Source organism: Pseudomonas sp. 5C2 (assembly GCF_034314155.1).
Lineage (GTDB): Bacteria > Pseudomonadota > Gammaproteobacteria > Pseudomonadales > Pseudomonadaceae > Aquipseudomonas.
The window spans coordinates 746,226-803,896 of the sequence record NZ_JAVIWH010000002.1 but is presented as its reverse complement, the minus strand read 5'-3'; the positions used below and the strand labels follow the sequence as shown (position 1 = coordinate 803,896).

Here is a 57,671-nt window from a genome sequence, read left to right as displayed (position 1 = left end):
TTATCAAAGCGCACCCGACGATGGCCTATCCACCATTAGAGCAACCGGTACCCATCACCAAGTATTCAAGGATATGTGCCTTGCCAGCAGAGTCCAGGTAGTTCATTTGCACCGGAACCGCTTCACAGCCCCCTCGGGCATCGGAAATTGACAGGACCTTCGCAATGTCCGGTTTCATTGAATAGTCGTAGTGTTCAACGGCAGGCTGTTGCTGGGCAGTCCCTTCATGTTTTTCATCGGCCATGCTGACTGCAGACACACAGGCTAATAAAAACAGCAGTGACGCTTTCATCTTTACATCCCTCTCACTTTAGGTGCGACAGGCAGCCGAACTCACGACACGTCAATTTCATCTTGCAGGCGTGAGTGATCAACGTGTCTGTTCGGGTTTCAATGGTTAGTGAGGTGAAGGGTAGGCGGCAACGGTGCTTACTTACAGTGCCTATTCTGATAAAGACTATGTGCTGTTTTGGTAACAATAACCCCGCACTCCGTTAAACTCAGTGACTGCCCACAAAGACAATACGCAATACGGCGTAGCCCTCGAACACGTCCACACATCTTCGTCCCAATCGCCCTTCCCCCCCTTGTGCGGGTTCAAAGCGGAGGGCGCAACGGTGCCACTGATACACACGGTCGTGCCACCCGCCTCGCCATCACCTGATGCTCATTGAGGCCGTGTCGGAAGTTGCATCAGGTGTACATCTTGCCCTCACACCTTGGGCGACAGGTCGGCCATGCCCTTAAGCAACTCAATGGGCAATGGGAAGACAATCGTCGAGGTGCGGTCGTTGGCAATCACACTCAGGGTCTGCATGTAGCGCAGTTGCATGGCGCCAGGTTGTCGGCCCAGCACCTCAGCGGCTTCTGCCAACTTCTCCGAGGCTTGCAACTCGCCTTCGGCATGGATCACCTTGGCCCGACGCTCACGTTCAGCCTCTGCCTGTTTGGCGATGGCACGAATCATCGACTCGTTGAGGTCGACGTGTTTAATCTCGACGTTCGCCACCTTGATCCCCCAGGAATCGGTCTGTGCGTCGAGCACCTTCTGAACATCGACATTGAGCCGCTCACGCTCGGCCAGCAGCTCATCCAGCTCGTGCTTGCCCAGCACGGCCCGTAGCGTGGTCTGCGCCAGTTGGCTGGTGGCCATGAGAAAGTCTTCGACCTGGATGATCGCCCGTTGCGGATCAAGCACCCGAAAATACAGCACTGCGTTGACCTTCACCGAAACGTTGTCCCGGGTGATCACGTCCTGCGGCGGCACATCCAGCACCACCGTACGCAGATCGACCCGCACCATCTGCTGAACCATCGGAATCAGCAGGATCAAGCCCGGCCCCTTGACCTGCCAGAATCGCCCCAGCTGAAACACCACCCCTCGCTCATACTCACGCAGGATACGAAAGGTAGAAAGCGCCAGCAGTACCAACAGCAACACCAGCGCGCCAAAACCCAGTTGCACAAACATGATCAGTCTCCTTGTTGAGGCTTATCCGGCACCTCCGTGACCTCCAGCAGCAGGCCACGACGCGCCACTACCCGGACCCGTTGACCGGGCCGTAACGGTGTTTGACTCAACACCTGCCAGTTTTCACCTTGCAGTTGCACCCAACCGCCCAAGGGGTCATCCGCCTGCAATGCGGTTATCGTGACCATACTGCCGACCAGGCCCGCGTCACCGCTGACGACCTGGCGCTGCCGGGACTTGAGCGCCACCCCGACCAAACCGATGAGGCACAGGGCGCTGACCGCTGCCATCGCGATGATCAACGGCAACGCCACCGAGAATCCAGGGGCCTGGGTGTCCATCAACATCGTCGCGCCGCCGATGAAAGCAACAATGCCGCCAAAACCGATCACCCCGAAACTCGGCAGAAACGCCTCGGCCACCATCAGCGCCATCCCCAGCATGATCAGACCGACACCGGCATAACTCACTGGCAACAATTGCAAGGCATACATCGCCAGCAGCAAACAAATGCTACCGATGACACCTCCAGCTGCCGAGCCAGGGTTAAAAAACTCGAAAATCAGACCGAACACGCCGATCATCATCAGCACCAGCGCTACATTGGGATTGGTGATGATCGCCAAGGCGCGGATGCGCCAGCCCGGATCGTCGTGAATCACCGTCGCATTCGCGGTATGCAACTGCACATTCCGGCCTTCCACGTTCAGGAATTTGCCGTCCAGTTGCCCGAGCAGATCGCTCAAATCCTTGGCACGGTACTCAATGACATCAAGTTTCGCGGCTTCAGAATCAGTCAGGCTGACAGCGTCACGTACCGCCTGCTCGGCCCATTCGGCGTTACGCCCGCGCAATTGAGCCAGCCCACGTAAAAAAGCTGACGCATCGCTGATTTGCTTGCGCGTCTCGGTGTCGGTTGCGGGAGATTCTGACGGCGCAGGCTGAACGCCAAGCTGAATAGGTGTGGCGGCGCCCAGATGGGTGCCCGGTGCCATGGCCGCGATATGGCTGGCGTAGAGGATATACGTGCCGGCACTCGCCGCACGGGCACCGCTGGGCCACACATAACTGACCACCGGCACCGGGCTAGCGAGAATAGCTTGCACAATCACCCGCATCGAGCTTTGCAGCCCGCCAGGGGTATCGATGGTGAGCACCACTAACTGAGCCTGCTCGTCCGCAGCCCGGGCCAAACCATTAACCACGTACTCGGCGCTGGCCGGGCCGATCACATCATCCACCGCCAACACCCTGACCAAACCGTCTGCAGCAGTCGCCCCCACGGGCACCCCGAGCAGCCACATCAACAGCACTGTATTGCGCCACCAACGACTGCTCACAGAAACCTCCCAAACATGTCTCGCCGACTGTCACCTGTCATTTTAGTTGACGCCAGCCCCGGACGGATGGGTTTAAGGGGGGACTCACCAGCGCATGCGCACGCCAAGGTTACCGATCAAGCTAAAGGCGTTCTCGGCAGAGGACTTTGTCCGACAAACAGGCCCGCGCGTGGGGTATCCCCGCGAGTGCTTTGCTCTTTACCCCAGCCGCCAGGTCCCTGGAGCCTTTGAGGTCTGGATCAATTCGTTCAGCGCCATGGGCTTGGCGAAGTAATAACCCTGAGCCTGACCAGCCCCCATTTCGCGCAGGAGGTCGAGGGTCTCGACGTCTTCCACGCCTTCGGCCACCACTGAGAGGCCGAGTGATTCGGCCATACGCACGATGGCCCTGACGATGGCGCGACTGCGCGGGCTGGCGGTGAGTTCGAGAATGAATGACTTGTCGATTTTCAGGCCGCTGAAGCGGTACTGGTGCACATAGCTCAGTGACGAAAACCCCGCGCCGAAGTCATCAAGCACCACCGACATACCATTGTCGGCCAGTTGCTGCATGGTCTGCCGCGCAATGTCCGGTTCGGCCACCAGCGCGCCCTCGGTCAGTTCCAGGCAGATCCGCGACGGTGCGACCCCGTGTCGGGCGAGCAGCGTCAGCACTTCACTGGCGAGCTCCGGCCGGGTCATGCTGTAACTGGAGCAGTTCACATGTACGGGCGGCCAGTGGGCGTGTTCGGGCTGCGCCAGAATGACGACGATACTGGTCAGCATGTACAGGTCGAGTCGTCCGATCAGGCGCAGGCCTTCTACAGCGGGTAGAAACTGGCCTGGGGCAATGACCCGGCCGTCAGGCTGGTGCCAGCGAATCAGCGCTTCTAACGCGACCAACTCGCCAGTTCTCACGCAGACGATAGGCTGGAAATAGGGCACCAGTTCGTCAGTGCGCTTAAGTGCATTACGCAGTGCGCCTTCCTGCTCGACCTGGTCCGACACCTCGCGCCGCACCTCTTGATTGAACACGGCATAGCTGTCGCGACCGCCACTCTTGACCCGATACATCGCCATGTCCGCATCGCGCAACAGGTCGGCCGGCTCATGGTGAAATTGACTGTCAGCGCTGACAATACCGATGCTGCAGGAGGAAAACACTTCATGGCCATTGATAAAAAATGGCAGGTCGAACGCAGCCAGAATCCGCTCGGCTATATCGACCACCGCATCGAGTGGTGCATCGGGCGCAAGCACCGCAAACTCGTCGCCGCCGAGCCTCGCCAGCAGGTCGCTCTCACGCAGACAGCTGCGCAAACGATAAGCCGCCTGCATCAGTAACAGATCGCCAAAGTGATGGCCGAGACTGTCGTTGACCATCTTGAAGCGGTCAAGGTCGATGAACATCACGGCGAGCGGCAGGCCGTCGTTGCCAAACTGAATCCATGCCACATCAAGGCGCTGCTGCAAATAGCCGCGGTTTGGCAGACCGGTCAAGGCGTCGTGGGAGTTCTCGTGTTGCAACTTGGCATTGGCGTGGTCGAGTGCGCGGGTGCGATCCTGAACCCTCGCTTCGAGCTTGAGGTTGGCCGCGTGGATCGCTTCGGCAGCGCTACGACGCGACAACGCAGTGTCGATATGACGCGACACGAAGGACAGCAACTCTTGATCGCGCTGTGAATAGCTCACCTCAGGAGTATAGCTCTGCACCGCGAGCACGCCACGAACCACGTCACCATCGAACAGTGGGATGCCAAGCCAGGAATAAGATCGGGTGGACTCGTTGATAATTTCGATTTCGCCGAGTCTCTCCAGCCTCAAGGCTTCATCTCGATCAATCAGACGCGGCCGGCGCTGGCATATCACATATTCGGTATACCCACGCTGACCGCGTCGTGACGATGGTCGCGCCGTCTGTCGCTCATCGACATAGTAAGGAAACGTGACCTCTGCGGTCGTGTCGTCGAAGAACGCGATGTAGAAGTTTTTCGCAAACAACAGATCGCCCACGATCCCGTGCAGACGCTGAAAAAGCTCCTCCATGTCGCCGGATTGGCTCGAGAGTTCGGCAATCTGAAACAGCGCACTTTGGAGGTGTTCAGCACGCTCTCTGTCCGCCACTTCCTGACGCAGTGCATTGTTGAGCTCCGACAGTTCCAGCGTGCGTCGCAACACCGTTTCTTCTAGGTCGGCACGGTGCAGAATCCGGTCGAGCGCCATGGCCACGTGCCGCGCAACGACCAGGAACAGCGCCCGGTCCTCGGCACTGTAAACGCGCGAAACGTCATACACCTGCATCGCCAACATGCCGAACACATCATCCGATGCATTTTTAAGCGGCGCGCCCATCCAGAACTCGGGCCGATGGCCTACACAAAAAAATCGACCCTGCGCCTGGGCTGTACGGATACCGGCGGCGTCGATCAGTAATGGCTGGCCGCTGGTCAGTACCTGCCCGGTCAAGGACACGTGCGTGGGATCGAGAAATTCGTAGTTCTCGGCTTCCAGTGCATCAACATCAATGATGTCGACGTAATAGGGGTAGGTAATTTTGCCGCTGCGAGCATCGTAGAGCGCGAGGTAAAAATTCTCGGCGTCGATCAGCGTCGCGAGTAAACGGTGAACCCCGACCAGAAAGACCGAACGCTCACGTGTGGAGCTGGCCAGGTAGGTGATTTCATACAGCACACGTTGGGTAATTTGTGCCCGAGCCAGCGTATCGGTCTGCACCTGAAGGCCCAGACGCAGGGCAAAGTCGGCCAAAGCAGGATTTGCGGCGTCATCCAGTGGCGCCAATAGCCAACCCAGTGCGCTTTCGCCACTACCCGTTGGCCAACGGTGCAGTTTCCAGGCGACGCAAAAAGCATCGAACGCGTCATTGGCGATACTGGCAGGCCATTGCACCTGCGGATCGCCCTGCCCCACCCGGTGCATTTGCTCACCGGCTCTGTACACGACCCATGACGTTGTGTGGTTCCAGCTCTGAGCTGCCGCCAACAGCGTTTCAATCGCATCCCTGGCGCCGCCCGAGCTGCCGATAGTTTGAGAGGCGACATCGCCGCAATCATTTGATTGCCCCAAGGTGTCGGTCAAAGGACGGAAACTCATCTGCGTTCCATGAGCCAGAAACTGGCGGTACACATCTTATTTGTAGTAATCGATGTGCTAACAATCCTTTTGTTTAAAGCTTATCGCGCTGTATTTCAATTGTTTTATATGTTTTTGTACGGCCCCCTCCAATAACAACTTAGTTCATTGCGCTTTATCGGCGGATTCCGGCGCGGCCGCACTGCTGCGGTACATGAACACCAAGGCAAGTCCCAGGCAGACCATTGCCAGGATACGGCTGCCCGACAACTCGATGGCGGGATTGCCCAGCCAGCCAAAGTTATCAATCAACATGCCCATGCCCAGTTGACCGACGATCACCGCAACGGTCGCGACAGCCGTACCCACCCGTGGTACGGCACCGACCATCACCATCATGTAGATCACCCCGAAAAAGGCACCGCCCAGCTGCCATTTCGGCACATCCAGCACGCTGATGGAATGCGCGGGTTCGAAGAACAGGATAAGCAGTGCGGTGATCACCGCGCCCACTACGAAGGTCAGCAAACTGCTGCGCAATACACCCACAGCCTCTCCAAGACGACCATTGATGGCGGCCTGAATGCTTAGAACGGCGCCAGCAGCCACCACCAGAATCAACAATAGAGTCACGTTCATCATCAACCTCGCGCAATCAGAATAAGTGCCACCAGAATCAGTATCAGGGCCACCCAGCGTTCAACATTGACCCGCTTGCGGGCCGCACCGAACCAGCCGAAATGGTCGATCAACACGCTTTTACCCACCTGGCCGGACAGAATGGCAATCATGGTCATCGCGATGCCGATGTGGGGCGTCGCCACTGTCAGCACCACCACATACATCGGCCCAAGGAAGCCACCCAGCAATTGCCAGCGCGGCAACTCAGACAACGCGGGCCCCTGTTGCGGCCCACTGAGCAGCGTTAGCAAAAACAGCAGGGCGGCACCGACACCAAAGATACTCAGGGTTGCCCACAAGTGCCCGACCTGCACACCCAATGGGCCGAGCAATCCGGCTTCGACCGACAGGCCCATGCCCGCGAGAATCACCAGCGGCAGCAGCAGCAACTTTTTCAGCCGGGCGTGCCGGTCCTGATCTTCAAGTACAGCGTTTTCCAGCGGTGTGACGTGCATCAGGTGCGCCTTCTACAAAAATCGAGGTGCAAGACCAAGGCCTTGGCGAGGGCACGAAGTATGGGTTGATCGTCCTTTGCGTAAAATGGGACTATTCACAAAGTACTTTTGCGCAACCCGCACAGCAGGATTAATCATGCACGGCTTCAACGAGTTGGGATTCAAGGCGCTGCGCCTGTTCGTCGCCGTGCTTGATCGAGGGAGTTTTTCCGAAGTTGCGCGCCGTGAAGGTGTGGCGCCCTCCTCGATTTCGCGGCAAATCCAGGTGATGGAAAACGCGCTGCAACAACAACTGTTGTATCGCCATACGCGCGCCGTTACGCCGACCGAGGCGGGGCGATTGCTCGAACATCATGCCCGCCTGGTACTCGCGCAACTGGAGGAAGCCGAGCGGGCCTTGCAGGAGCAGGACAGTGAACCCAGCGGTCTCGTACGGATCAATGCACCGGTGGTCTTCGGCCAACGGCATCTGGCGCCCGGGCTGGCCGAGTTGTGCCGCCGCTATCCGAAGTTGCAACTCGACGTGCAGCAGACCGATACATTCGTTGACCCTTTGCAGGAAGGCGCGGACTTGCTGTTCCGCATCGGCGTCCTGAATGACTCGAGCATGCAGGCGCGCATCCTCGCCCCGCAACGCTATCGGCTTGCCGCCAGCCCGGCGTACCTGGCACGCCACGGTACACCGCAGCACCCGGATGAGCTGGCGGCGCATCAGTGCCTGGCCTACAAAGGCATGACCGGCCAGCAGCGCTGGTTCTTTCGCCTTGGCCAGGACAACTGGGTGCCTTACACCGTCAAAGGCCCACTGACCGGCAATCACGCCGAAACCCTGACCCAGGCCGCCGAACTCGGCATGGGCCTGGTCATGTTTCCCTCGTGGCTGATTGGCGAGGCACTGCACAAAGGGACGCTGCAAGCGGTACTGAGCGAGTTTCACGTATCGACCAGTCTCGAACCCCAACAGATCGCGGCCCTGTGGCCGACCAGCCGACGCCTCTCGGTCAAAGTCAGAACAGTGATCGATTTCTTTGTCGAGCGGTTTGGACCGACACCCTATTGGGATCGTTGAACGGTGTGTTCTTCGGATAGCCGTGTGCTTTTACTTCCTGGCAGCTTTTACTTCCCTGCAATAGTTCCGCAGGGTATTTTCGCACCTTCACCAGCCCATCAATGCGCGGTGGCGTCATTCATTTCGACGCCCACAAGGCGCTGCGCGCAATCAATCAGGAGAGATTAAATGTCTTTTTTCGTTAAAAAGGCCGCTGTTTTGATCCTGGCGATGGCGGCCAGTCTGGGCGGTATAAACAGCTATGCGGCGACTGCGCCGACCAAACAAAAACCGGCGATGCAGACAGTATCGACACTCAGCGGAAAATTCGAATTCAAACTTCCCGACAGCTATGTGGCCAACCCATTGCCCGCAGGCGATGAAGCCAGCGGCACTGCGGGTGAGACCGGAACGATGTACGTCAATAAAACGACGAAGAGCGTGGTCATCGCCGTCGAACACCCTCTGCAGGCTGGGGTGAACGCGAAAGACAATGACGCTGATTTTCTCGACGGCGCGGTTGCCGGCTTTCTCAAACAACAGAGTGCAGGACTGCCTGATTTCAAGAAGCTCAGCGAGAAGAAACTGACCCTCAAAGGTCTAGGCGTGCGCCAGATCGACAGCACCGCCACCATGGGCGGCGGCAGGACCCTCAGCACCACTTTCCTGGCCGGGTCGGGCACTCACATGTCGGTGGTTCAGGTCATATTCCGCGCGGACGACCAGGCTGGGCACGATAAACTGATCAAGCAAATCGTCGGTGGTCAATGAGGTGATGCGCCTGTGAAGCGAGTGAGGCTCCGCTTCCAGGCATCATTGATTGATCTGCTGCAACCAACTGTTCAGGTCCACTATTTCGGTCTGACTGATCGTGTGGCCAATGCCTGGATAGGCATGAAACTCCGGGGTCAGGGACAGGCTTTGCAGCAGCGTCTCTGCGTCGGTTGCACCCGCGTAAGGAAGCTTTCGGTCTGCGGTGCCATGACCGATAAAAATAGCCACCTGTTTGAGGTTGTCGGCAGGCTTCAATTCAGACTTCAACACCGGCAGAATCTTCCCGCTCAATGCCGCGATCCCGCGCACGACCTCGGGATCGCGCAGGGCAACTTCATAGCTCATGATCGCCCCTTGGCTAAAACCAACCAGAAACACCTTGTCAGGCTGGGTGTGGTATTTCCCGGTGGCTTTGGCGATGAAATCAACGATCTTCCCTGCGCTGCTCTTCAGCTCATCCGTCTCGCCATCGTAATCACCCTCGCCCGCCTTTTTGTTGAACCACTGATAGCTGTCTGACTCGACCTCAAACGGTGCCCGCACCGACAGATAGGTGTAGTCGGCGGGCAATTGATCTTTTATGTCGAACAGGTCCTCTTCATTGCTCCCAGAGCCATGAAGAAAAATAATAAGCGGTTTATTGTGTGAGTCGGGACCGGCCTGCTCGATGTAACTCAACGGCAGGTCGGTGTGCAGTGTTGTGTCGGCATGGGCAGCCGTCGATGCCAACATAAACAACACGGTCCAAAGCTTAATCATTTCAATGCTCTCGTGGCCCGTCAAAGAGGCGCACCTGGGGCGATATCTGCCGTGGGTCCGTACTTAATTCAATCAACGCAGGAACGCCCGCCTGCCGGGCACGCTGAAACGCATCGGCAAAATCTTCGGTGCGCTCGACTAATTCACCATAAGCACCAAAGGATCTGGCGAAGGCCACGAAGTCAGGGTTGACCAGGTCGGTCGCCAACACCCGGCCGGGGTACTCGCGTTCCTGGTGCATACGGATGGTCCCCAGCATGGCGTTGTTGACTACGATGACCACCAGCGGTGCACCGAACTGCATGGCGGTCGCCAACTCCTGCGGGTACATCATGAAGCAGCCGTCGCCGGCAAAGCAGACCACGGTGCGCTCGGGGTTGCGTAGCTTGGCGGCAATCGCGGCGGGAAAACCGTACCCCATCGCGCCGTTGGTAGGCGCCAACTGAGTGCCCGGTTGCCGATAGCGGTAGAAACGATGAACCCAGACGGTGTAGTTACCGGCGCCGTTGCTGATCACGGCGTCATCGGGCAGTACATCGTTCAAATGTGCAACCACGCGCGCCATGTCCACGCCGACCAGTTGCGGGTGAGCCTGGGGCGGCGTTGAATGCTCCACGTAATCAGCCCGCGCAGTTTCGGTCCAGGACGTCCACGGCTGCTCCGCAAGCGGCTCGAGTTGCGTCAGTGCAGCAGCAAAACCGCGCAGGGAAGACACAATCGGCAATCGGGCTTGATACACCCGCCCCAGCTCTTGCGGATCGGGGTGCACGTGGACCAATGGCTGCGTCGGCACCGGGCTTTTGATCAGCGTGTAGCCATTGGACACAGTTTCGCTGAGGCGCGAACCGATCACCAACAACAGGTCAGTGGTGCACAGGCGCTCGGCAAGCTTGGGCGAAATGCCCAGGCCCAACTGACCGACATAATGCGGATCACGGTTATCGAACAGGTCCTGGCGACGGAACGACGCCGCCACCGGCAGGTTGTTCACCGTAACGAAATGCTTGATCGCCCGGGAAGCCTCGGCATCCCAACCCGTGCCACCCAACACCACCAAGGGCTTGCGAGCGGCACGGAGCAGCTCGCGCAACTCAATCATCGCGGCCGGGTCCGGCGCTGCGCAGGCAACGCGGACCGGCGACGCGTCGAGACACAGACCGCTGCCGAACAGCACTTCTTCCGGCAGGCTGATCACCACCGGCCCCGGGCGCCCGGAGAGTGCAATGCTGAACGCCTTCGCAACGATTTCCGGAATACGCTCCAGACTATCGATCTCGGTCACCCATTTCGCCAGGCCGCCGAACATCTGGATGTAATCGACTTCCTGAAAGGCCTCGCGGCCCTTGAAGCCACTTTCGATCTGGCCAATGAACAGAATCATCGGGGTCGAGTCCTGTTTGGCCGTGTGCACCCCATTGCTCGCATGGGTGGCGCCAGGGCCACGGGTCACAAAGCAGATGCCCGGCCGCCCCGTCAGCTTGCCGTAAGCGTCGGCCATGTTCGAGGCGGCGCCTTCATGGCGGGTGACGATGGTGCGGATGGCGTGTGCATCGTGCAGGGCGTCGAGCACCGGCAAATAGCTTTCGCCGGGCACGCAATAGACCGTGTCCACAGCATTGTGCAGCAGCGCATCGACCAGGATTTTCCCGCCGCTGCGGGGTTCGATGAGTTCAGGCATAGACTTCAAGCTCCTTGTTAAGGGTTTCCGGCAGGAACAGAGCGACGAAAAAAACATTCCAGGCATCCAAGTGCGGACACTCGACTAACCTCAGCAGAACGGTTGACTCTATAGGGTGATTGCCGCTCATGACAACGATTAGCCGCATCGCGCGAATCCTGATTTCACTGCTGGCATTAGCCGCTGTTTTGTACGTACTGGCCTGTGTGCTGCTGTTCGTGTTCCAGCGCTCGCTTATCTATTTCCCGCAACCTCGCGCCATGAGTAGCCCCTCGACTGTTCTTGAGCTCTCGCAACCGGATGCGAAGGTGTTGGTATCGGTCTGGCCACGCGCCAGCCCCAATGCGCTGATTTACTTCGGGGGCAATGCCGAGGATGTTTCCCTGAACCTGTTGCAGTTTTCGCAAGCGTTCCCGGACCAGGCCCTTTATCTGCTCCACTACCGCAGCTTCGGCGGCAGCACCGGTTCACCCTCCGAGGAGTCGATTAACCGTGACGCCCTCGCTTTGTTCGACAAGGTCCACGCTGTCCACCCTCACGTTACGATTGTGGGTCGCAGCCTGGGTTCGGGCGTCGCCATTCGCCTCGCCAGCGAACGCCCGGCATCGCGACTGATCCTGATTACCCCCTATAACAGCCTCTTGGAACTGGCCCAAAGCAGGATGCCCTTGTTCCCGGTGAAATGGGTTATGCGGGACACGTTTGAATCCTGGCGTTACGCACCACTCATCACCGTGCCGACACTGCTGATCGCGGCCGGGCAAGACGAAATCATACCCCGCGCCAGCACGGAGCAACTCCGCACACACTTCGCCAACGGCGTGGCCACGCTGCAGGTAATCCCCGGCAAAGACCACAACTCTATCTCCGACAGCCCTCAGTATTTGCAAATGCTGCGAGACGGGCTATGAGGGCCTGGCTGGGCATTTCAGCCATCTAGAATCAGGCCTTGGGCATCCGCCTAGATAAATAAGAGCTTTACATACAAACGATAACGATTATCATTGGCGATATGTTTCACATTACGGAATATGCCCAGTGATCAGGAAGTCACCCGTTTTTTCTCGCCTCAATGGCGGCGAAAGCGTCTACGGTTTACTCAATTCAGTCCCCTCCCCCCTGCTGTGCGAAATGATTGCCGGCGCCGGTTATCACTTCGTCATTCTCGATATGGAACACCTGCTGCGGTCCGGCGATGAGCTGATGCATTGCATACGCGCTTGCGAAGCAACAGGGATTTCGGCCTGGCTGCGTATCCCGGAAGTCGACGTCAAACTGATTGGCCGTGCGCTGGACGCAGGCGCCGAAGCCATCGTTCTGCCGCGTGTCGAAAGCGCCGACGAAGTCGCCCGCGCCCTGGAAGCGGCGTATTTCCCACCGCTGGGCAAGCGCGGAATCAGCGGCGGTCGCATCACTGGTTTTGGCCATGTGTCATTGCCCGACTATATCGAACTGGCGAATCGCCAACGCCCCATCGTACCGATGATCGAAAGCGCCTCAGGGCTTCGAGCCCTGCCCGACATTCTCGCGCTGCCCGGCGTTGGCATGGTGCTCGAAGGCGCGCTCGATCTCGCCCTCGATTTGCAACTGGGTCCTGATCCATTGCACCCGCGTGTCTGGCAAGCCCTGCAAGGCATGGCCGATGCCTGCGCCGCCGCTGAAGTTCCCTTTTGCGCAAATCCACGCTCGCCCGAACAACATGCCTGGTGGCGTGACCGGGGGATTCGCAGCTTTCTCGCTGGCGAAGACCGCGGCCTGCTGCACAACGCGTTGAAAGCGCGCTTGAACAGCCTTCAATTTCCCAACTGAGCCTGAACGAAGTCCAGATGAAAACAACAAACTATCTGTTTGCGTTTCCCTTCAGCCTGCTCTCTCTGAGCATCTGCCAAACCGTACTGGCCAACGACCCGCCTGCCGATTACTCGCTCGCCCCTATGGTGATCAAGGGTGACGTGCTCGGTACCGCCAGCGATCCGGAAGTGCGGACCTACTCCGGTAGCCGCAGCGTGATCGACGCCGCCGACTTGAGGAAAGGCAGTGTCCGCGGGATTGACGATGCCTTGCAGCGCGTGCCCGGCGTCAAGATTTTCGATGAGACCGGCACCGGCGCCTTGCCGCAGATTTCCGTACGCGGTCTATACGAGAGCCGAAGCGGACGCATTCAGGCCTTGTCCGATGGTATTCCTCTGGCCTTGGCGCCCTATGGCCAGACGGGGTTGTCGCTGTTTCCGATGACTCTGGCGACAATCGACCGCGTCGACATCGTGCGCGGCGGCGCGGCAGTGCAATACGGCCCGAACAATGTCGGCGGCGTGATCAACTTCATCAGCGCGCCGATTCCCCATGAAATGCAGACCACTATTCAGGAGCGCACCACCTTCGCCGCCGGCGGGCGCCAACTGTTCGACACCTACCTGGGGACCGGTGGCTACCTGACCGACAACTTCGGCCTGCAACTGGACGTCAATACCATTCAGGGCGAATACGGCCGCGAGCACTCCGATACCGACATCCAGAACTACCGTCTGCGAGGTCAATGGAACATCGATGATGACCGCTCACTGAGTTTTGGCGTGCAGCACTACACGGCCGATATGGACCTGGCAGGCGCCCTGAGTGTCAAGGACTACAAGGACGATCCGCGCCAGTCGACCCGTCCCCTAGACCGCTTCGAAGGCGATACCGACCGGGTCTGGGGCACTTACACGCAACAGTTTGGCGCCATGGGCCCTTTCGATTCAGTCGAGTTCAGCTGGACCAACTTCGCCCACAAAAGCTACCGCAACTTCGTTGTTGGCCTGCCGTTCACCCCGGAGGGTACCGCTGTGACCCAGCAGGACGGTCCGCGTGACTTCAAGGTCTGGGGCAGCGAACCGCGCCTGAGCATGAGCATCGACGGTGACAAGGTCGGTCAAACCTGGGTGCTGGGTGCCCGCTACGTCAAGGAAGACATCGATTACCGGGTTGATCGCGAAGCCCTCGGCACTGGCGTGACCAGCGTCTTCCGTGACTGGCATTTCAACGACGAAGCCAAAGCCGCCTACCTGAGCAACGCCATAAGCCTGCTCGACCGACGCCTGACCATTACCCCGGGCATTCGCTACGAAAACGCGCGAATGGACTATAGCGACGGGATCACCGGTTTTCAGCACAGCAACCTGGCCGAAGAATGGTTGCCCGGCCTGACCGTGGGTTTCCAGGCCAACGACGATTGGTTCGTGTACGCCAACGCCCAGCGCTCATTGCGTCCACCGCAGATCACCCAAATCGTCAAGGAAGGCGACGTGGGCGCGGAAATCGCCTGGAACTACGAGACCGGCGTGCGCTACACGCCATGGCAAGGCTTGCGCGTCGATGTCGGTCTGTACCGCATCGATTTCGATAATCAGATCGAGTACAACGCCACCACCGACCGTTACGTGAACCTGGGCAGCACCCGCCATCAGGGTATCGAGACTGAACTGTTCTGGACCCCGTCGGTGACCCCGAACCTGGACCTGCATGTCAGCTACGCCTACCTCGATGCCAAGCAGCGAGCCGGTGACTTCAAAGACAACGAAGTGCCTTTCGCGTCCAGACACCAGTTCAACGCCGAAGGTCGTTATCACTTCTCCCAGCACTGGACCTACAGCCTTGATGGCCTCTACGTCAGCAGTGCCTACACCGATGCGGCCAACAGCGGCGCGGAAAACGCCAGTGCATCGGTTGGCAGGCTACCGGCCTATTGGGTCTTCAACACAGCGCTTGAGCGCGAATTCAAGCTTGACGACAAAAGCGTGCTGACCACATCCGTCGGCATCAGCAACCTGCTCAACCGCGAATACTACTTCCGTGGTATCGACACCAGCCCATGGGGTCGCCAGCCGGCCCCGGAGCGCGCCCTCACCCTCGGCGCAAATTACCGCTTCTAACTGCGCACCCGCGCCCCTGTAAAACCAGTCGCCCAACCTGCTTGGGACGGGCGACTGCTGCCCCCAGGAAACTCGTCATGCACCGTCCTCTCGTCATCCTCAGCCACGTCACCCACGCCGCCGTTACCGAAGGTTTTCTGCCCGCCGCCCGCAAGCGCGGACTGTCAGTGGTGCTGATCAGCGACCATGCCCAGGAGCATCGGCGCCTGCTCGCCACGTCCGACTTTCCCGCGCAGGACTTACTGATCCTCGAGTGCGACGTGTTCAATCCCCTTGCGGTGATTGAACTGATCAACGCTCATGGCCTGCGCCCTGCAGCAGTGTTTTCCAACAGCGATCATCTGCAAACCGCCACTGCGTTAGTGGCGGAAACCTTCAACGTGCCCGGCAAGGACTGGCTGATGTGTCACTGGGCAAAAAACAAGGCGGTCATGCGTGAACGCATGCAGGATCTGGGCTTGCCCGGCCCCTGGTTTCATGTGCTGACCGCTGGCAGCGCGGTGCCCGACGATGCAGTATTTCCGCTAGTGGTGAAACCCACCCAAGGCGTGGCCAGCCTTGATGTGCGCTTGTGCCACAACGCCGACGAGCTGAGCGATTACTGCGCCCGGTTCTGGCAGCAACAACCCGGTCGTGCGTTGTTGCTGGAGGCCTACATGGAAGGCCCACTGTTTACCCTCGAGACTCTCGGCGACGGTCAGCGGTTGCAAGCCATCGGCGGCTTTGATGTCAGCCTGTCGCCACCCCCGCACTTCGTCGAACTCGCTGCGCGCTGGAACGGCTCATTGAGCGTTAACCATCGGGCGGGAGCGCTGGCTCAGGTCGCTGCTTTTGGCATCAACTTCGGCGTGTGCCACAGCGAATTCATCCTCACTGCCGAAGGACCGGTGCTGGTGGAAATCAACTACCGCAGTATCGGCGACGGCCGCGAGTTCCTTCTCGACCGCCTGCTGCCCCAAGGCTGGTTCAACCGCATCCTCGGCGTGCACCTTGGCGAACCACTGGTAGATGCCCAGCCCGGCCTGGCGCAAGCGCTGGTGCATTATCTGGTCGCCGACACACCTGGCCGCTTGCAGCAGGCTTCCAGCAGTTTTCGTTACGAGCAGGACAATCACTGGAGCGACTACCGTGCGCTGCGCGAGATTGGCGACGACATTCACGTGAGTCACTCGAATAAGGATTATCTGGGCGTACTGCGCCTGATCGCCCCGGATACTGCCAGTCTGGACGCACGTTTCGCCGCCACATTGGCCGATCTGCGCTGGGTGATGGCATGAGCGTTGTGGCGCAGGATGCTGATCACGCAGCCATCAGCCAACGCATTATCGATTGCTGCCTGCGCGAAGATATTCGCGGGCTGCTCAGCCAAGGCATCGTCCAGCACCTGCCCACCGAACTGCACGAACACTGGCCCGCAACCGTCAGTCCTTACTGGCTGCGCATCGCCCACCTGGACGCCGATGAACTCTGGCTGCCGGTTCACCCAGGCGGCCCGTTGCAGACCTGGAGCACGTCCAGCCATGCCTGGCTCTGCCAGCAAGACGGGCACGTCCGCATCGAGCACGGTTACGCACGCTGGCTCGAACAGTTGAGCAACGGCCTGGACGACGCCAGCCTTGAGCTGTTTGCCGCGTACCGCAAAGAAGCCGACTGCGCCGTGCACCATCGCGCGCTGTGTCATGCAGCCTATCAAGAACACGCGACCGAACTGAGCGACATCCTCGACAAGCCCGCCTGGGACCAACGCCTGATCGGTATCGACCGACTCGCCAGCTACCTGGACCATCCGTATTACCCTACCGCCCGCGCCAAAAGTGGCTTCGACAGCACAGCCCTCAAACGCTACGCCCCGGAGTTCGCCCCGCGCTTCAAACTCAATTGGCTGGCGCTGCCAAATGCGGCCCTGACGTTGAGCAGTTCGCCGCCCAAACATTGGCCGAGCTTTGTCGAGTTGGGTCTGAAACAGAGCCTCGAAACCAGCCATACCCTGCTACCGGTGCATCCGCTGACGTGGCTAGAGCTGGAAAAATACGGGTTACCCGAAGGCACGATCAAGGCACCGCACAGCGCTATGGACGTTGAGCCGACCCTGTCGGTGCGTACCGTGATGTGCGTCGAGCGACCGCACTGGCACATCAAACTACCGTTGCTAGTGACCACCCTGGGCGCCCGCAACCTGCGCCTGATCAAACCCAGCACGCTGTATGACGGCCATTGGTTTCAGACCACGCTGCAAGCACTGGCTAAACGCGATCCTCAGCTGGGCATGCGCTATCTGCACGTTGATGAGGAACATGGCGGGCATGCCGATGAAAGCCGCCACCTGGCCTATATTGCGCGTCACTACCCCGGCGAACTGGGCGTCGCCACACTGGTGCCGGTCGCCGGCCTCGCCAGCCCGTTGCCCGATGGTCGACTGTTCGTCGAGCAACTGGTCGAGCGCTTCTACCAGGGCTCACTGCAACGCTGGCTCGAAGATTATCTGGACCTGCTGCTGCACGTGCACCTGCGCTTGTGGCTGGGTTATGGCATCGCGCTGGAAGCCAATCAGCAGAACGCCGTGCTGATCTTCGAGGCTGATCGCCCACTGCGTTTGCTGATGAAAGACAACGACGCCGCACGCCTCTGGCCCGAGCGCTTCGCCGCAGCCTGCCCCGACCTTGCGCAGCGTCCTGCAGACTTGCGTGACGAGCGCATCCGCGTCAACGATGCCCAGCCACTGGCCGAGATGTTCTGCACCATCACCTTGCAACTGAACATCGTCGCGGTGCTGGAAGCGATCATTGCCGCCGACCTGGCACCCCGCGGGCCACTCTACGCCACCTTGCGCCAGCGCCTGATCGATTGCATCGGGCAACTAGAGGGCGAAGGTCTGGACTGCACTGAAGCCAAGCGCGTTTTGCTGGACAGCCCGAAACTACCGGTGAAATACCTGCTCAGTGCCGGCAGCTTGTTCAGCAAAGCATACTCAGGCGCCCAGGACATCAACAAGTTCTATGGCTACAGCGCGGCAAACTTCCTGCGGGAGGCGCACCCGTGCAACGCAGACTGATCGCCAGTGTATTGCTTGGCCACTATCTATCGGCCTTCACCGCCCTCGGCATTCCGTTGTACCTGCCACGCATCCTCGCCGACCTGGCGCCGGATGCGCCGGGCTGGAGCATCGGTGTGTTGTTTGTCCTGCCGACCCTGTGTACCGCTCTGACGGCGCCACTCTGGGGTCGCTGGGCGGATAGACGGGGCTGTCGCCTGTCCTTGCTGCGTGCCCATGCCGGACTGTTTGCGGGCTTTCTCCTGGCCGGGTTCAGTACCAACCTGCCGATGTTCGTGCTGGCCTTGATCATTCAAGGCACCTTTGGCGGGGCGATGGCCGCATCCAATGCCTACCTGGCGACCCAGTTCAAGGACGGCGACCTGTCTCGGGCCCTGAACTGGACTCAATACTCGGCACGCCTGGCCATGATCAGCGGCCCCATTCTGCTCGGTCTTATGACGGCGCAAGGGTTGGGACTGGAGCTGTATCGCTACCTGGCCTGGTTACCGTTACTGGCGTTCGTGATGATCCTGCCGTTGCCCGCCGATACACCCCGTCATCAGGCGAATGCGACCACAGCCGCCGGCCCACTTAGCCAACTGCCGACGGACATGCCACGTCTGCTGCTGGTGCAATTCCTGTTCAGCTTCGCCATGGTCGTCACCTTCCCTTATTTCGTCCCTTACGGCGAAGCACTGGGCATTGGCAACGACGCACTGATCGGCCTCCTCTACAGCCTGCCGCATCTGGTTTACCTCATCGCCCTGCCTTGGGTCCAACGGCATGCCAGCAACTTGCTGCTGCCCGGCCTCGGGCTGCTGGCCGTGAGCAATGCCCTGCAGTTCTGGAGCAGCCAGGCCGAGCCTTTATTTGCCCTGCGCCTGCTCAGCGGTGCAGGAATGTTGCTGGGCTTTGTCGGCTTGCATCGCTGCCTGAGCCAACGCAGCCGCCAAGGCAGTGCCGGGCGCATGTTTGGCTGGTTCGATGCCAGCGGTAAATGGGCCGGCACAGCTGCCGGTGTGACCGCCGGGCTGGTCAGTCAGACCTGCGGCATCACCTCACCTTTTCTCGTTGCCTGTCTGGCCGCCGTTGCTGCGATGGCCTTGGCACGCCCCCTACTCATGACCTCGCGGGAGATACCAGCATGACCCTTGCTCTGACCACCGCTTCCCTGCATGAACGCGCTCTCGATGGTGAAGCCCAACGGCACGCCATTGAATGCCTGCTCAATTGTTATCTGCGTGAATACGCCCTGCCACGCGACGAGGCGAGCCTGGACTATCGTGCTCAGGATCTGCCCATGAGCCTGCGTCAACTCAATGGCCAGTGCATCAGCATCCGGCTGCCCAGCGGGCGACTGGTGGTGCGAGTCGACCGCGCGAGTGTGCTCGGTCGTTGCCGCTTTGTCAGCGCCCCCTATTTCAAGGGCAATGGGCACAGCTGGCACCCGTTGAACGCGACCGAACTGGCGCGTCTGCTGTGCGTGCCGCTGAGCCAGCCGGACCGTGTGGGCGAGATGTTGCAGCAGGTCGATAACAGCCTGCAGATCACCCGGACCTTTCTCCGGCATACCCGCGCCGATCGCGATCAACCGACTGACAGCCTGCTGGCTTCAGAACAGCATCAGATTTGGGGGCACGCCCTGCATCCAACTCCCAAGAGCCGCGAAGGCATCTCGCAAAATGCCCTGTTGGCCTGCTCGCCGGAAGTCGGCGCGTGCTTCGAGCTGCACTGGTTTCGTGTTGATCCGGCGTTGATCCAGCATCAAGGTGACGATCCCCGAGAGACCCTGTATCAGCTGTGTGGTCGAAACGATCTGTACCCTTGCCACCCGTGGGAAGTCGAGCGGATTCTGGCCGACCCGCTGGTCCGTCGCGCACAACAGCGTGGCCTGCTGGAGTACCTCGGCCCTCAAGGCCTGGCGCTGTACCCGACCTCGTCGGTACGCACCCTCTATCACCCCGAGCTTGCCTATTTCCTGAAATTTTCGATGCATGTGCGGCTGACCAATTGCGTGCGCAAGAACGCCTGGTACGAACTGGACAGCGCGGTCGCCCTGACCCGCTTGCTCGCACCGGTGATGGCCGAGCTGGCCCACGCACTTCCGGATTTTCTGCTGATGCCGGAACCGGCCGCCAGCACCCTGGACCTGAGTAGTCTTGGCACCCAGGAGCAGGCCCGCGAAGTCACCGAATGCTTCGGCATCCTCTACCGCCAGAACCTGGATGAGGCCACCCGCGAGCGCTACCAACCGCAAGTGGCCATGGCGCTATTCACCTGGGATCTGCAAGGTCGTAGCGTTTGTCAAAGCCTGGTGCAGCAATGTGCCGAGCGTCTTCGTATCGACGTGGCCGAGGCGACCCTGCGCTGGCTCGACGGCTATGCCAGTCAACTGCTCGGCGGGGTAATGCATTGCCTGTTCCGTCAGGGCGTGGTGCTGGAGCCACACTTGCAGAACACCCTGCTGGGTTTCGACGCCGACGGCTTGCCTTGTCGGGTCTGGATTCGCGACCTGGAGGGCACCAAGCTGGTGGCCAGCCATTGGGCACCGGAACGACTCAGCGAACTCAACGAGCGCACCCGCGCCTCGCTGTACTACAACGAGGATAAGGCCTGGCAGCGCGTCGCCTACTGCGCGCTGGTGAACAACCTGGGCGAAGCGATCTTCCATTTGGCCAACGCCGATTCAGGGCTGGAAAACCAACTGTGGATGCATATCGGCACGCTGTTGCAGGCACAACGAGCGGTGCTGGATGACCCCGTGCAGCTGCGCGAGTTATGTGCAGGGGCACCGCTGCCCAGCAAGGAAAACTTCATGACCCGGCTGATGATGCGTGCCGACCGCGAAGCAGGCTACACCGCCCTCCCCAGCCCGCTGTTCACTGCTCGCGCGAGGGCCCGTTCATGAGTTTGCCGACACGCGTCACCCAGGCCATCGGCCAATTGCGCGAGCAACAGCAAACACCGCTCTGTGCTTACGTCTATGATCTGGTCGCGCTGGAGCAGCACGTTCGGAACATGCGTGAAACGCTGCCCGCCAACTGCGAGCTGTTCTATGCCGCCAAGGCCAACCCGGAAGCACCGATCCTGCGAACCCTGGCGCCGCTGGTAGACGGCTTCGAGGCCGCGTCCGGTGGTGAGTTGCGCTGGCTGTATGAGCAATGCCCAGGGCATTTGCTGATTTTCGGCGGCCCCGGCAAACTCGACAGTGAGCTGGAAATCGCCATGGACTACCGGATTTCGGCCTTTCACGTCGAGAGCCTGACAGAGTTACGCAGCCTGGCGCGCATCGCTGCCAGACGGCGCCAACGGACGCCGGTCCTGCTGCGCCTGAACCTGAAACTGGCTGAAGCACCCGATAGCCGTCTGGTGATGGGCGGTAAACCGACCCCCTTCGGCCTGGACGAAGACGCATTGGACGAAGCGCTGAAGCTGTTGCGTGATGAGCCCTGGCTGGAACTGCAGGGCCTGCATTTTCATGTGCTGTCTCATCAGCTTGATGTGGGCGCTCACCTGAGACTGATCCGCAGCTACTGTCGCACCTTCAGCCAGCTCTGCGCCGAACACGGTCTGCAGCTGCCCCTGCTCAACGTCGGAGGCGGCATGGGCATTAATTACCAGGACCCGCAGAACTCGTTCGACTGGACGACATTCTGCCAAGGGCTCAAGGCATTGATCGCGGAAGAAGGCATGGGCGATACGCGCATTCGCTTCGAGATCGGCCGTTTTATCAGCGCGGCCTGCGGCTACTACGTGATGCAAGTCCTGGACATCAAACGCAGCCATGGTCAGTACTTCGCCATTGGCCGGGGTGGCACCCACCACTTCCGGACACCGGCGGCCCAGGGGCATGACCATCCTTTTGTCGTGATACGGGGCCAGCAACCCGCGCAGTTGCAGAATCAGCAGGTTACCCTGGTCGGCCAGCTGTGTACGCCAAAAGATGTGCTGGCAAGCCAGCAAACAGTCACCGCCCTCGCGATTGATGACCTGCTGGTGTTCACCCTGGCAGGCGCCTATGCCTGGAACATTTCGCACCGGGACTTTCTGATGCATGAACCACCGCAGATGCTGTTTCTAACGACATAAAAAACTGACGACATAAACAGGGCAACCTGACCACACAGCCATGCCACCCCTGCGCATCACGTAGTGGCTGGCACAGGCTCATTCACGAGGCGGTTGGCGGCCAGCTCGTCCGGCACTTTGACGAAAATGCTGTACTTCGCGCCTTCCATGGCTTCAAAGGCGATCAACTTGTCGACCAACGCGATGCTGATTACCTTGCCAGCATTGAGCAGGAGCATGCCATTGTCGGCATTGAGGTTGCGTGCAAGCACCATCCCCCTCAACAGTTCACGGGTGCCAACCACCTTGACCGTTGGATCGTTCAGAGTGACATCGCTCAGGTAGGCGGCACAGACCTGAACGAAGTCTTCCACCAGCGCTGGGTCATAAAGACGGCCGGCGTACTTACGGATAAACACCAGGGCTTCATCACTGTTCATTTGCCGTTCGAGGATCAACCCGCGCTGCAACTCGATAAAGTCCACGGCCAGCTTCAGCAAGCGCGAACCAAACGGGATAGCCTCGCCTTTGAGGTGGTCGGGGAATCCCGTGCCATCCCAACGCTCTTGGTGGTGAAGAATCAACTGGGCCGCGTCCTGCATCGGCTCCAACGTCATCAACAGCGACTCGCTCTGTTTCGGATAACCGCGATAACGCTCACGATCCGTATGGTGCAACAGGTCGGCAGGCGCGCTCATCATGCTGTCGCTCCAGCTCAACTTGCCGATGTTGTAGAGCGCTGCCGCCATGGCCAGATCGCGGCTACTCGCCTCGTCCATGGGGTGGGATTTGCAGTAGGTGCGAATCAAATCGATGATTTGCCGGTTGGTCTGCTTGCTTTTAGGCAACCGTTGATTGACCAGCAGGGAGAACACCTCGGTACTGGTCGCGTAACTGTGCTTCAACTCGTCATAGGCCAGGTCGAGCATGTCCGCCGTCTGTTGCAGCTCGGACATGCGTGCGACAACCCGCTTTTCCAAGGTGGCATTAAGCGCCTGCAACGCCTCGTTCTGCTCATGGGCCAGACGCTCCAGGCGTTGCCGCTCGCGCTCGGAATGCTGATGTTCCAAGGCCTGCCGCAAGGTCAGCTGCAACTCCTCGTCGTTCCAGGGTTTGCTGATGTAGCGATGAATCTTTCCTTCATTGATCGCTTTGACGATGGTGTCCAGGTCGGCATATCCCGTCAACAGGATCCGTGTGGTACCTGGATAGCGCTGGTGAATCTCCGCCAACAAGGTAGCGCCATCCATATTTGGCATGCGGGCATCGGTCATCACCAGATCGATACGCTGGTGGGCCATCAACTCAAGTGCTTTTTCACCGCTTTCGGCAAAGAACAAATCATACGGCTGGCTGCGCAGCAGACGGCGCAAACTGTTAAGAATGAACTCTTCATCATCCACCAGCAGCACGCAGGGTTTATAAGCCGAAACAGAAGCGGATTGCTCATCCATAGCGTTACCTGACATCACTCATTTGAGGGCATTTTCGGGTTTTTCATGATAAAAACCTCGCTCCCTCGCTTTTTTGGCTAAGGGCTGAGGCATTTTTAACAAACTGATGGCACATTAGCTACGGTTTCCCAGCGAAGTGCCTCGTCGAGGGCTATGCTCCGAAAAATGGGATCCAATGTATACGTAACCGTTGTCGCGCCTTCAGGAAGGGAAATCCGTATGCTTATTTTTCATCTGATCGCAGACCTGCCGGGTAGCGTTGAATGAGCACCCCGACCACTCACGCCAATCGCCGCGTGCTTATCATTGATGACACGCCATCGATTCATCAGGACTTTCGTAAAATTCTCTGCCCGAAGCCGGACAGCGAAGAGTCCCTTGATGCAGCGGAGGAAGAGCTCTTCGGCACAGTACAGGTCACTCGGAAAAATTTCGAGCTTGATTCCGCCTATCAGGGGCAAGAAGCCCTTGAACGGGTCAAGCAAGCACTGGCAGAAGGTCGGCCCTACGCACTGGCCTTCATCGACATGCGCATGCCACCCGGCTGGGATGGTCTGGAGACTATTGAGCACCTGTGGAAAGCCGACCCGCAATTGCAAATCGCACTGTGCACTGCCTACTCCGATTACTCGTGGGAGGCGATGACCGAGCGCCTTGCGTTCAGCGACCAACTGCTGATTCTGAAAAAGCCGTTCGACAGCCTGGAAATCCGCCAGATGGCCAGTGCGCTGACGGTCAAATGGCAAATGACACAGGATGCCGCGGCAAAAATGCGCAACCTGGAGGAAACCATCGCCGAGCGCGTTCAGGAATTGCTGAAAGTATCCCATCTGCTCCAGTACGATGTGTTGACGGAGCTGCCCAACAGTACGCTGCTGGGTGATCGGTTGACTCAAGCGATTGCCCTGTCCCGCCGCCATGATACGCAATTGGCAGTGATGTTCATCGGCCTGGATCGTTTTGAGCGGATCAATAACGCGCTGGGGCATCCCATCGGCGATGAAGTGCTTAAACTTGTCGCTCAATGCCTCGCCCACACCGTACGCGAGTCCGACTCGGTGTTTCGCTATGGCTCGGATGAATTTGTCCTGGTGCTGTCCGATGTCCATCACCCCCAACAAACCAAAAGCATTGCGGAGAAGTTGTTGGCCACCATCAAGGTTCCTCGCTATGTCGCCGGGCATGACCTGAGTGTGACCGCGAGCCTGGGCATCAGCATCTTCCCCGGTGACGGTGAAGATGCCGTCACCCTGATCAAAAAAGCCGAAACCGCCATGCGCAGCATCAAGGACAGCGGTCCGGACAACTTCTGCTTTTTTTCCAACACCATGAACCAGCGTGCCCGCGAGCAACACTCTATCGAGTCAGGCATTCGACTGGCGTTGGAGCGCAACGAGTTTGTCCTGCATTACCAACCAAAATTGAACCTGAAAACTGGAAAAGTAGTCGGCGCCGAGGCTCTGATCCGCTGGCTCAAACCGGGGCAAGGTTGGCTTTTCCCATCTGAGTTCATCCCGGTCGCCGAAGACAGCGGCCTGATCGTCCCGCTGAGCAAATGGGTATTGCGCGAGGCCTGCCGCCAGACCTGCGCGTGGCAAGCGGCCGGATTACCGCCGATTCGTATGTCGGTGAACATTTCTGCCACTGAGTTTCGCCAGAGGGGTTTTCTCGAGGGGATTCGAACCGTACTTGAAGAAACCGGAATGAACCCTGAGCTGCTGGAACTGGAAATCACCGAAAGCGTGCTCATGCAAAATGCCGAGTCGACGATCCAGATCCTGCAAGCGATCAAGCACATGGGCATCCGCTTGGCCATCGATGACTTCGGAACTGGCTACTCCAGCTTGAGTTACCTGCGTCGTTTCCCCATCGACGTATTAAAAATCGATCAGTCGTTTGTCCGCGACCTGAGCACCGACAGCAACGACGCGGCGTTGGTCAGCGCCATTATCAGCCTGGGGAGAAGCCTCAAGCTGAACATCATTGCCGAAGGTATCGAAACCCAGGATCAGCTTGATTTCCTGAAAACCAACCACTGCGAAGAAGGCCAGGGCTATTTCTTCAGCCGAGCGGTAGAGCCACGTGCATTCGCCAAAATATTGAGTGGTGAGCAATTGGAAGCGGCACGACTGGAATAAATCGGACAGGACGAGACCGCTGGCGTATTTCAGGCCGGGACACCATTAAATTTATCGGCAGCCGGGGATCATTGATGCAGTTACATGGATGGCCCACTGCTTTCGCGTTGCTGCTTGGTCTATGCCAATTGGCAGCTGCTACACCAATGGACGAGCCGCTGAAGCCATTACCTGACGTGGTGATAAACAATTCCGTACAGGTCGAACTAGGCCGTCAGTTATTCAACGATGCACGCCTGTCAGTCAATAACAGCGTGTCCTGCGCCAGTTGTCATCACCTGGAAAAAGGTGGGGCCGACGACAAGCCTTTCTCCACTGGTTTTAACGGCGCGCTGCTACGCATCAACACACCCACCGTGCTCAATGCGAGCCTTAACTTCAAGCAGTTCTGGAATGGTCGGGCCGACTCACTGGAGGCACAGATCGAGGAGGTGGTCCAAAGTCCTGTCGAGATGGGCAACACCTGGAAAGCCTTGATCGACACGCTCTCCAGAGACCCTGACTATCGCGCGGCCTTCACCAGGTCGTACCCGGACGGGGTCACGGCAGCCAATGCGCAGAATGCGTTAGCAAGCTATGAACGCACCCTACTGACGCCCGACTCGCGCTTCGACCTCTACCTCAAGGGCAATACCGACATCCTGACGCTTAACGAAAAATACGGGTATCAGCGCTTCAAGCAATATGGCTGTATCGCCTGCCATCAAGGCGTCAACATCGGTGGCAACATGTACCAGAAATTCGGTGTGATGAGCGACTATTTCAAGGCGCGGGGCAACCCGGCCGAGAGCGATCTGGGACGTTATCTGGTAACCAGGGATGAGGCCGACCGTAACGTCTTCAAAGTTCCTAGCCTTCGTAACGTAGCGCTCACTGCCCCGTACTTTCATGATGGGTCGGCCAAGACGCTGGATGAGGCCGTCAGCGTGATGTTCACGTATCAACTGGGCCGCACGCCTTCGGCACAGGACAAACTTCTGATCATTGAGTTTCTCAAGACATTGACCGGTGAACTCAGAGGCAAACCCCTATGAAACTGTCTCATCGATTCAGCTCACTGCTGTTGGGCGCGATGACGCTGGCACTCGCATCTATTCTGGTGTTCCTCTATATCAGGTCCAGTGCCGATAACACCTCTAACTACATCGCGTCACGGGATCTGATTGGTCAGATCAAACAGCAGGATGCACGTTGGGAAACAGAGATCCTCAAAGCAAGAGTTTCCGTCAGCCAAAACTACGACTTGCTGGTGGAGCCGCTGACCAAAATCAACACCCTCTGGAGGCAGTTCGATACGATACAGTCCGGGCATGTGCTACATGCCGATGCCCTCTGGCAAGACAGTCGTACTGCCTATCTGGCTGCCGTCGACGAAAAAACACGGCTGGTTGAAAAATTCAAATCGCATAACGCCGTATTGCGTAACTCACTGGCCTTTCTGCCCATCGCCGAAGACGATATCCAGAAGCAGTTCGGCACGCTCAACAGAAGCGACCCAGTGCTGCAAGCCGCCTCAATGGACATCTATGACCTGCTACTTGGCAGCCTGGAGTTCTCTCAAATCACCTCTGACGACAAAGCGGCCGAGATCCAGGTCGGCCTGAACCGGTTGGGTGTGGACAAAGGTCGTTTGCCGCAACCACTCCATCTTCCGCTGGAAATCCTGCTCAAACATGTGGAGCTGATTCTGCACGAGCAACCCGTGGTCAACGATCTGCTGGAGCATATCGGCGTCGTTCCCGTGGCCGCTCGACTGGAGGACATCAATAACATTCTCAATAACAACCAGGAGCAGGCCGTCAAAATTGGTCAGCAGTACCACCTGTATCTGCTGATTTTCTCGGCATTGATGGTCTTCCTGCTGTTATATCTGGCCATCCGATTGCTGCGCAGCTTTGCCGAAATCAACAGTGTCAACAAAGCACTGCATGCCGCCAACGAAGGCCTTGAGCAACGCGTGGAAGAGCGTACCCATGAACTGAAGGACACCCAGAGCGAATTGCTCGATACCGCGCGCCTGGCCGGGATGGCGGAAATTGCGACCAATGTGCTGCACAACGTCGGCAATGTGTTGAACAGCGTGAACATCTCTGCCGATCTGCTTACTCGAAAACTGCGCTCCAGCAAGTCAATCGGCCTCGGTAAAGCAGTGCAAATGATGAATGAGCACGAGCAGGATCTGGGCGATTTCATCACCCTCGACGAGAAAGGAAAACTGTTACCGGGTTACCTGAACCAACTGGTCAAAGCGCTGGGCGCCGAGCAGGAAAGCATGACCGACGAGCTGGCGCAGCTGACCAAAAGTGTTGATCACATCAAGGATATCGTCTCTACCCAGCAGTCCTACGCTGGGGCGTCCAACCTGATTGAATCCCTGAACATCAGCGACTTGCTTGAAGATGCTCTGCGCATGAACTCCGGCGCATTGACCCGCCACCACGTCACGGTGGTCAAGGACTTCAGCGATGTGCCTGCAGTGATGGCCGATAAACATCGGCTGCTGCTGATTCTGATCAACCTGATCAGCAACGCGAAATACGCGATGTCCAACATGGACGACCTCGCTCGAAAAATGACCCTGGGCATAAAGTTTATCGACAATTCCATCTTGCAGATCAGTGTCAAAGACGAAGGTGAGGGCATCGCACCAGAGAACATGACGCGAATCTTTGCCCACGGCTTTACCACCCGCAAAGAGGGTCACGGCTTTGGCCTACACAGTTGCGCGCTGGCCGCAATCGAGATGAATGGGCACTTGAGTGCCTACAGTGACGGCCCTGGTAAAGGTGCAGTATTCACCCTTGAAATGCCCCTGACAATCGCGACGGATGAGCAATGAACAGTCTATCGAACCGCCGTATTCTGCTGATTGACGACACACCTTCCATTCATGAAGACTTTCGCAAAATCCTTCTGCCTCCCATCGATGACAACTCCGACCTGTACCTGATGGAGGCAGCGCTGTTCGGACAAACGGCCAAGATCGAGATTCCATTGTTCGAACTCGACTCGGCCTACCAGGGCCAGGAGGGTCTGGCTAAGGTGTGCCAGTCACTCAAGGACAATCGCCCTTATGCCTTGGCGTTCGTCGACATGCGTATGCCCCAGGGTTGGGACGGCGTAGAGACCATCGAGCACCTATGGGAGCAAGACCCGCGCCTGCAGGTAGTGGTCTGCACGGCTTACGCCGACTACTCCTGGGAAGAGTTACTGGAACGGCTGCATGGCCATGACCGGTTGTTGATTCTGAAAAAACCTTTCGACAACATCGAAGTCCATCAACTGGCCAACACCCTGACCGCCAAATGGGAAATGACCGAGCGCGCATCGGTGCAGATGAGCAAGCTCGAGCAATTGGTCGAGCAACGGACCCACCAGTTCAAACAGGCCAGCGAAGCCCTGCAACGTGAAATCGACGAACGCGAACAGCTGGAAAGCCAGTTGGTGCAATCCGAAAAACTCGCGTCCCTGGGGCAACTGGCCGCAGGGGTTGCTCACGAAATCAACAACCCCATCGGTTTTATCTCATCCAACCTAGGCACCCTTGAAGGTTACTTCAGCAAATTGCAGGACATGCTTGACGCGTACCAGCGCTCAGAAGAGGGCATTGCCTCGACCGAGATTCTCGATCACTTGAAAACCATGCGCGAGCGTGTGGAACTGGACTTCCTGAGGGAAGACATCCCGCTGCTGATCAAGGAGTCCAAGGAAGGCATCAGCCGCGTCGGGAAAATCGTCAAAGACCTCAAAGACTTCTCCCGCGTCGACTCGAATCAGGAATGGCAATGGGCCAACCTGCAGCTGGGCATTGAATCGACCCTGAACATTGTCGCCAACGAACTCAAATACAAGGCCGACGTCATCAAGGAATACGCCGACCTTCCCGACATTGAATGCCTGCCCTCGCAAATCAACCAGGTGATCATGAACCTGGTGGTCAACGCTGCCCAGGCCATGGGCCCTCAGCGCGGGAAAATCACCCTGCGCAGCGGGATGGAAGCAGAGCACGTATGGCTCGAAATAGCCGACACTGGATCAGGAATGGCTCCCGACACCGTGCAGAAAATTTTCGACCCCTTCTTCACCACCAAACCCGTCGGTCAAGGGACAGGGTTGGGCCTGTCCCTCTCCTACGGCATTGTGAAAAAGCACGGTGGCGACATTACGGTCAGCAGCGAGCTTGGCGTGGGGACTACGTTTCGAGTTACGTTGCCGATCAGACAGCAACACTCGAACACCTGACACACGACTCTTGCAGGCAAGCCAGCGGGCGTTAGCGCCTAGAACCCAGGGGCGATCTGTCCTTTGTAGCGCGTCAGGATGAACTGACGAACCGCCGAAATTGCCGAGTGTTAGCAGTCCATGGGTAGCGGGCTATGGACTCGCTGACAGGCTGTTCAGTGACTGCTTTTGGCCGATCGCTGTCTGTTGCGAGGGGCTGCAAACGGCCTTGGCTGTGTGAAAACGCATGCGTCGTTTTGATGTCTGCGTTGCTACGTAAAATCTGCCAGCGTTTGGTTAATCAGCCAGACCGTAAATTTGCGTAGGAGCACGATTTCCGTTCCAGTCCTGACTGTAAAACCTGCTCCAAAACGTTTTCACACAGCCTGGACCATTAGCGGACGTTACGAGCTGAGTCTGTAGGTAGATCTATGGTGGCCATCGCAGACCTCCGCTATGAGTAAGCACCAACAACCCGCTTCACTTTCACGAGCGCTTCTCGAAGCGAGTCCATATCCGCAGACCCCAGCGCTAATCGGATCGCATGCGGTACATGGGCAGAGGTAGCAAAAGGCTCGGCGGTTGAAACCGAAACTTTTTCACGCATCAACGCCATGGCGATCTGGTCAGCTCTTGCATCTTCCGACAAGGGCAGCCAAAGAAAGTAGGAAGACGGATGGCGAACGTATTGGAGCCCCGCCAGCACTTCACCGGCCATGGTTTGCCTGGCCTGCGCATCCCGGCGCTTTTCAGCTTCCAACTGCATAACAGTACCATCGTCGAGCCACGCGCTCGCGATCGCAGTCAACACTCCCGGTGTATTCCATGTGGTCGCCCTGATCGTTCGCTCCAACGCGGGCACTTTTTGGGCGGGAGCTGCGACGAAGCCTACGCGCAATCCGGTGGCCACACTCTTGGATAGCCCTGAGACGTAAACAGTCCTCTCTGGTGCGAGTTCCGCTAACGGTGCAGGTGGTTCCTCAGCAAGGAAGGCGTAAGCTGCGTCTTCAATGATGAGCAGCCCATGCCTGCGCGCAATCGTCACGAAGTACTCGCGTTGATCGGCACTCATCACCCATCCCAGCGGATTGTGCAGCGTCGGCATCGTATACACAGCCCGGACGCGTCTACTCCGGCACAGGTTGTCCAGCGCATTCAGATCAGGTCCATGATCGGCCGCGGGAATTGGCACGACTTCAAGGTGCAGTGCTTCGGCCAGCACCTTGAATCCTGAATAGGTCAACGCATCAGCTGCAACCACATCACCGGGTTGCAGCAGCGCCATCATCGTGACGGCCAACCCATGCTGAGCACCACTGACCATTAACACTTGCTCAGCATCAACCGTCAGCCCTCGGGCGCGCAAATGGCGGGCCACAGAGGCGCGCTCATGCAGACGCCCTGCGTGTGGCTGGTAGCGTAATAGGGACTCTAGGTCACCGGCCAACGCGAGCTGGCGCAAAGCACTTCGCAATAGTTCTGCCTGTCCTGGAAGCGATGGATAGTTGAAGTTGAGATCCATCATTCCAGTTGCAACGTCTTTCTGGTCGATACCCAGGCCAGGAGGTAACGAAGTCTCCCTCACAAAAGTGCCTCGACCAGTCTCCCCACTGACCAGGCCCATGACTTCGAGCTCTGCATAAACCCGAGTTGCAGTCACCAGGGCCAGTCCTTCTGTAGCCGCCAGCTGGCGATGCGTCGGCAAGCGCGTGCCCGGCAACAATCGTCCTGACCTGATATCAGCCGCAAAAGCATCCACTAATGACTTGTATCGTGAGCGAGGCATGCAGAGATGTATCCATGACAATATTTTGATTGTATTGATCTTCGATCATACGATGCATCTCGTGCAACCTGAGAGCGATGGCGCTCGGAACCATATGAGCTTAACGGTCGACATGCTGAGAGCATTAGCGACGTTCTAAGGACTCGGTTTCAGGATGCACTTGCATTGACGATTACCTTGTCGACCGCTACAGGAATGGTGCGGTCAACCATAAGCAAACAGTATTGAGTGTGACCCTAAATGGAACGTACATCGAACCTGCAAAACCAAACGACGGAAAAGACAGCGAGCGGATGGCTCCATGGGTTCATCGGCGTACTCATATTCAGCGGCTCGCTGCCAGCAACACGGGTGGCCGTTCTAGAACTTGACCCGGTCTTCCTGACGGTTGCCCGAGCAACCATTGCGGGAGTCCTGGCACTTTGCATTCTTGTGCTCTTTAAAGAAAAGCGTCCTGCCAAGAGTCAGCTTCTACCTTTGGCTATAGTGGCAATGGGCGTTGTATTAGGGTTTCCTCTGCTGACTGCGCTGGCTCTACAGTATGTGACGTCTGCGCATTCCATCGTCTTCGTTGGCATGTTGCCACTCGCCACAGCTGCGTTTGGTGTTTTGCGCGGTGGCGAGCGTCCCCGGCCGGTTTTCTGGTTCTTCTCAGTCTTGGGAAGCGCGCTAGTTGTGGGGTTTGCTGTCTCCCAAGGCCTGACGGCTTCTCCAGCGGGGGACATTCTAATGTTGCTGGCAATCCTCGCCTGCGGACTTGGCTATGCAGAAGGTGCGAAGCTTTCAAGGACACTTGGAGGCTGGCAAGTGATCTCTTGGGCATTAGTTCTGTCGCTGCCAGTTATGGCCCCGCTGACTTGGTTCTTGGCACCGCCTTCGTTCTCAGCAATTACTGCATCCGCGTGGGTCAGCCTGGCTTACGTATCGATCTTCAGCATGCTTATCGGTTTCGTATTCTGGTATCGCGGGCTTGCCCAAGGGGGTATTGCCGCCGTCGGACAGCTTCAGCTACTACAGCCTTTCTTTGGATTGGCGCTGGCGGCCACATTGCTTCACGAGCAGGTTAGCATTGGCATGCTTGGGGTAACCGTTGCCGTTATCCTTTGCGTTGCTGGAGCGAGAAAATTTGCGAAGTAGTCGCTCATGGCCATACCACTCTGATGTAGCACTGATCCAGTAGTCCTGAAAACAGGATCACTTAGCGCAAGCGCCATCGTGATCCCTAATTCCACTCCCGGCTTGCCCAAGTGGCGCTAGCCGCTTCGCTTTAGCTAATACACCCTTCATTCCTTGTCCCCCTATATGGCCGAATTCTACCGGTGCTAACCGGCAGCTATGGGTTGATTTCTGCCTGTCATGACTGGCAGAAATCGACCCAATATAGGCATTCGTTAAAGGTCTGTCAGCGACGCTTCACCGTCCGCTCCGTAAGCTCGCGTCGGCTGCAAATTCGCTCTGTCGTCATCAACGTCTATGCTCCACGTGAGGAATTTTCCTGATCGACCGGATGTGGTCGCCGTGCGCTTGCCGGATCAAGGTGCCGTCCACTCTCGTCGTAATCGGTGGAGGAGAAACGAGCCATGATTGAAGTACAGGTCTATCGCTACCACCCGGAACAAGAACGGCCGCCTTGGATGCAGTCGTTGTCGTTGCCCGAGGAGTTCCGGGTGCGAATGGTGCTGGATGCGCTGGAGTTCCTGCACGAGGCAGATCAGACGCTGGTCTACCGGCGCTCCTGTCGGGAGGGTGTTTGCGGCTCGGATGGCATGAATATCAACGGCAAGAACAGGCTGGCTTGCATCACGCCGGTTTCGGAGGCGCTGGGCACGGCCAGCATACTGATCATCAGACCGTTGCCCGGCATGCCGGTCATCCGCGACCTGGTAGTCGACCAGAGTCTCTTCTTTCAGCAGTACGAGAGCATCAAGCCATGGCTGATCAATCACGAACCGGCACCGGCCATCGAGCGTCTCCAGTCCCCCGAGGAGCGCGCAAAGCTCGACGGGCTGTATGAATGCATCCTATGTGGCTGCTGTTCGTCGCAATATCCATCATGGTGGTGGAATCCGGAAAAGTTCGTAGGTCCAGCCGGGCTTTTGCAGGCCTGGCGTTTCATCACCGACAGCCGCGATCAGGCCACGGTAGAACGGCTAGAGCGGCTTGAGGATCCGTTCAGCTTGTTCCGTTGCCGCAGCATCGGCAACTGCTCTTGGGTCTGCCCCAAGGGACTCAACCCCATGGGCGCCATCGGCAAAATTCGCCAAGAGCTGTTCCGAAAATCCACTTAGGGTGTTGGATCAACGTGATGAGTCGGCTCGGCTTCCGAAGACTCTTTAGAGTGCCTGCTCCTGGCCGTTTTCTGCCGGTCACGAAGGGCTGCTCTCGGCCGATTGTGTTGAAAAAGTCGGCTTCGGTTTCCACGGCAGAAAAGTACGCGTCTGAGATTGAAATCCGTGTTTTGCGCAGAAGGTTCAGGACTCAGATTTGACGTAGCAGCGTGCAAAAAAGGCGCTTTCACCGCTCAACGCATGGGTAGCCAGGCCGGGTCGACTTTTTCAACACAATCGGCCAAAAGCGGACGGTGGTGACAGGCGACTCCCAGCCAAAAGCCGAAATTCGAGCGATACGGATATGCTACACAGAAAACTGTCTTGCTTACCGACCAATAATCTTGATTGGGGACGTGGTGTCCGAATCTACTTTAAACAACGAATTAGACGCCTTGGGCGCCTTATTCGTTTCTGGATCTAGCGTTTGTAGAAGGCAACGAGTTGATCCAGACTAAGCTAAAGGTTGGTGACTGGTCACACAGTGGATGCCGCCACCACCTGCGGAGATTGCGTCGATATTGAGTTGCACCACGTCACGGTCTGGGTAGAGTTCAGACAACAGATCAAAGGCTTTCGTATCTGCCACCTTGTCTCCGAACTCGGGTGCAATGACCGCACCATTGATCACGAAGTAGTTGATGTAGCCGGCGGCAAAGTCTGGATTCTTTTTGCTGAATTTGTTCTGTCGTGGATTCATCGGTGGCGATACGGTGTGCACTTGCAGCTTGTGGCCATCGGCATCAGTGGCGTTTTTAAGAATTTCCAAGTGGGCAAGCGTCACCTTGTGGTCGTATGACTCGGGGTCGTTGTCGAGGTTGGCGATCACTACTCCTGGTTTGACGAAGCGGGCGTAGAAGTCGACATGGGAGTCGGTGATGTCCTTGCCTTTGATTCCGGGCAACCAGATGATTTTGCGCAAACCCAGTCTGGCTTTCAGCTCTTCCTCTACCTCAGCCTTGCTCCAGTCGGGGTTACGGTTGGTATTGATCCAGCTGCTTTCGGTCATGATCCCCGTGCCGCGGCCATCCACTTCAATACCACCACCCTCCCCAACCAGCTTGCTGCGGATGTAGGTGGCGTCAGCTTTCTTGGCAACCAAAGCGGCCAGCTGCGCATCATCGGCATGCTGCTGCTTGTTGCCCCAGCCGTTGAAGTTGAAATCCACGGCGCCGAGCCCACCTTCTCCATCGATGACGAAGTTGGCCCCGATATCGCGCATCCAGATATCGTCCAGTTCAGTAGCAACAAAGGTGATGTTGTGCGTGCCGCATTTCTCTTCGGCCAGATCCCGCTCGCTCTCACGATAGAACACCGTGACCGGCTCATATTTGGCAATGGTGCGGGCGATCCGGCCCAAGGCATCTTGCACGTAAGGCGTGAAGTCCTCGTGGATAGCCTCCTGTGCACCAAAGGCGACGAAAGCCCGCTGGTGTTTGTCGCCCTCATCCGGCATATGCCAGCTGCCCTTGATGGCTGCGTGCACCCGAGCGGCATTTAGGCCAAGCCCTATGGACGCGGCGGCGCCTAGACCGGCAACTACTGATACCTGCTTTATGAACTCGCGACGTGTCGACATGTGTACCTCTCTGTTCTTGTCGAGCTTTGTCTTGGCGGACTGCGCCTTGCGCCTGCAGCCGCCAATTTTACCCATATAGGGCAAGACTGTTTTCGAGGCCGACCACCTGGAGATCGGCTTACCGTCATTTAACGGAGGCTGTCTTGAACTTGGTCCACGCACGCATGCGCGCACGCATATCAGCCTGGGGAATATCCTTGCCCGGGATCAGTCGTTCGTAAGTGGCCTCATCGAGGTAGATATCCGGGTTGTTACGCATCATTGAATCGACGCTCGGACGTGCCTTGGCATTGGAGGTGGGATAACCGGTGAAGTTACTGATGGCTGCCATGTTCTCCGGGCGCATGACAAAGTTGATGAACGCATAGGCGTATTCCGGATGCTTGGCATCGACGGGGATCGCCATAGTATCCATCCATACCGTGGTGCCTTCATGCGGGACGTGGTACTGGAACGTGGCTTTCTTGCCTGCGGCGTCCGCAGCCCGTTGCGCCTGAGTCATATCCCCGCTGTAACCGAGCGATAGGCACAAGTTGCCATTGACCAGGTCAGTCACCGGTTGCGACTGGAACTTACGGATGTACGGCCGTAGTTTGAGCAATAGTTCACCGGCCGCGGCCAAGTCCTCCGGTTTGGCGCTACGCGGCTCACGGCCAAGGTAGTTGAGCGCTACCGCCAGCACTTCGTCCGGCGAATCGATCAGGGAGATACCACAATCGGCAAACTTGGCGGCCAGTTCCGGCTTGAACAGCATGTCCAGGCTATTCACCGGCGCATATGGCATGCGCTTGTTGATCTGCTCGGCATTGTAGGTCAGGCCGATGGTGCCCCACGTGTAAGGTACGGTGGCCTTGCTCGAGTAGAGATAATGCGTCCGTAGCTTTTGCAGACCTGGCTCGATGTCATCCAGGGCGGTGAGCTTTGACTTGTCCAGCGGCTGCAGGCTGCCGGCGCGCATCAGACGTTCGCCAACAGCGTCGCCCGGGAAGATCAGGTCATAACCACTGCCGCCGGCCATCATCTTGGCTTCCAACGTCTCACTGCCATCCATGACGTCGTAGATCACCTTGATCCCGGTTTCGGCGGTGAACCTGGAGAGGGTGTCCTCGGCGAAGTAATCGGCCCAGTTGTACAGCTTCAGGGTCTTTTCCTCCGCCTGCACCGACGACAAGGCACAACTTAGAGCCAACCCCAAGGAGCAGAGCAATAGTTTATTGGTAACGTTCATGTCAAACCCCTTGAGTATTCCAGCGAGCATTAATGTGACGACCATCCAGGCTTAACAGCGCCCCGTACATTTCTGGACGGCGGTCGCGGTGGATGCCCCAGGTCAGACGCTCTTCGCGTATGGCGGACAAGTCCAGGCTGTGTACCAGCACGCCAGCGCTGTCGCGGTCAGCCTCGGCGAGGAGCTTGCCTTTGTGGTTGCAGATAAAGGACGAGCCGTAGAAGTTCATCTGCAGGGTCGGATCGGTGGTCGCCACTTCTCGACCGATGCGGTTGGCTGCCACCACCGGCAGGATGTTTGCGGCGGCATGGCCGCGCATGGTCATCTGCCAGTGGTCACGTGAATCCAGTGCTGCGCAGCCAGGTTCAGAGCCAATGGCGGTGGGAAACAGCAAGACTTCGGCGCCCATCAACGCCAGGCATCGTGCGGTCTCGGGGAACCACTGATCCCAACAGATGCCCAAACCTATGCGCCCAAAAGCAGTGTCCCAGACACGAAAGCCGGTATCGCCAGGGCTGAAGTATTCCTTCTCCTGATAACCGATGGCGTTGGGGATATGCGTCTTGCGATACACACCCAGCAGGCGCCCATCTGCATCGGCCACGCTCAGCGAGTTGAAGTAGGCATTGCCTGCCTTCTCGAACCAGCTTAGTGGCAACACAACACCCAATTCCTTGGCCAGTGAGGAAAAGCGCTTGAGTACGCTGCTGTCCTGATACTCCTCGGCCAGCGCCAGATGCTTGTGATTTTGCTCGATGCAGAAATACGGTGTGGCAAACAGCTCCTGCAGCAGGATGACCTGGGCGCCCTTGGCGGCCGCGTCACGCACCAATTGCTCGGCTTGATCAAGGTTGTGTTTCAGGTCCCAGGTGCAGGGCATCTAGGTTGTGGCAACAGTCAAAATGGTCACGGCATTAACCCTTCAGTGGCCAGGCTGGCTGTTGCTGGGTGATGCAATGCACACCGCCGCCGCCATGAGCCAGGTGATTGATCAGAACCGGCACCACCTCGCGCCCGGGGAAAGCCTGACCCAACACTTCGGCAGCCACCTTGTCGGCGTCAATACCATAGGCCGGCATGATGATGGCGTTGTTGGCGATGTAGAAGTTGGTATAGGAGGCACAAAACACATCAGCCTCGGTGTCCACTGCATCGGTGGCTTCATACAGCTCAATCAACTCAAACTGTCGACCTTGGGCATCTGTTGCCAACTCCAGAGCGCGGCGATTTTCACGTACCACTTCGGCATACACCGAATCTTTGTCGTGGGTGGCGTCCACCAGCAGTACGCCAGGGCGGGCGAAAGCGCACACGCCATCGACATGGCCGTCGGTCATGTCGCCGGTCACATAGTTCGGGTCTCCCGGCAGCCAGACAGTCTTCTTCACACCTAACAGGCGAGTGAAGATCTCCTCCATCTCAGCCTTGCTCATGCCCGGGTTACGGTTAGGGTTGAGCAATACCGATTCAGTGGTGATCAGAGTGCCTTCGCCGTCCACATGAATGGCGCCACCTTCGTTACCCAGCGGGGTACCAAAGCACTCCACACCAAGGTGATTGAGCACGCGACGGGCCAAGCCTTCGTCCAGATCAAAGGCCGACTTACCGCCCCAGGCGTTGAAGCGCCAGCTCACACCCGCCAGCCCCTGTTGCGGGTGGCAGACGAAGCTCGGGCCGGAGTCCCGGCACCAGCTGTCGTTCACCGCCAGTTCGATCAGTTCAATGTTTGGCCCACACAGCGCTTTTGCGCTCGCCACAGCTGAAGGGTCAACAACCATTTTCACGGGTTCAAAACGGGCAATGGTGTTGGCCACGCGAGCGAAATCCTCTTGCACCAGAGGCAACGTCACGCCCCAACCAGACTCCCAGAGTGCTTTATTGTGCGGCCAAACCATCCATGTCGCTGCGTGCTTGACCCACTCTGCCGGCATCAACCAGCCACCGTTTTGAAATTCATTCTGCTGCATGACAAGTACCTTTGAGTTAAGTCATTGTGTTCAATGAAAACTGCCTATTCGGTTATGGCATGCATGCTAAGCCTGTAAAATATGGCAAACAAACGATGAATTTTGCAGATAAATGATTAGGAGAGCTTATCAATATGCTCAAGCACTGGCCGCCCTTGAACACGCTGCGCGGCTTCGAAGCCGCCGCCCGACTGGGTAGTTTCCACAAGGCAGCAGAGGAGTTGCACCTCACCCAGTCGGCAATTAGTCAGCAGATTCGTAGCCTGGAGACCTACCTCGAACAACCACTGTTCTTTCGCAATGGACGCAGCGTTATTCTGACCGATGCTGGTTACGACCTGCTTAGCACCACCCAGGCGCTGCTACAGCAACTTGCCGTCGGGATTCGCCGCCTGGGGCAGTACCACAAACCCAACCAACTAGTACTCAACACCACCCCAACGTTCGCCCGTCATTGGTTGCTGCCACGCCTGGAAGACTTCCGCCACCAGCATCCAGAAGTTGATCTATGGATATTCAGTACCGATGAAGTTCCGGACATGGCGAGCCAGACCATCGACCTCGCTGTGCGCGATGACATCAGTTCCCAGGCCGAGTGCAGCTTTAAGGTGCTACACGCTGACCGCCTGTACCCGGCTTGCCATCCGAGCCTGTTGGCAGTGCCCAGCGACCAGCGCACAACCCTGCATGGCGAGCGGGAAATGGACTGGAGCCACTGGGCGGTGGAGGCAGGGATAGATGTAGGCCAGAAGGATCACGGGCTCAACTTCTCCGATCCCGGCCTACTGTTGGATGCCGCTTGTGCCGGACTCGGTATCGCCTTGGTTAGCCAATTACTGAGTCGCCAAGCGCGCGCCAATGGGCTGTTGCAACCCTTGGTTGAGGAAACCATTCGCGGCCCCAACTGGGCCTTGCTGACCCATCGTGATAGTGAGAACAACCCGCTGGCGCGGAGCTTCAGTGAGTGGTTACTTAGCAACCTGGTAGCAGGAAGCCAGGTAACGTAACGGTTCCAGATCAAGGCTTGAATGGTGCCGCCCCTTAGTTCATGTAGTGCACTTTGATTTGCAGATGCATGAACGGCTGCAAAGGGTCGTTTTCAGCCGGTCACGACAGGCAGAAAACGACCCATAGCAGTCATTCGGCGAGGAGTTAAGCAGATGTCAAACATGAATTCAGTGCGCAAGGTGGTGTGACACCGATCAAAACTGTACGGAAACAGATAAGTATTTGCCCCGTCTTCATCCGGTACGGCGGGGCATAGAGCCTATGCATTAGTCTAAATGCTGAAACTCTTTGACAATGAAGTCAATGAACGCTCGCGTTTTCGCAGGCAAATGCAGTCGGGACGTATAAACGAGATTGATGGCTAATTTGGGCAGGTTCCAGTCGGTTAAAATTGGAATCAATCGACCCGCAACAATATCGTCGTGTATCACATACGAGGGCTGAGCAAGAATGCCTAACCCTTGCAGTGCTACTGCCCGCAAGAGCTGACCATCGTTGGACTCAAGTGATGCTTTTGTCGAGATCGTGATGGATTCCTTCTCTCGCTGGAAAACCATTTCGTAAGGGTCGGTGGCGTAGGTGTAAAGTAAAAGTTGATGGTCAACTAATGCCTTAGGGTGTTCGGGACAGCCGTGACGTTGCAAATAGTCAGGCGACGCGGCTAGCGTGCGCCGCGTCTCAGTCAAGCGCCTAATCACCAGGCTGGTGTCAGGTTCACTTTCACGTGTCCGAAGCGCTACATCGATATTGTCGTCAATGATGTCGTAATAACGGTTTTCAGCAACGATGTCTAAGCGAACATCAGGGTACTGCTGATTGAACTTCGGCAGCAGCGGCAATATATGCTGTAGGCACAGCGATAAAGAGGCGGTAACGCGCAATACACCCACTGGGTGGCTTTTGGTCGCGGAGACGGCGTCGGTGGCGCCTTGCATGGCTAGCAGTGCAGCTTTGGAGTTGTTGTAGAAGTCCTTTCCAACCTCAGTCACAAATAATCGACGGGTACTGCGCTCTATCAACCTCGCCCCGAGACGGTCCTCGAGCGCCGCCAGGTGGCGGCTTGCAGCAGCATTGGACAGGCCCAGCGCCTCGGCCGCCTTGTTCAAGCTACCCAGCTCTGTGACCTTTACAAACAGTTCATATTCGGTCCAGCGATCCATCAGCATTGTTCCATTGAGCGAAAATGTCATTTCCAGTTATAGGCTTTTTCAATTTAATTGCTACCGTTAATCTACTTCTATCCCTTGCAGCAAAGATTTTCCGAGCTGAAGGAAATTCGATAGGAATTTAAATTGAGTAATAATCTGGAAGTAGTAAAAAACTATTTTAAATTCTGCGTTGATGGAAAAGATGTGGATCGTGTCACTGAGTTTTTTGCGGATGATGTCGTTGTTCATCGGCCTGACTGCGTTGCCCCTATCGTGGGCGTGAAGCTTTTCAAAGAAGCGTTGAAACTGAATGTGACTGATAGATATGAGTCTTTACATACAACTTTCCAAAAAGAAGTTGTGACTGGCGATATTGTAGTGGTGGCGTTGACGCATCAGGCAAAGGGGTCTAATACTTGGCATGGATTTGATGTCACAGGAAAAGACCTTGCATGGACGGCATTAACCTATTTTCGATTCAATGCAAATGGAATGATTGTCGAGGAAATTGTTGAGCGAAATGAATTATTCATGGCGAAGCAACTCGGCATCATTGAGTACGCTTAAGTAGATTGTATTGTCTGGTTTTTATTAAAAAGCCAGACGATATGTTAATTACTTGTATTCTCCAAGTTGAGTTTTCATGGAATTTATTCGTCGTCATATCGAAACTCAAGTTATGAGTTTGACCGGTCTGTCTCTTGGCAAAATCGATCTGGAAAACCCCAAGGGTGATCCAGGTCTTTTCGGGCCGAATTCGATCTGCTGGCAGGTGCATGGGGACTACAGCAGCATGCTGATCGGTGGCATTAGTGCCCTTATGTTGCAAGCATTGCACCCGCTTGCGTTGGCAGGTATTTGGGATCACTCAACTTTTCGTGAAGATATGATTGGTCGATTGCGGCGAACCGGATTGTTTATTTCTGGAACCACCTTTGGCTCACGACAGGATGCCGAGTGGCTGATCGAAAAAGTACGTTCCATTCATTTGCAAATCACTGGCACTGCTGTTGATGGGAGGCCTTACGCCGCTAGCGATCCAGTTTTGCTGACCTGGGTTCATGTCGGTGAGGTGAGCAGTTTTCTTTCAGCACACCTGCGATATAAAAATCCACATTTGTCGTTGGATGATCAAGACCGGTACTACGATGAAACGGCATCTATCGCTGAGCGGTTGGGCGCCGAAAAGGTACCGCGCTCTAGGCGGGAAATTTCAGACTACCTTGAGCAGATGCGCCCGCAGTTGCTCTGCGACGGTCGAAGTCGTGAAGTTCTGAATCTATTACTTGCCGCCCCGTCACCTAGTCGGCTGGCGAGACCGTTCGGCACGTTGATGATGCAAGCGGGAATCGACCTTTTACCTCACTGGGCCAGTGAGATGTTCGATATCTCCCCTAACCCGCTAAAAAGCAAATTGGTTCGTGCAAGCATCAAACGCAGTTTGCCTGTGCTGCGTTGGGCGGTACGTAATTGTTCATTGAGCCGCGCTCAGAGGCGGATGGGCCTGACTGAATAGCTCAAACCTGCCAGGTTATTTTTGAAGGACCGCTCCTCGCCGGTTTTTGCCACTCCCCACCGGCAGCGATGGGTCGTTTACCGCTGGTCGCGGCGGGCAGCAATCGGCCCAGGCTGTGTGAAAACGCCAGTGATTGTCTAACCTTTTGATCGTCGAGATCTGATCGGGGTCGATCATGAAGCGATTCATTGAGGGCGAGACTCGGACGCAGGTGACGCTGCTGCCGGAGTGCCTCGACGATTACGTCACCGAGACCAATCCGGTGCGCGTAGTCGACGTTTTTGTCAACGAACTCGACCTGGGCAGGTTTGGATTTAAAGGCGACATACCGGCAGACACTGGCCGACCTGCTTATCATCCTGCAATTCTGCTGAAGATCTACATCTACGGTTATCTCAACCGCATTCAGTCGATCCAGCGGCTGGAACGAGAAGCCCAACGGCAGTCAACAATCGCGACCGCAATTTCACCAGCGCCAAATTGAAGCGAGAATGGAAGAAGTTGAATCGAGCATCAACCGTTACCTGACGACACTCGATGCTGCCGACCGGCAAGACCCGACACCCTCTGAGTCCAAGGCTGTACAGCTTTTACAGTCCGCTGGACGTCACCCGTTGCGCCAAGCTAGTGCGGTTGATTGCAAGTTCGTCGCTTACATCAGGGCCGCGATAGACCATGGAAGTTTCATGGTGCACATAGTCGCCATAGCGCTGCGCACTCAGCCAATTGAACGAGCCGATACACAGCAATTCCTCATCGGCCATAACGATCTTGCTGTGCACCTTGTTGACCACGCACACCTGAACATCCCGCGTTTTCAGCGCGGCAATCGCGTCTTTGAATTCCGCAATTCTCTCGGGATCGCCCTCAGGCTTGGCACGTTTGATACCCGTGTTGAATCGCAGGTCGGTATACACCACCACTTGGACGCCGCGCTGCACCGTATTGCCCATGATGTCCATCGCGCCGCTTTCCTGCATCCATCGCAATTTCACCCAGGGCGTTACGATCTGAACCTGCTGGCGAGCCGTTTCCAGCGTGTGCATCAGAAACCGATCATGCTCTTCAACTTCATGCAGGTGGCTCAATCCGGTATGCGCCGTTTGTAAATCATCCCGGGGTTGATAATCGAAAATCAGCTCGTTCGCCGAATCTGCCAACAGAAACTGGGTCAAACGCCCACGCGGCTTGCTTTTCGGCACTTGGCTGAACAGGTCCATGTCGCCAAACACCAGAAAACTGTCCTTGGCCCGAGAAACGGCAACGTTCAGCATGCTGTCCTTGCGGTCGATAAATTCGCCATCGGCATGTTTGGAATAGACCGCCGAGAAGATCACCACCGGCCGCTCGGCGCCTTGGAATGAGTGAACCGTGCCGACAGTCATCTCGCCATCGCCTTTACCGGTCTTGATGCCCCGTGCTGTGCAGGCCTGAACGATCGCCTGCGTCTGTGCGCCGAACGGCGTGATCACACCGAGGATTTCCCACAGATCCTTCTTGTAGCGCTTTGTCAGCTCGGCTCCATTTGCTTGAATCCACGCAGCGATCGTCTGCGCTTCCAAGAGGTTATGACGGCTACCGCCATTGCTCTGCTGGCACATTCCATCAATATGCAGGTAGCCCAGCCCCGGCAAGCCACCTTCCGGTTTTCGCCCTCGTCGCGGTTGCAGCTTGCCCCTGTAGCAAAGGGCATTGCAGTAATCGATTATCGAGTCGTAGCAGCGACGGTGCTCATACAGATACATGCCTCGGGCGAGGTCATGATCGTAGTGATACCGACTGGTCGCCTGGGCGATGGCCATGACGCTGCCATTGGCCGCGCTACGGCCGCTATCGCAGAAGGCGGCATAGTCGTCATCGACTTTGTCGCGCGATAGCAGACCGGCGCTTATCAGGTTGCCGATATCGACCGCAGCCGGAATCGACCAGATGGGTTCGATCTGCTGAGTGTCGCCTATCACCAACGCGTGCTTGGCGAGCGCGAACGACGGCGCGGCGACTTCAGGAAGAACTTGGCCGGCTTCGTCGACGATCAGAAGATCAATGAAGTTCAACGCATAGTCATCGACGAAGCCGTTACCGTCGTGCCGCCTGCAGCGCAGTTCCTTGGGCAGCCTGAAGAAGGTGGCCACCACACAGGGCGTGAGCTTCATCCACCGCCGCCAGTTTTTCTCAAGGGTCTTGCGACCATTTTTGCCGCGGCTCATGAGAATTTCTGGCAGGCTTTCGGCGACGTCCATCAGCCAACGGCCTTCCCAATAATGGGTAGTCAGCAGGAAGATTTCGAAACGCAGGGAAGTGTCCGCCCAGCTGTCGCAGTCGTTGAGAGTCACCTGGGCAGCAGGCCTGTCGGTAGGAATCGGCAGAACGGCAATCACTGCTTGCCAATTCAATACCTGACGTTGCTCGGCTTGCAGCAATTGTCGGGCCTGCTGCAGTTGGGCTTCGAGTACTTCCTGGGCCTTGCTGGCTTGAGCCACGGCGGCCGTCAACCGGGTTTCGATTTCGCAAACACTGGCGGCGTTTTGCAGTTCGGTGTTGGCCTCATCGAGGTGTAATTTCGCCAAGCGCAGACGTTTGCCAGCGACCGGGCCAAACCAGCCGAACAGCGTGTAGATCAGCGGCTCGTGGGCCAGATAGTGTTTGAAATCCTTCAGACGTGCTTTCGCGTTCGCAAGCTGTTCGGCCTGATTGAGGTGCTGCGCGTCAATACGCGCGATGCCTGCCTGTGGATCATCGCTCAGCAGTGCCTGGATGGCTTCGCGGGCGTCGACCAGTTTGGCCCAGGCCTGCTCAATATCAGTGAGTTGCTGCTGTCGCGAGCGGATCGCGGCCTGGAGCTGCTTGACCGCACCTTGGACGCTCGGGCTCAGATCATCGGGGAAGGCGATGACGGCTCGGGCCAGGTAGGCCTGTTGCGCCTTGTCCAGATAGGCCTGCGACTCAAGCTCGGTGAAAAAGCTTTTGGTCTGGTAGGTGCGGGCCATTTCTGCTTCGGCCGAAGACTTGGGAAAGTAAGCGCCGAAGCTTTTGATATCGGGCAGCCAGCGCCCCGCAAAGGGGCCGCTCCCTTCTGAGAAGTCCTTGCCGAACGCTTTGATGATGTTGGTCACGGCTTGGTTGTTGGTGGAACTGGCCACGATCACTGGCGGCTCGCCACCGGCCACTGCGGCCTTGGCCCAGAGCGAGGCGACGACCGAAAGCAGCAAGGTGGTTTTACCAGTACCCGGCGGCCCGTTGACGGCCAGCACATCCCCCGCATCAGCGACGAGGAGATGAGCCAAGCCATCACGTTGGGCGGGCGCCAAGGCATATTCGTTCCCGGCATGGCCAAGTCGCGCGGCAAACTGGCTATTGGCGGGCAAGCAAACTTCGTCAGGGCTAGAATCGCGCTGAGCGAAGCGGTCGAACAGGGGTGCGTCGGGCTTGCTGTCGCGCAAGTGGTCGTAGAGGCAGACGATATTGCGGCTGAAGCCGTCAGCTTTGTCTTCCTTGAACAAATAGCAGAAGTTGACCAGGTCGAAGCCATCCTCTGCCCCCTCCCAGCCGCTGGTGACCTTGCGGAACATTTTCATGCAGAACTGCAGATAGGCATTCCACTTGTCGCGGTGCTGGTCTGCGGTCAGTTCTTCACCCTCGGCGGATGGATCGAACTGCGGCACGTCTTCGGCGGACAAAAACGCGTCCAAATCGACTTGGGCACCGATGGCGAAATTGTCGCGGTCCAGCGGTTCGAGAATGTCGCGGGGCATCAGGGTTTGCGATGTCGGATAAAGACGACCATCGTGGGCGACTAACACTCGACATATAACCGGGGTGATGAACGCTGGCAGACCGTTGCGGGCTTTGCGGTGCTCCAGGCGTGACTTGTAAACCAAGGGCCGCAGGGTGATTTCTACGCAGGGTAATTCGGCGGGTTCGTTGGCGAATAACAGGCTCACCTGCTCTGCCGGCACACACCCTGCGAATAAGGCCTCAATGGGTAAAGCGGTGAGTTTTTCGGCTTGGCTGGAGGACAAGGCGCCGTTGCCATTTTCGGCATCGGCCAAGGAATTGCGCCAGTAGTTCGCGAGTTTGAAGGAATAGTCGTTCATCGTCCTGATTCAATGCGGACCGTGACTCACTGTGACGGTCGATGGATGGTGATTGGGCCGAGGGTAGCGTGTTGGGTGGGGAATGGCCAATCAGGACATGCTGCGGAACGGGATACTCCAAGGCTCTAGCATCGGTGTCAGTGGGTTGTATTGATAAACAATCTCCCCGAGAATCGAAAACTTACTGAATAGCCCCTGGTTTCATAGACAGCTTGGAAGGCTGCTTGGGGGCTGCGGAGCTTCGGTTTCAAGCTCTACGGTTCCGATTTACCAAGCCCTGGGTTTTCGCGTATGTGGAATCCAGGTTGTTCAGGTTGCAATGCGCTGGGGCATTCCAAGGCCTCGGGGAATCATGCCGATGGTCAACGTGGAAGCTTTCGAGTCAGTGCAGATCGCAAGTGTCGCAACCAACAGAGTCGTCAAGCAAAAAGACGGGGACATACTTAATAAAGATCGAGAAAAACGCATTAACGAGATAATGAATTTTCTTGGAAGCCAGCTACCCATTCAGCATATGACTATCAGTGATTAATCAATCAACCCATGCAGGTCAATCGAGCGGGTTAGTGTTTACGCCTTAAGCGACCACCCAGCGCCCCCCTCTTTGTTTCGCAAAGAGGGGGTATGTGACCTGAACGCCGGCAAAAAGTGCGAGCAGGTGAATTATTCAGTGTCTCCTCAGGGGCATAGTTTGAGTGCTACGCCCCATATAATTGATTGACTGCGCATTGTATTGGGGTGGAGGTTTTTATGAATTACATACCATTGGAGAAGTCCGGCTGATACATATCGATATCGTTACGCACTGTTTGCAACGTTTTATCGTAGCAACACAGCATATGCAAAGCCCAATCGGCACGCGCCCGAAGGCGAATGTCATTTTCGTCTTGAGGTTCTCCATTGTTCAGCATACTTTCAACTTGCCTGACGATCAGTTGTTCCGGGAGGTAGGTGATCCGGCAATTTTTATAACTGGACCCACGTAACTCAGCGATAGGATAGGCGCCCCCTAATCCGGCCGAAACCCCCACCAATAGCGCTGGCTTATGTCCCAATTCGGCGAGACCGGCGTAAAGGAAGAAATTTTTTAAGGCTGGGCAAGCCATGCCGTTCCACTCCGGACTGATGACGACCAGCGCTGTTGCTTTTTTAAGAATTGACTGCTGTTTGCTCCAGACGTTATCAGTGTCTTTCTCCGGCCAGGGTGGTAGCCGGCTTGATGCTAAGTCTATTAAGTTTATTGACTCGCAAAGTTCGAGTCTTTCTAATCGGTCGCGCAGATAATTGGCGACCTTGACCGATTGACTGTCTGATCTATTCGATCCAGACAGCAGAACGATATGACTACTCATCGTGCCACCTTCTGCTCAGCAGTCACAGTCGGTGCCACGCAGCGGGATCGAACAACTGGCCAGAATAATTCCTCTTTCCAACTGATCGGCGACAAGTGCTCGATACCATAAGCCGGTGGACGACGGCGCGTAATCTTTGCCGTCCCGAACAGTACATCCCAAAGAAACAACATATTGCCAAAATTACCTTTGTAATGCGTGACGCCATCCTCAGCCGTCAAACCGTGATGTGCAGAATGAGTGGATGGCGTAGAGAAGGTGCGCTCCATTATCCAGACAAGAGGCCGCAAAGCAGGAATGCGGTAAAGTTTATCGTCCCAGGCGACACTGCTGTGCGCCGCAAAAATCACGGTCATTTTCAAGATCAAATAAACGTAATAAACCGGTGCGAGACCAAGATAAATTAGCATACCGGACAGCCAGATGCCCGGCATCAGTAGATAGTAAAAACTGTTATTACGATAGACGATGCGAATACTCATGTAAGGTGCTGAGTGGTGAGCGCGATGCAGGGCATATAGCGCGGGGACGCGGTGAGTCAGGCGGTGCCACCAATACTGGGTCATGTCATCCAGCAGCACAAACAACACAAATCCGGCAATCCACGGGATCCCGGCCAACGCGTCTTTCATATTTGGCAAAAGCTGATTTAAGATCAAACCGCTTAGCCACATCACCAAAGGGAACGTGATGGCTACCATTATGCTAGACCCGATGACCTCAATCAGCACGTCACGTTTGCTGCTTGACGATTGGCGAAACGATTCGCAGGCAAGCTCTATTAACACGAAGGCAAGGAAAATTCCGGCGACGATAAAGGTTGGGTTGCTGGCGAGCATTGTTGTATTCATGGCACTCTCGATTTAGGCCCTTGCGGGCAATGCCAAATAATTAGAAACCAGGAGTACGGCGCCTCCAATGCGTGAAACGGACAGAATTGAGCTAGAACCGGCCAATCGCTCGAACCAGCGTTTTCATCGCGGCAGGCTCGGCCAGGTGTTGGAGCGTTTTCTCGACAGCCACGCCCAGCATAAAGGTGCAGATTACAGCTTGGTGGAGCTGGATCAGCTATGGCGTGAGGCGGCGCGTATTGACCCCGCCATTGGCATGAAGCTGTTCACACTGTTCACACCTCAGGACTGGCACGTACTGGCTTATCTGTGCCTGTACAGTCCAGACGTTGCCTCTTCAATGCAGTACTGGGCTCGTTACGCACCGCTGGCATCGGACACAGACAGTGTCAGGTTAGTGAATGACGAAAACGGCTTCGGGTTAGAGCTGGGCATCGACGCACCGGGTGAGCTGAGGCGCTATCTCACCGAGCACTACGGCGCCATGTATATAACCCTACTGCAACGCGGAACTGGCCAGGAAGTTTGTCCCGTGCTGGCAAAATTCACCCATTCGCGTCCGTCGTATTACAAGCAATACGCGCAATCGTTCGGAGAGCGTATTGAGTTTGACTGCCCGGCTAACTGTTTTTACTTTGATTCGCGTAGCCTGGGTCTTCCGATGCTGACTCGGCATAACGGTATGCTGGAACTGCTGACTCAGGAACTGGACCGGCGAATTGCAGTGTATCGAAATTTCAGCGGCTGGGCCGCCAAGGTGGCGGCTGGGGCGCGACGGGCAATGTCGCGAGGTGAACCCCCGACTCTGGAAAACCTGGCAGAGACCCTTCACCAGACACCGCGCACATTACGTAGACGCTTGGAAGAGCAAGGCACGACGTTCCGGCAGTTGCTTGATCAGGTTCGCGCAGAACTGGAATTGCATCTTGAATTGCAGGGAGAATCTCGAGCAGAGATTGCTGACCAGTTGGGCTATAACGATTTGACGGCCTATCTCCACGCCCGTAATAGATGGCGCGTAAAAGTGTAAAGGGGCGATTGAATAGCCGCGGGGTGTTTACCGCCCCTACCCGTTCGTCAAACGCCGAACGTCAGCCCCTTGGCAATTACAAGAAAATCAAAAAAACCTTATTCGGTTAAAACCACAAAAATTTGAAATATTCAATTACGGCGGTTGCAGGAGCTGAGTGCAACACGGTTATTGAATTGAAGACGGTGCAGCATGATACATACCCATCACCTCAGTAAACACTTCAATCGGGTATTTGAAGCCAAATCGCTTACGAGGGCGAATATTCATTTGATAAGAGATGGCGTCCAAGCCGATTCAAATCGTCGCGTTTGGAGCTAGCCAGACCGCAGGGAAAATTGTCAGTCGGGACCAAGCATACTCATCGCAACTGGAGCGGCGATTGAGAACAGAAGGTTTTAATGTAAATGTCGTAAATCAGGGTTCAAGTGGCGACACAACAGAAGATGAGCGCAATAGGCTGGAACGCGCAATTCCGATCGGCACAGACATTGTCCTCTTCCAACCGGGAACCAACGACTGCGGCCGCACTGTTCCAGGCATGAGGGTCGGTGACGTGCTTCCCATCCTCTTCCATGCTGCGGGTCTTGAGCTCGTGGACAGGACCACTGACTCGCCTTGATACTCGGAGGCGTTGATCAGGCGATCAAGCCACTCTTCGAGATGAAAACCACTGACGAACGCCACGTCAGCCTTTTTCAAGGCCTGAGCGTCAGCCGGGGTCGGCTCGTAAACATGAGGATCACCATTGGGCCCGGCTACTGGATTTGACGCCAGTGGCAGGTTTCACCAAGCTACGGCCCTCGAATCGTCCATCTGGAACACATTGCGTGATTAACCACCGTTTTCACTGGCGCAGGCTTTTACTCTGCGCGGCTCCCCTCATCGCCCTGCTGGCGGGTTGCGATGGCGGCGCCCAAAAGACAGAACCACCTGCGGCAGCCACCTATGTCATCGGCAACTGGGACGATCTGCCCGCCGTCAGCGATAGCGACCTGCAGGCTGGTTTCAACGCCTGGTATTCAGCGTGCGCACGACTGGCCAGTGATCCCGTCTGGAAAGGCCCATGCAGCGCAGCCACTCAGGTGCCACCCACCACCACCGCGATTCGCGATTTTCTCAAGACACAGCTGCAGGTGTACGCCCTGCGTTCGGCCGACCGCAGCAAGCACGGACTGATCACCGGGTATTACGAGCCTATCTATCGGGGCAGCCTCGAACGTACCGAGGAAACTGCAGTGCCGGTCCACGGCGTTCCCGACGATCTGGTGGTGGTGGCGCTGGACAGCCTCTACCCCGAACTCAAAGGCAAACGCCTGCGCGGTCGCCTCGAAGGCCGAACACTCAAGCCCTATGACGATGCAGCCACCATTGCACGCCAAGGTGTGAACGCCCCTGTGCTAGCGTGGCTGAGCGACCCAATGGACCTGCAGTTCCTGCAGATCCAGGGGTCTGGCCGCATCCAACTGGATAACGGTCAGCAATTGCGCATTGGTTACGCCGACCAGAACGGCCATCCCTACAAGCCGGTGGGCCGCTGGCTGGTCGAGCAGGGTCAACTCAAAAAAGAAGACGTGACCATGGGCCGGATCCACGACTGGGCCCGTGCCAACCCGGATCGGGTTCCGGAGTTACTGGCGAGCAACCCTAGCTACGTATTCTTCAGCCGACGACCTGACAGCAATGAAGGCCCGCGCGGCTCATTGAACGTGCCGCTGACGGCGGGTTACAGCGTGGCGATCGACCGCAAGGTCATCCCCTTGGGCAGCCTGCTCTGGCTCTCCACCACACGCCCTGATGGCAGCGCGGTGGTACGGCCCGTCGCCGCTCAGGACACGGGGGGCGCCATCGCCGGCGAAGTTCGCGCCGATCTGTTCTGGGGCACCGGCACCGAGGCCGGTGAGTTGGCAGGCAACATGAAACAGCAGGGCGAGATCTGGCTGCTGTGGCCAAAAGGGGTTGCGTTGCCTAACGCGCAATAACGGCCGGACCTGAGGCACTAATCAGCCCTGTTATCGCGTAAGCGCCTGGTGCCCTGAAACAGGGACACCCATTAGCCGGTCTCAACTCAAGCCTAATGGGTGTCCCTTTTTTATCAACGCTTTCTCGACGGAAACTAGTGCTTGCTGACCGCTGCTGCCAGTAGCGGAGCAGCCTGTTCATCGGTCAGTGCCGGGTGAATCTCCATACTCATGAGGTCATTCCACTCAAGCACCCATTTCTGCATCAGCGCAAGATCACTGGTTTCTGCGACGCCAACGCCCGTCATGCGACCTATGGCATGCCAGCGTCCCAGCATGGTCACGCCTGCGGGTGGAACGGCTCCTGTTTTGAGAAAACGCTCAATCGCGCTATTACGACGTTCGGGACTGATTGACCAACTGACAATGAATAGCATCTGCCACCTCCTGATAGGGATTGGCACCTGTTCTTCTCTTCACGCACCTGGCTGGCGCCGCGACCACGGCCACGCGTCTGTTCCCGGGCCACACCCTGGCAGGCCTGAAACGACTGCTCCCATGGGAAGGAATAGCAGCCTCCCGAGCCTTGCGTATGACCGCTGATCCTCTTTCCTTGAATCTACCTCACCCAGCGCAAGCGCCAGATCTGCCGAGGCAGCGACGAAGAGCAACTGCGTATTGCTTAGAGGCGGATGACACTTATTGATCGCGACCACCGCCGAACAGGTTTCAGTCACTCAAGCCTGACGGTACGATTCTGCGGGTGGAATCTTACGCCAACGACAAGCTCCGCGAGAACATGAGCCCCGTGGAACGGCGGTACTACGTCGCCTCAACCTTTATCTGCACACCGAACTCGCAGTCTCAGGAGGTCGGTCACGCTCCAGTTCATCGATGGCAGGGGAATGCCTGCTTAGCTGACCCGTGAACGGCTAACCCAGCTGATCAACCATCACCGCGTTGGTATAGATTAAGCTGCCATCACTCGCCCGATGCCCGACCAAATGGAACTGACCGCGTTGGTCACTCAAATAGACGCGCAATTGGCAATCGGAGAGAGGGCCGTATCCCTCCGGGAGGATCAAGTCGATCGAGCTCATATCGACATCGACCATGACTTCAGGCTCGTGGGTCTTCTGTAAGTGTTCTTCGGCTTGCTCTAGAAGCAAATGGACGGGTCCACTGACGTAAAAATGGATCTCCCCCACAGGGGTGGACTTTTGCTCGCCGCTGATTTTGCACCAGCCTTCGATCGTCAGGGCATTCATGACTAAACCTCCTGATGTGAACCATTGGAAACTGTATGGACTCATTGAGTATTACGACAACATGCGGACGCTCAAGGTTTCAAAAAAACCTCAGGAAGAACCGCAGTGAGGGGGTCATGTTCGTACTCCTATGCCGGAAACCGCGCATCGTGATTGATTCGCGGCGTCGGATGCGGGCATGTACTTGCACCGGTCAGCGAAACCCTGAAACAGGGCTTCGCATCACTCATTAATAGCCCAGTGAAAGTCCCGAGCCCTGCCGCGGATCATTCGCGCCATAGAAACGGTTCTTGCCGACGGGTTTTCCGCCGAGCGAAGGCGCTCCGACTAAAATCGCCGCAACATGGTTGAACGGCTGTGGACCGGTGAACTGCTGCCCCCAACCTTCGAGAATTTTCTGGGTATCAGGGCTGACAGCGAACGCTTCAAGATTGGTCTCTTCCGGCAACCACTGCTGATGGAATCGTGGGGCATCGACCGCTTCCTGAATGTTCATGCCGTAGTCGATCACATTGAGCATTGTCAGCAATGTCGCCGTGATAATGCGGCTACCACCTGGGGTGCCGACGACCATCACGGTTTTTCCGTCCTTGGTGACGATCGTCGGACTCATTGAAGACAGGGGTGTTTTCCCTGGAGCGATAGCATTCGCCTCACCTTGTACAAGACCATACATATTGGGAACGCCCACCTTGGAGGTGAAGTCGTCCATCTCGTCGTTGAGGATGACCCCGGTCTTGCTGGCCATGACCCCCGCACCAAACCAATCGTTCAGTGTGTACGTCACCGAGACTGCGTTGCCCCACTTGTCTACGATCGAATAGTGCGTGGTGTTGTTGCCCTCGTGAGGAGCCACCCCCGGCTTGATATCGCGAGAAATACCGGCTTTTTGCGGATTGATAGAAGCACGGAGCTTCGCCGCATAATTTTTATCCAGCAGGTGAGTCAGCGGATTTTTGACAAAGTCGGGATCGCCCAGATAGCTGTTGCGGTCGACATAGGCGTGCCGCATGGCCTCAATCTGGTAGTGCAGCCCCTGAGCCGAATGGAAACCAAGGCTTTGCATTGGGTAGCCATCAAGGATATTCATGATCTCGCAAATAACGACACCGCCCGAACTCGGCGGCGGAGCCGAGACGACGTGATACCCACGGTAGTCGCACTCGATAGGCGCTAGTTCGCGGGTCTGATACTTATCAAGGTCGGCCTGGGTGATGATGCCCTTGCCCGCCTGGCTTGAAGCCACGATGGACTCGGCAACCCAGCCCTTGTAGAAGCCGTCGGTACCCTTGGCGGCAATTTCCCGTAGCGTCTTGGCCAAATCCTTTTGCACCAATTTCTGGCCAACCTGCATCGGCTCGCCTTTGCTCAGGAAGATCGAACCTGAGTCGTGCATATCTTTCTTGAACTCGTCGGTGGCGGTTTCAAGCAGGTCGACATCACCCTGCTCAAGCACGAAGCCGTCCTCGGCGTACTTGATTGCCGGCGCGATGACCGTGGCACGCTTCATCGTGCCGTATTTCTTTAACGCCAGCTCCATGCCTGACACGGTGCCCGGGATGCCGACTGCCAGGTATCCCTTTGTGCTCAGGTTCGGGATGACGTTGCCATCCTTATCGAGGTACATGTTCGCAGTGGCCGCCATGGGTGCCTTCTCGCGAAAATCGAGGAAGGTCTTGCGGCCATCGGCCAACTGGATGGTCATGAAACCGCCGCCGCCAAGGTTTCCTGCCGCAGGATAGACCACCGCCAGCGCATAACCGACCGCCACCGCCGCATCGACCGCGTTGCCGCCGTCCTTGAGGACATCGACACCGACGTGGCTGGCCAGATGCTGGGCCGTGACTACCATGCCGTTCTCTGCGGCAACAGGGGCTTGCGAAGCCGCGTGTACACCGATGGAACCAATAACGAATGCCGTCGCAATGAGCGATCTGGCAAAGGGTTGGAACTTCATGGGCCAATTCTCTTGTTTTAAGGTAAGGGAAGGCTGCGTGGGCAGTTGCCAAAGTCCCGACTCTACAGCTCTCATCCAGTGCCAATGCCAAGAGACCTTGCAGCGCCACGTTCGATCAAATGGCAAGATGCCAACAGCCAAGAGACTGTAGGTCAGTTTTGACTCGCCCGCCCCGCTTTCCACAACGGCACAGGCAAGAGGAACCACACAAGTGTCTTGCTCGGCAGCCTCCAGCCTCCAGAAACGAATCACGTTCACCGTCCAAAGCGCGCTATCCGGACGTGTAGAACCCCTGAATATCGAGCTGACCTTCAACACGTTCAGCGATTTCAGCGATTTCAGCCCGGAGAAAATCCTGAGCCAGGTCCCTGAGTTGCAGGATCTTTCCAGTGACCAGGTCCATGCCCAGATCAATCTGATTCTTCACAGTAAACCGCTGCAAGCCCTTGAAGCATCATGGCGCGGACTGCACCAACGGATCATGAATACAGAGTCGGGGCCTTTGCTGACGTTGCGCCTGCTTGACGTGACCAAGGAAGAGCTGCGCCTTGACCTGGAAAGCGCCGTCGATTTCGACCAAAGCCTGTTGTTCCCGCGGGTGCCCAAGCATCGAGATAGCTCCTTGGGTGGCGGTCCGTTCGGTGTTTTGACGACCTGGACCGGCCACGCGAGTTATCAACGATATTCGAGAGCATCGAGTGCATGGACTGGCTGGCGTTCCGTGACAGCGAGAATTCGCGCTACGTCGCCATGGTGGTGCCGCGCTATCTGGCCCGCTCGCCTTACGATGCGCAGAACTGTCCGGTGCCGGAGATGCCGACCTTCACTGAAGACGTGCATTTGAACGACGTCAGTCAAGCCGATGATCCAAAAGCAGACCCCTGCACAGACCTGGACAAGTTTCTCTGGGGAAATGCCGCCTGGCTCCTGGCCCAGCGCATCACTGAAGCGTTCGCCCAGCACCACGAGTGTGCCGCCATTCAGGGCATTGAGAGAGGAGGGTGAGCGGTCTGCCGGTTTATGCCTTCAACACCCGCCTTGGCTCGCTGCTGCCTCACATCCTGGGGACCTCCCGCTTTGCCCACTACATTGAAGCGATCTGACCGTTTCGATCAGGGTGGAGGTTGAACTACCTGGATAAACGTCCACCCTCTCGCCCTTTCAATCATCCAGCGCCTTGGGTGGCACGCCGGGTTTACCCGGCTTATCAGGCTTGCCCGTACGAGTTGACGTGGCCTCGGGCGCAGGTGGCGGTGGCGGTGGCGGTGCCGAGGTCTCTTTTTCTTGCACGGGCAGCTGGTCGATAGTGCTGAAAATCTCCTTTGGATCGATGGGGCCGGAGTGTTCGATCTTCTTCTCGCCGTCCTTGCCCACCAGAATAACCTTGGCCTGGGCGCTGGCGCCCAGCTTCAGTTCGCGGATCAGCGCCATGGTAGTTTGCGCGTCCAGGTCCTTGCCGTTGCGCTGGCCGATGGTGTTGACCACGGTGTAGAGCACCATGTTGCGTTCGGCGAAGGCCGCGCGGTTGGCAGGCTCTTCCAGGGCTTTTTTCAGGTTAACCAGCGTTGGGTCCACGGCACTGGGGGCGATGATGATCAACGGACGGGATCGTCCGCGATCCTGAGTCAAGGGGGCATCGCTGTCGGCAGCCAGCACCGGACCGACGCTAGCGAATAGCATGGCAAGGATCAGTGACCGGATGAGCATACGCATCTCCTTTTTCGATACCACGCATCGTTCGTTGAGAATTGCATCCGTGCGGCCTCAAGCTCAAGGCGCATCCGGCTGCACTGACCTGAAGCTTAGGCCAGAGTGCCCATCACGCAACCACGCCCTGAAGATGCTTTGGTTTCAATGTCGCTCACGGCAGCACAAAGTCAACGATGCTCGGTAGCCCGCCATTGGGCAACCGTGGATTTTCCAGAGCCGGACGCTCCAGCGATGGCCAACCTGGCTTACACCCAGCCCATTGAGAATCCCTTCGTGAGTATACGGAACTGATCCAACCCGGGTAGGTGGTTAAATGGGTCATCAGAGGCCCGCTGCCAGCGGTCACTCTGATGACAATCAGCATCAGGACTAAAGCCTATATCCGGAAACTGCCCACCAACTGTTTAAGGCGACCCGCCTGTTGCTCCAGATCAGAGCAGGCGCGCAACGTTGTCTGAAGGTTTTCCACCCCCTCCTGATTGAGCGTGTTGATCTCGGTGATATCCATGTTGATCGCCTCGACAACGGCTGTCTGTTCTTCGGTAGCGGTAGCGACCGACTGGTTCATACCGTCGATTTCGCCGATGCGTTGGTTCACGCTGCTCAAACGCTCCCCCGCAAGGTTGGCAACGACGACGCTGTCCTGACTATGGCGCTGGCTTTCAGCCATCGTGCTGACCGATTCACGGGCACCGACTTGCAGCTCGTCGATCATTTTCTGCACCTGTTGGGCCGATTCCTGAGTGCGATGAGCCAGGTTGCGGACCTCGTCAGCCACCACCGCAAAT

At 57.1% G+C, this 57,671-nt stretch carries 44 protein-coding genes and 6 pseudogenes (1 of these 50 only partly in view); 25 read left to right on the top strand and 25 right to left on the bottom strand.

What is annotated here, in order from left to right; translation table 11 throughout:
• Window positions 1-25: 25 nt before the first annotated feature.
• From RGU44_RS04375 to RGU44_RS04350, 6 genes are all read right to left on the bottom strand, one after another.
• Window positions 26-292, bottom strand: a complete 267-nt coding sequence (locus tag RGU44_RS04375; protein WP_322179588.1) for a DUF2790 domain-containing protein — start codon at window positions 290-292, stop codon at window positions 26-28.
• 420 nt (window positions 293-712) lie between these two features.
• Window positions 713-1,471: a slipin family protein gene (locus RGU44_RS04370; protein ID WP_322179589.1), complete on the bottom strand. Its 759-nt coding sequence runs from the start codon at window positions 1,469-1,471 to the stop codon at window positions 713-715.
• Between the two features lie 2 nt (window positions 1,472-1,473).
• Window positions 1,474-2,811 (bottom strand): nodulation protein NfeD, encoded by a 1,338-nt coding sequence (locus RGU44_RS04365; protein WP_322215832.1) that lies wholly within the window; start codon window positions 2,809-2,811, stop codon window positions 1,474-1,476.
• Window positions 2,812-3,009: 198 nt separating this feature from the next.
• Complete coding sequence (locus RGU44_RS04360; protein ID WP_322179591.1) at window positions 3,010-5,901, bottom strand: EAL domain-containing protein; 2,892 nt, start codon at window positions 5,899-5,901, stop codon at window positions 3,010-3,012.
• A 144-nt stretch (window positions 5,902-6,045) separates the two neighbouring features.
• Window positions 6,046-6,519 (bottom strand): DMT family transporter, encoded by a 474-nt coding sequence (locus RGU44_RS04355; RefSeq protein WP_322179592.1) that lies wholly within the window; start codon window positions 6,517-6,519, stop codon window positions 6,046-6,048.
• 2 nt (window positions 6,520-6,521) lie between these two features.
• Window positions 6,522-7,016, bottom strand: a complete 495-nt coding sequence (locus RGU44_RS04350) for a DMT family transporter (RefSeq protein ID WP_322215830.1) — start codon at window positions 7,014-7,016, stop codon at window positions 6,522-6,524.
• 136 nt (window positions 7,017-7,152) lie between these two features.
• Here RGU44_RS04350 and RGU44_RS04345 point away from each other — a divergent pair, with 136 nt between their 5' ends.
• Window positions 7,153-8,085, top strand: a complete 933-nt coding sequence (locus RGU44_RS04345; protein ID WP_322179593.1) for a LysR family transcriptional regulator — start codon at window positions 7,153-7,155, stop codon at window positions 8,083-8,085.
• A 168-nt stretch (window positions 8,086-8,253) separates the two neighbouring features.
• Window positions 8,254-8,835: a hypothetical protein gene (locus RGU44_RS04340; protein ID WP_322179594.1), complete on the top strand. Its 582-nt coding sequence runs from the start codon at window positions 8,254-8,256 to the stop codon at window positions 8,833-8,835.
• A 42-nt stretch (window positions 8,836-8,877) separates the two neighbouring features.
• Here RGU44_RS04340 and RGU44_RS04335 read toward each other — a convergent pair whose 3' ends face one another.
• Entirely contained in the window at window positions 8,878-9,597 is a 720-nt protein-coding gene (locus RGU44_RS04335; RefSeq protein ID WP_322179595.1) for an alpha/beta hydrolase, read from the bottom strand.
• A gap of 1 nt (window position 9,598) precedes the next feature.
• The gene (locus RGU44_RS04330; protein WP_322215826.1) at window positions 9,599-11,275 is read right to left on the bottom strand and encodes a thiamine pyrophosphate-binding protein; all 1,677 of its coding nucleotides are present in this window, start codon (window positions 11,273-11,275) and stop codon (window positions 9,599-9,601) included.
• A 128-nt stretch (window positions 11,276-11,403) separates the two neighbouring features.
• On the opposite strand from RGU44_RS04330, the gene RGU44_RS04325 reads away from it, so the two are divergent.
• From RGU44_RS04325 to RGU44_RS04290, 8 genes are all read left to right on the top strand, one after another.
• Window positions 11,404-12,186, top strand: a complete 783-nt coding sequence (locus RGU44_RS04325; protein WP_407074627.1) for an alpha/beta hydrolase — start codon at window positions 11,404-11,406, stop codon at window positions 12,184-12,186.
• 127 nt (window positions 12,187-12,313) lie between these two features.
• The gene (locus tag RGU44_RS04320) at window positions 12,314-13,084 is read left to right on the top strand and encodes an HpcH/HpaI aldolase family protein (RefSeq protein ID WP_322215823.1); all 771 of its coding nucleotides are present in this window, start codon (window positions 12,314-12,316) and stop codon (window positions 13,082-13,084) included.
• A gap of 17 nt (window positions 13,085-13,101) precedes the next feature.
• Complete coding sequence (locus RGU44_RS04315; protein WP_322215822.1) at window positions 13,102-15,186, top strand: TonB-dependent siderophore receptor; 2,085 nt, start codon at window positions 13,102-13,104, stop codon at window positions 15,184-15,186.
• Between the two features lie 77 nt (window positions 15,187-15,263).
• On the top strand, window positions 15,264-16,463 hold the full coding sequence (locus RGU44_RS04310; RefSeq protein ID WP_322215820.1) for a siderophore biosynthesis protein PvsA: 1,200 nt from the start codon (window positions 15,264-15,266) through the stop codon (window positions 16,461-16,463).
• Window positions 16,460-18,238 (top strand): IucA/IucC family protein, encoded by a 1,779-nt coding sequence (locus tag RGU44_RS04305; RefSeq protein WP_322215818.1) that lies wholly within the window; start codon window positions 16,460-16,462, stop codon window positions 18,236-18,238. The genes RGU44_RS04310 and RGU44_RS04305 overlap by 4 nt, the downstream gene beginning before the upstream one ends.
• On the top strand, window positions 18,223-19,368 hold the full coding sequence (locus tag RGU44_RS04300; protein ID WP_322215816.1) for an MFS transporter: 1,146 nt from the start codon (window positions 18,223-18,225) through the stop codon (window positions 19,366-19,368). Before RGU44_RS04305 ends, RGU44_RS04300 begins: the two co-directional genes overlap by 16 nt.
• On the top strand, window positions 19,365-21,128 hold the full coding sequence (locus RGU44_RS04295) for an IucA/IucC family protein (RefSeq protein WP_322215814.1): 1,764 nt from the start codon (window positions 19,365-19,367) through the stop codon (window positions 21,126-21,128). The genes RGU44_RS04300 and RGU44_RS04295 overlap by 4 nt, the downstream gene beginning before the upstream one ends.
• Entirely contained in the window at window positions 21,125-22,309 is a 1,185-nt protein-coding gene (locus tag RGU44_RS04290) for a type III PLP-dependent enzyme (RefSeq protein WP_322215812.1), read from the top strand. Before RGU44_RS04295 ends, RGU44_RS04290 begins: the two co-directional genes overlap by 4 nt.
• 56 nt (window positions 22,310-22,365) lie before the next feature.
• On the opposite strand, the gene RGU44_RS04285 is transcribed toward RGU44_RS04290, so the two are convergent.
• Window positions 22,366-23,742 (bottom strand): HD domain-containing phosphohydrolase, encoded by a 1,377-nt coding sequence (locus tag RGU44_RS04285; protein WP_322179605.1) that lies wholly within the window; start codon window positions 23,740-23,742, stop codon window positions 22,366-22,368.
• Window positions 23,743-24,005: 263 nt separating this feature from the next.
• Between RGU44_RS04285 and RGU44_RS04280 the strand changes: the two genes are divergently transcribed.
• From RGU44_RS04280 to RGU44_RS04265, 4 genes are all read left to right on the top strand, one after another.
• Window positions 24,006-25,880, top strand: coding sequence for a putative bifunctional diguanylate cyclase/phosphodiesterase (locus tag RGU44_RS04280; RefSeq protein ID WP_322215809.1), 1,875 nt, complete (start codon window positions 24,006-24,008; stop codon window positions 25,878-25,880).
• A gap of 74 nt (window positions 25,881-25,954) precedes the next feature.
• The gene (locus RGU44_RS04275) at window positions 25,955-26,914 is read left to right on the top strand and encodes a cytochrome-c peroxidase (protein ID WP_322215807.1); all 960 of its coding nucleotides are present in this window, start codon (window positions 25,955-25,957) and stop codon (window positions 26,912-26,914) included.
• Entirely contained in the window at window positions 26,911-28,719 is a 1,809-nt protein-coding gene (locus tag RGU44_RS04270) for a DAHL domain-containing protein (RefSeq protein ID WP_322215805.1), read from the top strand. The genes RGU44_RS04275 and RGU44_RS04270 overlap by 4 nt, the downstream gene beginning before the upstream one ends.
• Window positions 28,716-30,122 carry an ATP-binding protein gene (locus tag RGU44_RS04265; RefSeq protein ID WP_322215803.1) on the top strand — a complete coding sequence of 469 codons (1,407 nt, stop codon included), beginning with the start codon at window positions 28,716-28,718 and terminating at the stop codon, window positions 30,120-30,122. Before RGU44_RS04270 ends, RGU44_RS04265 begins: the two co-directional genes overlap by 4 nt.
• 433 nt (window positions 30,123-30,555) lie before the next feature.
• Here RGU44_RS04265 and RGU44_RS04260 read toward each other — a convergent pair whose 3' ends face one another.
• Window positions 30,556-31,887, bottom strand: coding sequence for a PLP-dependent aminotransferase family protein (locus tag RGU44_RS04260; protein ID WP_322215801.1), 1,332 nt, complete (start codon window positions 31,885-31,887; stop codon window positions 30,556-30,558).
• A 240-nt stretch (window positions 31,888-32,127) separates the two neighbouring features.
• Between RGU44_RS04260 and RGU44_RS04255 the strand changes: the two genes are divergently transcribed.
• Window positions 32,128-33,024 (top strand): DMT family transporter, encoded by an 897-nt coding sequence (locus tag RGU44_RS04255; protein WP_322215798.1) that lies wholly within the window; start codon window positions 32,128-32,130, stop codon window positions 33,022-33,024.
• Window positions 33,025-33,467: 443 nt separating this feature from the next.
• Complete coding sequence (locus RGU44_RS04250) at window positions 33,468-34,175, top strand: succinate dehydrogenase iron-sulfur subunit (protein WP_322215796.1); 708 nt, start codon at window positions 33,468-33,470, stop codon at window positions 34,173-34,175.
• Window positions 34,176-34,668: 493 nt separating this feature from the next.
• Here the strand turns inward: RGU44_RS04250 and RGU44_RS04245 are convergent, their stop codons facing one another.
• The 4 genes from RGU44_RS04245 to RGU44_RS04230 form a co-directional block, all read right to left on the bottom strand.
• Window positions 34,669-35,793 carry an agmatine deiminase family protein gene (locus RGU44_RS04245; RefSeq protein WP_322217741.1) on the bottom strand — a complete coding sequence of 375 codons (1,125 nt, stop codon included), beginning with the start codon at window positions 35,791-35,793 and terminating at the stop codon, window positions 34,669-34,671.
• Window positions 35,794-35,917: 124 nt separating this feature from the next.
• Window positions 35,918-37,021 carry an extracellular solute-binding protein gene (locus RGU44_RS04240; protein ID WP_322215793.1) on the bottom strand — a complete coding sequence of 368 codons (1,104 nt, stop codon included), beginning with the start codon at window positions 37,019-37,021 and terminating at the stop codon, window positions 35,918-35,920.
• 1 nt (window position 37,022) lies between these two features.
• Window positions 37,023-37,901 (bottom strand): N-carbamoylputrescine amidase, encoded by an 879-nt coding sequence (aguB, locus tag RGU44_RS04235; protein ID WP_322215791.1) that lies wholly within the window; start codon window positions 37,899-37,901, stop codon window positions 37,023-37,025.
• Window positions 37,902-37,935: 34 nt separating this feature from the next.
• The gene (locus tag RGU44_RS04230) at window positions 37,936-38,988 is read right to left on the bottom strand and encodes an agmatine deiminase family protein (RefSeq protein ID WP_322215789.1); all 1,053 of its coding nucleotides are present in this window, start codon (window positions 38,986-38,988) and stop codon (window positions 37,936-37,938) included.
• 134 nt (window positions 38,989-39,122) lie between these two features.
• On the opposite strand from RGU44_RS04230, the gene RGU44_RS04225 reads away from it, so the two are divergent.
• Window positions 39,123-39,995 (top strand): LysR substrate-binding domain-containing protein, encoded by an 873-nt coding sequence (locus RGU44_RS04225; RefSeq protein WP_322215787.1) that lies wholly within the window; start codon window positions 39,123-39,125, stop codon window positions 39,993-39,995.
• A 267-nt stretch (window positions 39,996-40,262) separates the two neighbouring features.
• On the opposite strand, the gene RGU44_RS04220 is transcribed toward RGU44_RS04225, so the two are convergent.
• Window positions 40,263-41,156, bottom strand: a complete 894-nt coding sequence (locus tag RGU44_RS04220; protein ID WP_322215785.1) for a LysR family transcriptional regulator — start codon at window positions 41,154-41,156, stop codon at window positions 40,263-40,265.
• 132 nt (window positions 41,157-41,288) lie between these two features.
• Between RGU44_RS04220 and RGU44_RS04215 the strand changes: the two genes are divergently transcribed.
• From RGU44_RS04215 to RGU44_RS04205, 3 genes and pseudogenes are all read left to right on the top strand, one after another.
• Window positions 41,289-41,711: an ester cyclase gene (locus RGU44_RS04215; protein WP_322215783.1), complete on the top strand. Its 423-nt coding sequence runs from the start codon at window positions 41,289-41,291 to the stop codon at window positions 41,709-41,711.
• A gap of 76 nt (window positions 41,712-41,787) precedes the next feature.
• On the top strand, window positions 41,788-42,660 hold the full coding sequence (locus tag RGU44_RS04210; RefSeq protein WP_322215781.1) for an oxygenase MpaB family protein: 873 nt from the start codon (window positions 41,788-41,790) through the stop codon (window positions 42,658-42,660).
• 175 nt (window positions 42,661-42,835) lie between these two features.
• Window positions 42,836-43,250, top strand: a pseudogene (locus RGU44_RS04205) (transposase); the annotation flags it as partial.
• Here the strand turns inward: RGU44_RS04205 and RGU44_RS04200 are convergent.
• From RGU44_RS04200 to RGU44_RS04190, 3 genes are all read right to left on the bottom strand, one after another.
• A complete protein-coding gene (locus RGU44_RS04200) occupies window positions 43,251-46,754 on the bottom strand; it encodes an AAA domain-containing protein (RefSeq protein WP_322215779.1) in 3,504 nt (1,167 codons plus the stop codon).
• Between the two features lie 755 nt (window positions 46,755-47,509).
• Entirely contained in the window at window positions 47,510-48,106 is a 597-nt protein-coding gene (locus RGU44_RS04195) for an NADPH-dependent FMN reductase (RefSeq protein WP_322179613.1), read from the bottom strand.
• Window positions 48,103-48,957, bottom strand: coding sequence for a sterol desaturase family protein (locus RGU44_RS04190; RefSeq protein ID WP_322179614.1), 855 nt, complete (start codon window positions 48,955-48,957; stop codon window positions 48,103-48,105). The genes RGU44_RS04195 and RGU44_RS04190 overlap by 4 nt, the downstream gene beginning before the upstream one ends.
• Window positions 48,958-49,024: 67 nt before the next feature.
• On the opposite strand from RGU44_RS04190, the gene RGU44_RS04185 reads away from it, so the two are divergent.
• A complete protein-coding gene (locus tag RGU44_RS04185; RefSeq protein ID WP_322179615.1) occupies window positions 49,025-49,987 on the top strand; it encodes an AraC family transcriptional regulator ligand-binding domain-containing protein in 963 nt (320 codons plus the stop codon).
• 168 nt (window positions 49,988-50,155) lie between these two features.
• Here RGU44_RS04185 and RGU44_RS04180 read toward each other — a convergent pair.
• Window positions 50,156-50,278 (bottom strand): annotated as a pseudogene (locus RGU44_RS04180) (IS30 family transposase); the annotation flags it as partial.
• On the opposite strand from RGU44_RS04180, the pseudogene RGU44_RS24910 reads away from it, so the two are divergent.
• Window positions 50,268-50,471 (top strand): annotated as a pseudogene (locus tag RGU44_RS24910) (SGNH/GDSL hydrolase family protein); the annotation flags it as partial. The pseudogenes RGU44_RS04180 and RGU44_RS24910 overlap by 11 nt on opposite strands.
• Window positions 50,472-50,510: 39 nt before the next feature.
• Here the strand turns inward: RGU44_RS24910 and RGU44_RS04175 are convergent.
• Window positions 50,511-50,743, bottom strand: a pseudogene (locus RGU44_RS04175) (metal ABC transporter solute-binding protein, Zn/Mn family); the annotation flags it as partial.
• 77 nt (window positions 50,744-50,820) lie between these two features.
• Here RGU44_RS04175 and RGU44_RS04170 point away from each other — a divergent pair.
• A complete protein-coding gene (locus RGU44_RS04170; protein WP_322182728.1) occupies window positions 50,821-51,969 on the top strand; it encodes a murein transglycosylase A in 1,149 nt (382 codons plus the stop codon).
• 134 nt (window positions 51,970-52,103) lie between these two features.
• Here RGU44_RS04170 and RGU44_RS04165 read toward each other — a convergent pair whose 3' ends face one another.
• Window positions 52,104-52,385 (bottom strand): DUF3303 domain-containing protein, encoded by a 282-nt coding sequence (locus RGU44_RS04165; RefSeq protein ID WP_322215776.1) that lies wholly within the window; start codon window positions 52,383-52,385, stop codon window positions 52,104-52,106.
• A gap of 290 nt (window positions 52,386-52,675) precedes the next feature.
• Here RGU44_RS04165 and RGU44_RS04160 point away from each other — a divergent pair.
• Window positions 52,676-52,825 (top strand): annotated as a pseudogene (locus RGU44_RS04160) (SAM-dependent methyltransferase); the annotation flags it as partial.
• Window positions 52,826-52,880: 55 nt separating this feature from the next.
• Here RGU44_RS04160 and RGU44_RS04155 read toward each other — a convergent pair.
• The gene (locus RGU44_RS04155; protein WP_322179617.1) at window positions 52,881-53,216 is read right to left on the bottom strand and encodes a hypothetical protein; all 336 of its coding nucleotides are present in this window, start codon (window positions 53,214-53,216) and stop codon (window positions 52,881-52,883) included.
• Between the two features lie 229 nt (window positions 53,217-53,445).
• Window positions 53,446-55,173 (bottom strand): gamma-glutamyltransferase, encoded by a 1,728-nt coding sequence (gene ggt, locus RGU44_RS04150; protein WP_322215774.1) that lies wholly within the window; start codon window positions 55,171-55,173, stop codon window positions 53,446-53,448.
• A gap of 211 nt (window positions 55,174-55,384) precedes the next feature.
• Between ggt and RGU44_RS04140 the strand changes: the two are divergent.
• Window positions 55,385-56,178, top strand: a pseudogene (locus tag RGU44_RS04140) (type VI secretion system contractile sheath domain-containing protein).
• A gap of 156 nt (window positions 56,179-56,334) precedes the next feature.
• Here RGU44_RS04140 and RGU44_RS04135 read toward each other — a convergent pair.
• Together RGU44_RS04135 and RGU44_RS24905 are read right to left on the bottom strand one after the other, a co-directional pair.
• The gene (locus RGU44_RS04135; RefSeq protein ID WP_322215771.1) at window positions 56,335-56,880 is read right to left on the bottom strand and encodes a DUF4174 domain-containing protein; all 546 of its coding nucleotides are present in this window, start codon (window positions 56,878-56,880) and stop codon (window positions 56,335-56,337) included.
• A 379-nt stretch (window positions 56,881-57,259) separates the two neighbouring features.
• Window positions 57,260-57,671, bottom strand: the 3' portion of a protein-coding gene (locus tag RGU44_RS24905; protein WP_407074629.1) for a methyl-accepting chemotaxis protein. Its footprint extends 353 nt past the window's final position; the window shows 412 of its 765 coding nt (coding positions 354-765); the start codon falls outside the window, past its right edge; it ends in the stop codon at window positions 57,260-57,262.

Coding starts and splice junctions, on each gene's coding strand:
- RGU44_RS04375 (WP_322179588.1), bottom strand. CDS start 292: ATGAAAGCGTCACTGCTGTTTTTATTAGCCTGTGTGTCTGCAGTCAGC.
- RGU44_RS04370 (WP_322179589.1), bottom strand. CDS start 1,471: ATGTTTGTGCAACTGGGTTTTGGCGCGCTGGTGTTGCTGTTGGTACTG.
- RGU44_RS04360 (WP_322179591.1), bottom strand. CDS start 5,901: ATGAGTTTCCGTCCTTTGACCGACACCTTGGGGCAATCAAATGATTGC.
- RGU44_RS04355 (WP_322179592.1), bottom strand. CDS start 6,519: ATGAACGTGACTCTATTGTTGATTCTGGTGGTGGCTGCTGGCGCCGTT.
- RGU44_RS04350 (WP_322215830.1), bottom strand. CDS start 7,016: ATGCACGTCACACCGCTGGAAAACGCTGTACTTGAAGATCAGGACCGG.
- RGU44_RS04345 (WP_322179593.1), top strand. CDS start 7,153: ATGCACGGCTTCAACGAGTTGGGATTCAAGGCGCTGCGCCTGTTCGTC.
- RGU44_RS04340 (WP_322179594.1), top strand. CDS start 8,254: ATGTCTTTTTTCGTTAAAAAGGCCGCTGTTTTGATCCTGGCGATGGCG.
- RGU44_RS04335 (WP_322179595.1), bottom strand. CDS start 9,597: ATGATTAAGCTTTGGACCGTGTTGTTTATGTTGGCATCGACGGCTGCC.
- RGU44_RS04330 (WP_322215826.1), bottom strand. CDS start 11,275: ATGCCTGAACTCATCGAACCCCGCAGCGGCGGGAAAATCCTGGTCGAT.
- RGU44_RS04325 (WP_407074627.1), top strand. CDS start 11,404: ATGACAACGATTAGCCGCATCGCGCGAATCCTGATTTCACTGCTGGCA.
- RGU44_RS04315 (WP_322215822.1), top strand. CDS start 13,102: ATGAAAACAACAAACTATCTGTTTGCGTTTCCCTTCAGCCTGCTCTCT.
- RGU44_RS04310 (WP_322215820.1), top strand. CDS start 15,264: ATGCACCGTCCTCTCGTCATCCTCAGCCACGTCACCCACGCCGCCGTT.
- RGU44_RS04305 (WP_322215818.1), top strand. CDS start 16,460: ATGAGCGTTGTGGCGCAGGATGCTGATCACGCAGCCATCAGCCAACGC.
- RGU44_RS04295 (WP_322215814.1), top strand. CDS start 19,365: ATGACCCTTGCTCTGACCACCGCTTCCCTGCATGAACGCGCTCTCGAT.
- RGU44_RS04290 (WP_322215812.1), top strand. CDS start 21,125: ATGAGTTTGCCGACACGCGTCACCCAGGCCATCGGCCAATTGCGCGAG.
- RGU44_RS04285 (WP_322179605.1), bottom strand. CDS start 23,742: ATGGATGAGCAATCCGCTTCTGTTTCGGCTTATAAACCCTGCGTGCTG.
- RGU44_RS04280 (WP_322215809.1), top strand. CDS start 24,006: ATGAGCACCCCGACCACTCACGCCAATCGCCGCGTGCTTATCATTGAT.
- RGU44_RS04275 (WP_322215807.1), top strand. CDS start 25,955: ATGCAGTTACATGGATGGCCCACTGCTTTCGCGTTGCTGCTTGGTCTA.
- RGU44_RS04270 (WP_322215805.1), top strand. CDS start 26,911: ATGAAACTGTCTCATCGATTCAGCTCACTGCTGTTGGGCGCGATGACG.
- RGU44_RS04265 (WP_322215803.1), top strand. CDS start 28,716: ATGAACAGTCTATCGAACCGCCGTATTCTGCTGATTGACGACACACCT.
- RGU44_RS04260 (WP_322215801.1), bottom strand. CDS start 31,887: ATGCCTCGCTCACGATACAAGTCATTAGTGGATGCTTTTGCGGCTGAT.
- RGU44_RS04255 (WP_322215798.1), top strand. CDS start 32,128: ATGGAACGTACATCGAACCTGCAAAACCAAACGACGGAAAAGACAGCG.
- RGU44_RS04250 (WP_322215796.1), top strand. CDS start 33,468: ATGATTGAAGTACAGGTCTATCGCTACCACCCGGAACAAGAACGGCCG.
- RGU44_RS04245 (WP_322217741.1), bottom strand. CDS start 35,793: ATGTCGACACGTCGCGAGTTCATAAAGCAGGTATCAGTAGTTGCCGGT.
- RGU44_RS04240 (WP_322215793.1), bottom strand. CDS start 37,021: ATGAACGTTACCAATAAACTATTGCTCTGCTCCTTGGGGTTGGCTCTA.
- aguB (WP_322215791.1), bottom strand. CDS start 37,901: ATGCCCTGCACCTGGGACCTGAAACACAACCTTGATCAAGCCGAGCAA.
- RGU44_RS04230 (WP_322215789.1), bottom strand. CDS start 38,988: ATGCAGCAGAATGAATTTCAAAACGGTGGCTGGTTGATGCCGGCAGAG.
- RGU44_RS04225 (WP_322215787.1), top strand. CDS start 39,123: ATGCTCAAGCACTGGCCGCCCTTGAACACGCTGCGCGGCTTCGAAGCC.
- RGU44_RS04220 (WP_322215785.1), bottom strand. CDS start 41,156: ATGGATCGCTGGACCGAATATGAACTGTTTGTAAAGGTCACAGAGCTG.
- RGU44_RS04210 (WP_322215781.1), top strand. CDS start 41,788: ATGGAATTTATTCGTCGTCATATCGAAACTCAAGTTATGAGTTTGACC.
- RGU44_RS04200 (WP_322215779.1), bottom strand. CDS start 46,754: ATGAACGACTATTCCTTCAAACTCGCGAACTACTGGCGCAATTCCTTG.
- RGU44_RS04195 (WP_322179613.1), bottom strand. CDS start 48,106: ATGAGTAGTCATATCGTTCTGCTGTCTGGATCGAATAGATCAGACAGT.
- RGU44_RS04190 (WP_322179614.1), bottom strand. CDS start 48,957: ATGAATACAACAATGCTCGCCAGCAACCCAACCTTTATCGTCGCCGGA.
- RGU44_RS04185 (WP_322179615.1), top strand. CDS start 49,025: ATGCGTGAAACGGACAGAATTGAGCTAGAACCGGCCAATCGCTCGAAC.
- RGU44_RS04165 (WP_322215776.1), bottom strand. CDS start 52,385: ATGCTATTCATTGTCAGTTGGTCAATCAGTCCCGAACGTCGTAATAGC.
- RGU44_RS04155 (WP_322179617.1), bottom strand. CDS start 53,216: ATGAATGCCCTGACGATCGAAGGCTGGTGCAAAATCAGCGGCGAGCAA.
- ggt (WP_322215774.1), bottom strand. CDS start 55,173: ATGAAGTTCCAACCCTTTGCCAGATCGCTCATTGCGACGGCATTCGTT.
- RGU44_RS04135 (WP_322215771.1), bottom strand. CDS start 56,880: ATGCTCATCCGGTCACTGATCCTTGCCATGCTATTCGCTAGCGTCGGT.